The 56581-nt window shown below is 61.7% G+C and carries 53 protein-coding genes (2 of these 53 cut by a window edge); 26 read left to right on the top strand and 27 right to left on the bottom strand.

Going from position 1 to position 56581, the window contains the following annotated elements; genetic code table 11:
- Both RWK44_RS18665 and RWK44_RS18660 read left to right on the top strand, forming a co-directional pair.
- A protein-coding gene (locus RWK44_RS18665) for a hypothetical protein (protein WP_316029233.1) crosses the window boundary here: on the top strand, positions 1 to 1394 show its 3' portion. 166 nt of this gene lie to the left of the window's left edge; the window shows 1394 of its 1560 coding nt (coding positions 167–1560); its start codon lies beyond the left edge, outside the window; its stop codon occupies positions 1392 to 1394.
- Between the two features lie 207 nt (positions 1395 to 1601).
- Positions 1602 to 1835 (top strand): hypothetical protein, encoded by a 234-nt coding sequence (locus tag RWK44_RS18660; protein ID WP_245503791.1) that lies wholly within the window; start codon positions 1602 to 1604, stop codon positions 1833 to 1835.
- A 191-nt stretch (positions 1836 to 2026) separates the two neighbouring features.
- Here RWK44_RS18660 and RWK44_RS18655 read toward each other — a convergent pair whose 3' ends face one another.
- A complete protein-coding gene (locus tag RWK44_RS18655; protein WP_168286847.1) occupies positions 2027 to 2305 on the bottom strand; it encodes a hypothetical protein in 279 nt (92 codons plus the stop codon).
- A gap of 322 nt (positions 2306 to 2627) precedes the next feature.
- On the opposite strand from RWK44_RS18655, the gene RWK44_RS18650 reads away from it, so the two are divergent.
- The 3 genes from RWK44_RS18650 (at position 2628) to RWK44_RS18640 (ending at position 6527) form a co-directional block, all read left to right on the top strand.
- Positions 2628 to 3659 (top strand): ABC transporter ATP-binding protein, encoded by a 1032-nt coding sequence (locus RWK44_RS18650; RefSeq protein ID WP_131662322.1) that lies wholly within the window; start codon positions 2628 to 2630, stop codon positions 3657 to 3659.
- 160 nt (positions 3660 to 3819) lie between these two features.
- Entirely contained in the window at positions 3820 to 4815 is a 996-nt protein-coding gene (locus RWK44_RS18645) for a Fe(3+) ABC transporter substrate-binding protein (protein WP_131662534.1), read from the top strand.
- 53 nt (positions 4816 to 4868) lie between these two features.
- The gene (locus RWK44_RS18640) at positions 4869 to 6527 is read left to right on the top strand and encodes an ABC transporter permease (RefSeq protein ID WP_077980172.1); all 1659 of its coding nucleotides are present in this window, start codon (positions 4869 to 4871) and stop codon (positions 6525 to 6527) included.
- Between the two features lie 171 nt (positions 6528 to 6698).
- On the opposite strand, the gene RWK44_RS18635 is transcribed toward RWK44_RS18640, so the two are convergent.
- On the bottom strand, positions 6699 to 7052 hold the full coding sequence (locus RWK44_RS18635) for an RT0821/Lpp0805 family surface protein (protein ID WP_316029232.1): 354 nt from the start codon (positions 7050 to 7052) through the stop codon (positions 6699 to 6701).
- 273 nt (positions 7053 to 7325) lie between these two features.
- Here RWK44_RS18635 and RWK44_RS18630 point away from each other — a divergent pair, with 273 nt between their 5' ends.
- The 3 genes from RWK44_RS18630 (at position 7326) to RWK44_RS18620 (ending at position 9126) form a co-directional block, all read left to right on the top strand.
- Complete coding sequence (locus RWK44_RS18630) at positions 7326 to 7775, top strand: hypothetical protein (RefSeq protein ID WP_168282149.1); 450 nt, start codon at positions 7326 to 7328, stop codon at positions 7773 to 7775.
- Positions 7776 to 7913: 138 nt separating this feature from the next.
- On the top strand, positions 7914 to 8228 hold the full coding sequence (locus tag RWK44_RS18625; RefSeq protein WP_131662320.1) for an EamA family transporter: 315 nt from the start codon (positions 7914 to 7916) through the stop codon (positions 8226 to 8228).
- A 148-nt stretch (positions 8229 to 8376) separates the two neighbouring features.
- The gene (locus RWK44_RS18620) at positions 8377 to 9126 is read left to right on the top strand and encodes a sulfite exporter TauE/SafE family protein (protein WP_131662319.1); all 750 of its coding nucleotides are present in this window, start codon (positions 8377 to 8379) and stop codon (positions 9124 to 9126) included.
- A gap of 165 nt (positions 9127 to 9291) precedes the next feature.
- On the opposite strand, the gene RWK44_RS18615 is transcribed toward RWK44_RS18620, so the two are convergent.
- The gene (locus RWK44_RS18615; protein ID WP_316029231.1) at positions 9292 to 9534 is read right to left on the bottom strand and encodes a hypothetical protein; all 243 of its coding nucleotides are present in this window, start codon (positions 9532 to 9534) and stop codon (positions 9292 to 9294) included.
- 263 nt (positions 9535 to 9797) lie between these two features.
- Here RWK44_RS18615 and RWK44_RS18610 point away from each other — a divergent pair, with 263 nt between their 5' ends.
- From RWK44_RS18610 to pepT, 8 genes are all read left to right on the top strand, one after another.
- A complete protein-coding gene (locus tag RWK44_RS18610) occupies positions 9798 to 10520 on the top strand; it encodes a FadR/GntR family transcriptional regulator (RefSeq protein WP_131662046.1) in 723 nt (240 codons plus the stop codon).
- Positions 10517 to 11689, top strand: a complete 1173-nt coding sequence (locus RWK44_RS18605) for a PLP-dependent transferase (RefSeq protein WP_316029230.1) — start codon at positions 10517 to 10519, stop codon at positions 11687 to 11689. The genes RWK44_RS18610 and RWK44_RS18605 overlap by 4 nt, the downstream gene beginning before the upstream one ends.
- 35 nt (positions 11690 to 11724) lie before the next feature.
- Entirely contained in the window at positions 11725 to 12984 is a 1260-nt protein-coding gene (locus tag RWK44_RS18600; protein ID WP_025397444.1) for an ABC transporter substrate-binding protein, read from the top strand.
- 96 nt (positions 12985 to 13080) lie between these two features.
- Positions 13081 to 14016, top strand: a complete 936-nt coding sequence (locus tag RWK44_RS18595; RefSeq protein WP_077980165.1) for a carbohydrate ABC transporter permease — start codon at positions 13081 to 13083, stop codon at positions 14014 to 14016.
- A gap of 4 nt (positions 14017 to 14020) precedes the next feature.
- Positions 14021 to 14851, top strand: a complete 831-nt coding sequence (locus RWK44_RS18590) for a carbohydrate ABC transporter permease (RefSeq protein WP_131640493.1) — start codon at positions 14021 to 14023, stop codon at positions 14849 to 14851.
- 4 nt (positions 14852 to 14855) lie between these two features.
- Positions 14856 to 15914, top strand: coding sequence for an ABC transporter ATP-binding protein (locus RWK44_RS18585; RefSeq protein ID WP_168345770.1), 1059 nt, complete (start codon positions 14856 to 14858; stop codon positions 15912 to 15914).
- 70 nt (positions 15915 to 15984) lie between these two features.
- A complete protein-coding gene (locus tag RWK44_RS18580) occupies positions 15985 to 16737 on the top strand; it encodes a metallophosphoesterase (RefSeq protein ID WP_221970146.1) in 753 nt (250 codons plus the stop codon).
- A gap of 105 nt (positions 16738 to 16842) precedes the next feature.
- Positions 16843 to 18075: a peptidase T gene (gene pepT, locus RWK44_RS18575; protein ID WP_316029229.1), complete on the top strand. Its 1233-nt coding sequence runs from the start codon at positions 16843 to 16845 to the stop codon at positions 18073 to 18075.
- 99 nt (positions 18076 to 18174) lie between these two features.
- Here pepT and RWK44_RS18570 read toward each other — a convergent pair whose 3' ends face one another.
- From RWK44_RS18570 to RWK44_RS18550, 5 genes are all read right to left on the bottom strand, one after another.
- Complete coding sequence (locus RWK44_RS18570; protein WP_131640495.1) at positions 18175 to 19011, bottom strand: cell wall hydrolase; 837 nt, start codon at positions 19009 to 19011, stop codon at positions 18175 to 18177.
- 252 nt (positions 19012 to 19263) lie between these two features.
- Positions 19264 to 20304, bottom strand: a complete 1041-nt coding sequence (locus tag RWK44_RS18565; RefSeq protein WP_077980160.1) for a sulfate/molybdate ABC transporter ATP-binding protein — start codon at positions 20302 to 20304, stop codon at positions 19264 to 19266.
- A gap of 10 nt (positions 20305 to 20314) precedes the next feature.
- A complete protein-coding gene (cysW, locus tag RWK44_RS18560; protein ID WP_020052642.1) occupies positions 20315 to 21187 on the bottom strand; it encodes a sulfate ABC transporter permease subunit CysW in 873 nt (290 codons plus the stop codon).
- Positions 21177 to 22034, bottom strand: a complete 858-nt coding sequence (gene cysT / locus RWK44_RS18555) for a sulfate ABC transporter permease subunit CysT (RefSeq protein WP_017957989.1) — start codon at positions 22032 to 22034, stop codon at positions 21177 to 21179. Before cysT ends, cysW begins: the two co-directional genes overlap by 11 nt.
- Before the next feature lie 8 nt (positions 22035 to 22042).
- On the bottom strand, positions 22043 to 23068 hold the full coding sequence (locus tag RWK44_RS18550; RefSeq protein WP_316029228.1) for a sulfate ABC transporter substrate-binding protein: 1026 nt from the start codon (positions 23066 to 23068) through the stop codon (positions 22043 to 22045).
- A gap of 362 nt (positions 23069 to 23430) precedes the next feature.
- On the opposite strand from RWK44_RS18550, the gene RWK44_RS18545 reads away from it, so the two are divergent.
- Positions 23431 to 24447 (top strand): porin, encoded by a 1017-nt coding sequence (locus RWK44_RS18545; protein ID WP_131640499.1) that lies wholly within the window; start codon positions 23431 to 23433, stop codon positions 24445 to 24447.
- Between the two features lie 84 nt (positions 24448 to 24531).
- On the opposite strand, the gene RWK44_RS18540 is transcribed toward RWK44_RS18545, so the two are convergent.
- The 7 genes from RWK44_RS18540 to RWK44_RS18510 form a co-directional block, all read right to left on the bottom strand.
- A complete protein-coding gene (locus RWK44_RS18540; protein ID WP_131640500.1) occupies positions 24532 to 24987 on the bottom strand; it encodes a PTS sugar transporter subunit IIA in 456 nt (151 codons plus the stop codon).
- Positions 24988 to 25043: 56 nt separating this feature from the next.
- Positions 25044 to 25736 (bottom strand): response regulator transcription factor, encoded by a 693-nt coding sequence (locus RWK44_RS18535; protein WP_168282167.1) that lies wholly within the window; start codon positions 25734 to 25736, stop codon positions 25044 to 25046.
- A complete protein-coding gene (locus RWK44_RS18530; protein ID WP_316029227.1) occupies positions 25733 to 28441 on the bottom strand; it encodes a sensor histidine kinase KdpD in 2709 nt (902 codons plus the stop codon). The genes RWK44_RS18535 and RWK44_RS18530 overlap by 4 nt, the downstream gene beginning before the upstream one ends.
- A gap of 81 nt (positions 28442 to 28522) precedes the next feature.
- Positions 28523 to 29092: a potassium-transporting ATPase subunit KdpC gene (gene kdpC, locus RWK44_RS18525; RefSeq protein ID WP_316029226.1), complete on the bottom strand. Its 570-nt coding sequence runs from the start codon at positions 29090 to 29092 to the stop codon at positions 28523 to 28525.
- Between the two features lie 178 nt (positions 29093 to 29270).
- Positions 29271 to 31331, bottom strand: coding sequence for a potassium-transporting ATPase subunit KdpB (gene kdpB / locus RWK44_RS18520; RefSeq protein WP_316029225.1), 2061 nt, complete (start codon positions 31329 to 31331; stop codon positions 29271 to 29273).
- Between the two features lie 209 nt (positions 31332 to 31540).
- Complete coding sequence (gene kdpA / locus RWK44_RS18515) at positions 31541 to 33244, bottom strand: potassium-transporting ATPase subunit KdpA (RefSeq protein ID WP_316029224.1); 1704 nt, start codon at positions 33242 to 33244, stop codon at positions 31541 to 31543.
- 69 nt (positions 33245 to 33313) lie between these two features.
- A complete protein-coding gene (locus RWK44_RS18510) occupies positions 33314 to 33403 on the bottom strand; it encodes a K(+)-transporting ATPase subunit F (protein WP_003547774.1) in 90 nt (29 codons plus the stop codon).
- Between the two features lie 492 nt (positions 33404 to 33895).
- Here RWK44_RS18510 and RWK44_RS18505 point away from each other — a divergent pair, with 492 nt between their 5' ends.
- A complete protein-coding gene (locus RWK44_RS18505; RefSeq protein WP_131662306.1) occupies positions 33896 to 34939 on the top strand; it encodes an NAD(P)-dependent alcohol dehydrogenase in 1044 nt (347 codons plus the stop codon).
- Between the two features lie 15 nt (positions 34940 to 34954).
- Here RWK44_RS18505 and RWK44_RS18500 read toward each other — a convergent pair whose 3' ends face one another.
- The 4 genes from RWK44_RS18500 to RWK44_RS18485 all read right to left on the bottom strand — a co-directional run bounded on the left by RWK44_RS18500 (position 34955) and on the right by RWK44_RS18485 (position 38869).
- Positions 34955 to 35524, bottom strand: a complete 570-nt coding sequence (locus RWK44_RS18500; protein ID WP_316029223.1) for a DedA family protein — start codon at positions 35522 to 35524, stop codon at positions 34955 to 34957.
- Positions 35525 to 35567: 43 nt separating this feature from the next.
- Positions 35568 to 36929, bottom strand: coding sequence for an FAD-containing oxidoreductase (locus RWK44_RS18495; protein ID WP_131662304.1), 1362 nt, complete (start codon positions 36927 to 36929; stop codon positions 35568 to 35570).
- Entirely contained in the window at positions 36926 to 37384 is a 459-nt protein-coding gene (locus RWK44_RS18490) for a DUF4126 family protein (protein ID WP_131662303.1), read from the bottom strand. The genes RWK44_RS18495 and RWK44_RS18490 overlap by 4 nt, the downstream gene beginning before the upstream one ends.
- Positions 37385 to 37681: 297 nt before the next feature.
- The gene (locus RWK44_RS18485) at positions 37682 to 38869 is read right to left on the bottom strand and encodes an acyl-CoA dehydrogenase (RefSeq protein ID WP_221970131.1); all 1188 of its coding nucleotides are present in this window, start codon (positions 38867 to 38869) and stop codon (positions 37682 to 37684) included.
- A gap of 163 nt (positions 38870 to 39032) precedes the next feature.
- On the opposite strand from RWK44_RS18485, the gene RWK44_RS18480 reads away from it, so the two are divergent.
- Positions 39033 to 39371, top strand: coding sequence for a cupin domain-containing protein (locus RWK44_RS18480; RefSeq protein WP_024319997.1), 339 nt, complete (start codon positions 39033 to 39035; stop codon positions 39369 to 39371).
- On the opposite strand, the gene RWK44_RS18475 is transcribed toward RWK44_RS18480, so the two are convergent.
- Complete coding sequence (locus RWK44_RS18475) at positions 39372 to 40325, bottom strand: LysR family transcriptional regulator (RefSeq protein WP_077980145.1); 954 nt, start codon at positions 40323 to 40325, stop codon at positions 39372 to 39374.
- Positions 40326 to 40499: 174 nt separating this feature from the next.
- Between RWK44_RS18475 and RWK44_RS18470 the strand changes: the two genes are divergently transcribed.
- From RWK44_RS18470 to mmsB, 7 genes are all read left to right on the top strand, one after another.
- Positions 40500 to 41705: an ABC transporter substrate-binding protein gene (locus RWK44_RS18470; protein WP_316029222.1), complete on the top strand. Its 1206-nt coding sequence runs from the start codon at positions 40500 to 40502 to the stop codon at positions 41703 to 41705.
- A 5-nt stretch (positions 41706 to 41710) separates the two neighbouring features.
- Positions 41711 to 42493: an ABC transporter ATP-binding protein gene (locus RWK44_RS18465; RefSeq protein ID WP_027665631.1), complete on the top strand. Its 783-nt coding sequence runs from the start codon at positions 41711 to 41713 to the stop codon at positions 42491 to 42493.
- Positions 42493 to 43194, top strand: a complete 702-nt coding sequence (locus tag RWK44_RS18460; protein ID WP_168282182.1) for an ABC transporter ATP-binding protein — start codon at positions 42493 to 42495, stop codon at positions 43192 to 43194. Before RWK44_RS18465 ends, RWK44_RS18460 begins: the two co-directional genes overlap by 1 nt.
- Positions 43195 to 43198: 4 nt before the next feature.
- Positions 43199 to 44086, top strand: a complete 888-nt coding sequence (locus RWK44_RS18455) for a branched-chain amino acid ABC transporter permease (protein WP_168282184.1) — start codon at positions 43199 to 43201, stop codon at positions 44084 to 44086.
- A 1-nt stretch (position 44087) separates the two neighbouring features.
- Entirely contained in the window at positions 44088 to 45077 is a 990-nt protein-coding gene (locus tag RWK44_RS18450) for a branched-chain amino acid ABC transporter permease (protein WP_316029221.1), read from the top strand.
- Between the two features lie 138 nt (positions 45078 to 45215).
- Positions 45216 to 46811: a GMC family oxidoreductase gene (locus RWK44_RS18445; RefSeq protein WP_316029220.1), complete on the top strand. Its 1596-nt coding sequence runs from the start codon at positions 45216 to 45218 to the stop codon at positions 46809 to 46811.
- 9 nt (positions 46812 to 46820) lie between these two features.
- The gene (gene mmsB, locus RWK44_RS18440; protein ID WP_077980139.1) at positions 46821 to 47702 is read left to right on the top strand and encodes a 3-hydroxyisobutyrate dehydrogenase; all 882 of its coding nucleotides are present in this window, start codon (positions 46821 to 46823) and stop codon (positions 47700 to 47702) included.
- A gap of 34 nt (positions 47703 to 47736) precedes the next feature.
- Here mmsB and fhuB read toward each other — a convergent pair whose 3' ends face one another.
- From fhuB to RWK44_RS18405, 7 genes are all read right to left on the bottom strand, one after another.
- A complete protein-coding gene (gene fhuB / locus RWK44_RS18435; RefSeq protein ID WP_316029268.1) occupies positions 47737 to 49725 on the bottom strand; it encodes a Fe(3+)-hydroxamate ABC transporter permease FhuB in 1989 nt (662 codons plus the stop codon).
- Positions 49718 to 50593 carry an ABC transporter substrate-binding protein gene (locus RWK44_RS18430; RefSeq protein WP_316029219.1) on the bottom strand — a complete coding sequence of 292 codons (876 nt, stop codon included), beginning with the start codon at positions 50591 to 50593 and terminating at the stop codon, positions 49718 to 49720. The genes fhuB and RWK44_RS18430 overlap by 8 nt, the downstream gene beginning before the upstream one ends.
- Positions 50594 to 50596: 3 nt before the next feature.
- Complete coding sequence (locus tag RWK44_RS18425; RefSeq protein ID WP_221999282.1) at positions 50597 to 51376, bottom strand: ABC transporter ATP-binding protein; 780 nt, start codon at positions 51374 to 51376, stop codon at positions 50597 to 50599.
- A 92-nt stretch (positions 51377 to 51468) separates the two neighbouring features.
- On the bottom strand, positions 51469 to 53628 hold the full coding sequence (locus RWK44_RS18420; RefSeq protein ID WP_316029218.1) for a TonB-dependent siderophore receptor: 2160 nt from the start codon (positions 53626 to 53628) through the stop codon (positions 51469 to 51471).
- A 167-nt stretch (positions 53629 to 53795) separates the two neighbouring features.
- The gene (locus tag RWK44_RS18415) at positions 53796 to 54680 is read right to left on the bottom strand and encodes a helix-turn-helix domain-containing protein (RefSeq protein ID WP_316029217.1); all 885 of its coding nucleotides are present in this window, start codon (positions 54678 to 54680) and stop codon (positions 53796 to 53798) included.
- A gap of 127 nt (positions 54681 to 54807) precedes the next feature.
- Positions 54808 to 55566: a fumarylacetoacetate hydrolase family protein gene (locus RWK44_RS18410; protein ID WP_316029216.1), complete on the bottom strand. Its 759-nt coding sequence runs from the start codon at positions 55564 to 55566 to the stop codon at positions 54808 to 54810.
- Between the two features lie 79 nt (positions 55567 to 55645).
- Positions 55646 to 56581, bottom strand: the 3' portion of a protein-coding gene (locus tag RWK44_RS18405; protein WP_131640514.1) for an FGGY-family carbohydrate kinase. The gene runs 444 nt beyond the window's last position; the window shows 936 of its 1380 coding nt (coding positions 445–1380); the start codon falls outside the window, past its right edge — the gene reads right to left on this strand; the stop codon is at positions 55646 to 55648.

Here is a 56581-nt window from a genome sequence, read left to right as displayed (position 1 = left end):
GTGATTTTCATACGGCGCTCGGACCGTTGGTCTTCTATATCCCTGCCTTGGGATACCTCTTGTCCGGAAATTTCGGCGCCGCGATACCGATGGGAATGGCGCTCCTGACCGTCGCGTTCATGCCTGCGATGATCCGTATCCTTCTTTCGCGCCTCAGCTCACCCTCAGCCATCGCCTTGGGCATATTCCTGATTCTTATTCTCGCTGTCCCGATCAATCTCGGAAGTCCGGTCCGGCTTCTTTCTTTTGCGATGTTCTACAATCGCATCGGCTGGGTCGCTCTCGGGCTCATCCTGGTGATGTACCTGACGCCGAGATCCGAAGCCGCGCGCAACGACGTTGCAGACAGTCTCGCGACGGCCTTTCTTCTACTTGTCCAATTCTACACGAAGGCGACCTACGGACTCTGCGGCGTGGCCTTTCTGATCTTCCTGTTGTTGGACCGGCAGCAACGTTCCTGGATCCTGGTCAGTCTGCTCCTGACCGCACTGGCAATGATCGTCATCGAGTTCTTCTGGCGCGGCACGCTTCAGCATATAGAGGACCTGCGGGCCGCCGCACGGGTTAGCGGTGATCATGACGTCCGCAGCATACTGAAAAATGTCCGTGAGAATTTGTCGGATCTGGTGGTTTTCACGGTGTTTGCGTTGGTTGCCTTCTGGCACATCCGCAGCCTTCGAGACCTCCTCTACAGTGGCTTCTGCGTGGGTGCAGGATTGGCAATCATCAACCAGAACGCCCACAGCTGGGGTATCATCACTCTCTATTGCGGAGCGGCCGTCCTGGCGGAAAAGGCACGGCGTTTTCAATCTGGCGACCAAAGCGCGCACATGGAGAGGCCTGCTCGTCTTGCAGCTGCACTGCCGCTGCTTCTAGTCTTCTTTCTGTTGCCGCCCATCGTCCACCACGGAGAGGCGATCGTTCTCCACACGGCACTTGCGGCCGAGAATGTTGGCAAGCCCCTTGGCCCTCCGCTTTTTGCGGACGTCCGGGAAATCGACCCGCCCGGTGGCGAGCCTGATTTCATTCAGCGCTACCTCGATAGTATCGAAAGTGGGGGGGCTCTACTTCAGGCCCTGCCGATTCCGCTCGAGCGGGTATTCGTGCTCGATTTCGTCAACCCCTTTTCAGCGGGGCTCGGGATACGTCCTCCCTCAGGTGACACTGCGTGGTTCCACTGGAACCGCAACATCAATGAGAAGGCTTATATCCCACCAGAGGCGCTGTTCGCCGACGTGAAGATCGTGATGGTGCCGAAGACCGGCATCAATAGCCTGCCGTTACAGGAGCTGTATGGCCCATTCATTTCGAAGAATTTCGACACGGTGCAGAAAACGCCGGAATGGACGATCTACCAGCGACCACAGGTCGCGTTGGAAAGCGAGGCGCGGTGACGCAGGCAGTGAGGTCGATGCCGGAGCAGGAAGGCGCATCGCCACGGGGGGCCGCCAATACCTCTGGTGGACCCCCATCGCCTCATTTGCTCTGGTGCTTTCAGCTCTTCTCGCTCTGCCCAACCAGACGATCACCAGCAAATACGTCAACGATCTATTCGTTTTCCTCGACGGTGCGCATCGCATCTGGCGGGACAAGTTCCGAACGTGGATTTCCATACGTCGCTTGGCGCACTCACCTTCTATACTCCCGCTGCCGGCTATGGCCTTTCGGGAAGTATGGGCGGCGCGATGCCAGTGGGAATGGCCATAGTCATCCTCCTGTTCGCAGCCGTTGCCGCGGAGATCCTCGGCAGCCGCATGCACAAGGCGCTCGGCTTGCCCTTGGCAGCTTTTCTGCTTTTGCTCGTCGCGGCTCCTGCCATCCCCGGCCGTCGGTGACTAACTAGGTCGCGCGGCAACTCCCGCGCGCTTTGGTCGTGGCGGACGTCGACCTTCTTGGGCACGCCTGACGGGACACCATCGGCGCCTAAGTGGTGGCGATTGGGCAACACTATCCGCACAGGTGGTTACACAGCGAGATACATGGAAATCTCGCCGCTTGCCCGGACTGCGCCAGCGTCCGCCACCTGTCAGAAGGATGACGAAGGGACCACGCCGATCGTTGGGCCGGGTGGTTTCTGCTCCGGCATCTTGTTCCCTTGCTCGTCGCCGGCGCTCAGCGCCTCGCGCACTTCATCCTCTTCCCAACCCGCCTCGATGGCGGAAGCCACGAGCGTTTCGATTTTCTCGGTCTCCGAGCTGTGCGAAGTCTCATCGAGGTGGCGCCTGGCGGTCTCGAGACACTGACGGAGGTTTGAAGCGCGGCTGGCGTCGTTGCGGTCGTAGCTTGGCGATGCGACGTAGGTCATTTGGAAGCTCCCTGCTGATCGGAAGGAACCCCTGAAGAGAGAGCAGGTTCCACCGCGTGTCTCGGGAAAGCGAGACAAGGTGCAATCCCCAGAGTGACGGCACTTAACGTGATCGCGGCCGTTGCGATTGGCGCGATTCCGGGACGGTCATCTGTGGCGATAGGTGGAAAGATGCCGGCGAGAAGTTTTTGCTGCAACTTTGAAACGGCAAATAGCTTGCCGTGCTTGCGGAACAGATTGCGCTTGTCCCGACCGGCCTCGGTATGTTCTAGGGGTGTTTCAGGACTTGCACTGGAAGCCACCGGCGAGCATGAAAGCTGAAATGAACGCAATCGCAGTACGGCTGGAAAATGTTACCCGTCGCTTTGGCATCACTGCAGCCGTGCAGGATCTTTCTCTTCATATTCGGCGCGGAGATGCGGTTTCGCTCGTGGGCCATTCCGGCTGCGGCAAGTCTACGCTCCTGCGCATGATTGCCGGTGTCGAGATACCGGAATCCGGCCGCATCCTCCTCGAAGGCCGCGAGGTTGCCAGTTCGACCACTTTCGTCGAACCGGAGGCGCGTGGCGTCGGATTCGTCTTCCAGGACTATGCTCTCTTCCCGCACCTGACTGTACGAGACAATATCCTCTTTGGTCTCAAGCGACATTCGAAGGGCGAAGCAACCGCGCGAGCAGAGGAGATGATCAACAAGGTCGGAATCGAACATCTAACGCATCGCTATCCGAACACTCTTTCCGGCGGTGAACAGCAGCGTGTCGCACTAGCTCGCGCCTTGGCGCCCCGGCCGAGTGTCGTCCTGATGGACGAACCTTTTTCCAATCTGGATCAGGGCCTGCGTGGAAAGGTGCGCAGCGACACCTTGAGCCTCTTGAGGGCACTCGGCACGACCGTGATCATCGTGACGCATGATCCCCAGGAAGCACTTTCCGTCGGTGATCAGGTGGTTCTGATGCGGGCAGGCGAAATCGTCCAGTCCGGTTCCGCCTATGATCTGCACGACCGTCCAACGAATCCTTATGCGGCAGAGTTCTTTTGCCCGTCCAGCAAAGTTCCCGGCGTTTACCGTGGCGGATGGATCGAAACCGCGATCGGCAACTTCGCCTATGGGCTTGATCGTCCGCCCGCAAGCTCCGTGACCGTCTATATCCGCCCGCACGCGATTGCGCTGTCCCCCGGCTCGGGAATTGCAGCCCGCATCGAGGACCGTGTTTTGCATGGCGAATTCGAGCAGATAACGTTGAGGATTGAAGGCCTCGATGTGCCGCTTAAGGCCAGAGCTTTGGAGCGGCTTCCGTCCGACGCCGAGAATATTCGGATATCAATCCTCCCCGAGCGGCTGCTGGCTTTTTGACAGCTGACCTGCCGAGCGGAGTCTGCTGACCACTCATCAAGTTTCCGTGATATTCGGCAACAAACTTCGGGGAAAACTTGACTTTCAGCGTCATGAACTGCTCAAGGGATGCGCATTCATTCGGAGGGACATAATGAATTCGCGCTCTATCCTCGTATCCATGCTGCTTGCTGCTTCGGCGCTGATGTCGCCTTGCATCGCAGCGGCCGCAGAAATCAACCTCTACACGACGAGAGAACCGGCTCTGATCGCACCTCTTCTGGAGGCTTTCACCAAATCGACCGGGACGAAGGTCAATACGGTTTTCCTGAAGGATGGCCTGGCAGAGCGTGTCGCCTCCGAGGGCGCCAGCTCGCCGGCTGACATCCTGATGGCCGTCGATGCCGGCAACCTTGTCGATCTGGTCGACAAAGGCGTAACGCAACCGGTCGAATCGTCTGTTCTGAACTCGGCAATCCCGGAACAGCTGCGTGATGCCAAGGGCAACTGGTTCGCACTGTCGATGCGCGCGCGCGTGCTCTACGCGGCCAAGGACATTGAGATGAGCACATTCAACTACGAGGAGCTTGCCGATCCCAAGTGGAAGGGCAAGATTTGCATACGCTCAGGTCAGCACCCCTATAATACGGCACTGTTTGCGGACTACGTCGCTCATTACGGCGCGGAAGAAACCGAGAAATGGCTGACAGCTGTCAAGGCCAATCTCGCCCGTAAGGCAGCCGGCGGCGATCGCGATTCGGCCAAGGATATCCTCGGCGGCATTTGTGATATCGGTATCGCCAACTCCTATTATGTCGGCCTAATGCGGTCCGGCAAGGGTGGTGAAGAGCAGGTCAAATGGGGCGACGCCATCAAGGTCATCCTGCCGACCTTCGAGAACGGCGGGACGCAGGTGAATATCAGCGGCGCGGCAATCGCCAAGCACTCACCGAACAAGGCTGAAGCCGTCAAACTTCTCGAATATCTCGTCTCTGACGAAGCGCAGAAGATCTATGCTGAGGCCAATTACGAATATCCCGTGAAGGCAGGCGTCGCGGCCGATCCGATCATCGCCTCCTTTGGCGAACTAAAGATCGACAGCAAGCCCTTGTCCGAGATCGTCAGCCATCGCAAGCAGGCGAGTGAACTCGTGGACAAGGTCGGCTTCGACAACTAAGGACAGTGAAGGCGCCGCTGACTGGCGCCTTCCCCCCGAGAACGGACCAAGTGATGTTTCCGAGCCCGGCGCCCGCCCGCTCTGCAAAGCGCCCCGGCAGCGCATGGCTGACGATTGCCGCCACTATCGCTCTCATTGCCATGCTGCCGATCGGGGGATTGCTCATCGAAGCCTCGAAGGGTTCGGCGGGTCTTTGGGGACATCTTTTCTCGACCATCCTTCCCGTCGCGCTTCTCGACACCGTCATTCTCCTTGTGGGGGTCGGCGTCATCACTGCAGTTGTTGGCACGACGACGGCATGGCTGGTGACCGCCTATGATTTTCCCGGCAGGCATGCTCTGGAGTGGATGCTGCTTCTGCCGCTTGCCGTTCCGACCTACATCGTCGCCTATGCCTATCTGGATATAATGCATCCGATCGGTCCGGTGCAGGATGCCGTGCGCTGGTTGCTAGGCTACGAGACCCCGCGCCAGTTTCGCCTTCCGGACGTCCGTTCCATGACTGGCTGCATCCTGCTTCTCGGGATCGTGCTCTACCCCTATGTCTACATCCCCACGCGCGCGATGTTCCTCACGCAATCCGGCAATCTCGTCGATGCTGCACGTACGCTCGGTACATCTCGCCGCGCGGTCTTCTGGCGGGTCGCTCTGCCGCTCGCGCGCCCCGCTGTTGCCGTGGGTATCAGCCTTGCACTCATGGAAACGTTGAACGATATAGGCGCCGCCGAATTCCTCGGTGTCCGGACGATCACCGTTTCCATCTACACCACCTGGGTCACCCGCTCCGATTTATCGGGAGCGTCGCAGATCGCCCTTGCCCTTCTTCTCATCGTCGTCGCAATTGTTGCGGTTGAGCGATGGGCGCGACGCAAGCAGGGCTACTCGATCGATGTGCGCCGGATGCGAAGTTTCCAACCGCGGCGGGTATCCTTGGGAAAAGGCGTACTGCTGTTTCTCGGCGGTCTTCTGCCTGTCATCCTGGGCTTTGGCGCGCCCGCGCTCTATCTGTTGATCGAAGCGGCAAAACGCTATCGGTTCGCCGGCATATCCCCACGGATCATCGATGAGGCCGTGAATACGATCGCTATCGCCACCCTGGCGACAATCACGACCGTCATCCTTGGCCTTCTCGCCGTCTACGCGACCCGCCTGCGGCCGGGCCAACCGTCCTCCTGGCTCCTGCGCTGTTCCACGATTGGCTATGCGGCTCCCGGCACCGTGGTCGCCATTGGCGTGCTGATCATCCTTGGCGGGTTCGATCAGTTTATCGACCGCACCGCGCTTTCCTTGTTTGATGTGTCCACTGGTCTGCTCCTGATGGGATCGGGTGCTGCCGTCATATATGCGCTCATCGTGCGCTTTCTGGCGATCTCCGCCGGCGGCATAGAAGCCGGTCTATCGCGCATTTCCCTGTCGCTTGATCATGCGTCACGTTCGCTGGGGCAGTCCACCGCAGGCACCCTGCGCTACGTGCATTTGCCGCTTTCGAAGGCGGCAATCTCAGCTGCCGCGCTACTGGTCTTCGTCGATTGTGTAAAGGAGCTGCCGGCGACGCTCCTCCTGCGGCCACTCAATGTCGAGACATTCGCAACTCATCTTTATGGAGAGGCTGCCAGAGGCACTTACGAGGAAGCCTCGATTGCAGCGCTCGCCATCGTGCTGATCGGCATCCTGCCCGCTATTTTGCTATCGCGGATCGGACGTATCCGCTAGCCGGCATGCCGATGGGTATGCCGGCTCTGCGACCTCCACTAAACAACGCAAAGCCACAAACCGGTCGCCGTGGGCAATATCGTGGCCAAATGGCTGCTTGACCTCTGAATGCAGCCACGAGCATCGGTGTGGGTGATGCCTTTGTGTCGTTTGAGGACGTCGAGCGCTAGCCTATTGTCCGCCCAGTTTCCAGCTGTCCCCAGACGGGCAGGCTACGCCGTTGAAGCGCGTCACGCCGTCGAGAGATTGCCGACTGGTAACAAAACCACGACATCCGTCCGGCCCATCGTTACTGGCATCGATCTGCTCGATAACACCCGCGCTACCCGTCGATGGGTTGGCCCAAGCAAGCGCCGTTGCACCGACAGCACCGCGACCTACAGTATCTGCGATCACCGCTTGATCGGTCAAAGGCGTCTGGTGCTGGATTGCTGACTGGGCGAGGGGCGTCTCAAGCGGGTCGATATGTGAGCATGCCGCCAAAGCCGCGACGCTCATTGCCGAGGTAAAGTGCTTCAGATTCATCGGTCGGATAAAGCGTTTTGCTAGTTATGTTTCAAGTTACTCATGGTTCACAATGTTGCGAGGTTTGAAGAAAACGCGGTCGCTTGGAGACGCCGCGAACGTGTTCTTGAAAGGGTGGTCAAGCGACTACAATGAGCACGGCCGGACAATGATCTCTATGCGTTTCAACCGTTAGGACGATGACCAATGACCCAGGTCTCCGTTGCTCGCCCAGGCGGCACCCAGTAGTCTCGCCGTCTCACCGACAGGTTCTTAGTGAAACGCAGCGATTCGATGGCCATTCTGTTCAAAACAACAATCAGCGAAAACTCGGCTTTCGAGATGATCGAACGGTCACTGTCAGGCGCTTACCAATATGACGGTTACCTCAATGTCGTTAGCGATGCGGGCGAGACGGCATTGTCTTGGAGTCCGGCAATGCATGCCGAAGAGTTCAAGGCAGAGGTCAGCCAAATCCTGCGGCAGACTTGGGATGCTGCCCGCTTCTGGGTCATCTATGAGCGCCGCGAAGACCGGGGGGATGCAGAAGGGACTGAGATCCGTAACGCGGCTTTCCGCCTGACGCGCGGGTACAGCGGCGTTATCGTTGTCACACTCAGCCTCCTTGGGAAGCGCGACAGCGCCAATGACCTGGAGCTCGTCTTCGTCTGCTTCGAGCAGGATTTTCACAGGAGGAATTTTCGCGTGCGCTATGAGGGTAAGCCGATACCAAACCGGGATTGATGTCGCTCAAAGACGTGTTGCTCACGCACGCGACCCGTTCTACCTGCTGGGACTACTAGGATAGGATAGGGACGGGAGTCTCTGATGGATTGACGGGCCGCCCGGCGTTAGACAAAACGCGTCAGCAGGAGTTTATCGATGCGTGTTGCCGCCATCCTCTTTATAGCAGTGTGCCTATTTCTGGCCGGGGCGACCGCTTCGCGCGCATATGTGAGCAACTCGAACCTTTGGCTGCTCGCCACTGCCCTTATCCTCTACACATTAGGCAATCTTTCGATGATCGCTCACATGCGGACGAGCGGGCTTTCCCTTGCTATTTCGTTGTCGTCGGTCGCGCAGCTCATCGCCATCAACGCGATCGCCGTTTTGGTTTTCGATGAGCGGCTCGGCTGGCATCAGGCGGTTGGCGTAGTCCTCGGGATAGCATCGGTTACGCTCATGGTGATCGGGTGAACCGCTCTCAATTGCGTTTCCTTGACTACGGCGGATGGCAGTCGTGGGGTGGACTCTTCTGGACGAGCAACGGCGTGCGGCGATGTGGCAGCGGTATTGGACAAGAGGCTCGGCCGAAATCAGGCTTGGGTGCCAAGGCGACATGAATATGTACGATTCAATACTTCTTTTCCTTGCTGGCTTGTTGGCAGGCAGCATGAATGCGTTGGCGGGCGGCGGGTCGTTCGTATCCCTGCCTGCGCTGATATCTGTCGGAGTGCCGTCGGTAGCCGCAAACGCGACAAGCACCTTAGCCTTGTTTCCCGGCGGCATGGCCAGCTCGTGGGTCTACCGTGACGGGGTTAGGAGTGTGTGCGGCGTCAATGTCGTGCCCATTGCCATCGTGACGGTAATGGGTGGTGTGGCTGGAAGCATTCTATTGCTGCTGACCCCATCCAGGATCTTCGATGGTCTCCTGCCATGGCTTTTGCTGGTCGCGACATTGATGCTGGCGGCAGGTCCGAGGGTCAGCGCGGTATTCCGGACGCAGGCACGTCCGAGTGTTCTGACCTTCGCAACGGTTCAATTCTTTCTCGGTCTTTATGGCGGCTATTTTGGCGGCGCGGTGGGTCTTATGATGCTTGCGGCATGGAGCGCGCTCGGGGGCGGGGCCATTAAGAGCCTGAATCCGACAAGAATGGTGATGGTTACTGCCGCAAACGCGGTCGCCGTCATCGTCTTCGTACTTGCCGGGGCAATCGTCTGGCAGGAATGCATTGCCATGACGATTGGAGCCGTTATCGGCGGGTGGATCGGAGCGCATGTCGGACGAAGGCTGCCATCATCGGTTGTTCGGGTGCTAACCCTCGCGGTCGCCTTATTAACGACCGCGGTGTTCTTTTCGCGAGCTTACCTTTGAGCGGAGGTCCGGCCCCACAGAGGCACGCTTTAACCCCGGAAAATCCAGCTCTGGCTGGCCCAAGAACCCGGAGCACTTCAGTCGCCCGACAGTCGGCGTGGCCTATCGAAAAGATCGCCGCCATGCACCGCGTGCGCCGCGGCAGCGACACGATCTCATACGACATTATCCGAAGTCCCCAACCCTGCCTACGCTGAAAACAACCTCGGGCTCGCCTTCCTCGCCGACAACAGGGTCATTCTGCCGCCGCCATACCACGACCCCAGCGTGTTTAGTTATCAGTATCTCGGCCCCCTCGATCTCGGCCTCCTCGTTCGCCGCCACCCTTGGCTCGAACGCTCGGATGGCCTGATCTCGGTCATCAAGGTCAAATGCGACGATGTAGACAGTGGTGAACGTGCCGGGCATGCAGGTCTCCCTTCCGTTGCGAAACGGAACGTCGACCGCTGATGTTCCAAGCTGTTCGAGCAGTCGAGACGAGTTGGGCTAGGAGCGCCAATGCTGGCGATCAACGGCGCGTTCAGCGGGAAGGTCTTACGCCGAATATCCCGAAAATCACTCCGAATTCTCCGGAATGGACGTGGCCGTCTTGACGTTTTCCTATGTATGCGAAATGCTAAGATGTCAGACCAATTCTTTAAGTCGGCTGCCTGATAAGAAAATGGGGAACCATGAAGGCAAATCGCAGCGACAGGCCGGTGATCCGGCCGCTTCCGGTCATGGACCGCGCGCGTCAGGTGACCGATGCGCTGGCGGATTATGTCGAGGAAGCCAGATTGAAGGCGGGCGACCGTTTGCCGGCTGAGCGCGAGCTGATGACCGCTCTTGCCGTCGGCCGCTCGACCATTCGCGAGGCGATCCGGCATTTCCAGGCGCTCGGTGTCATTGAGACGCGCAAGGGAAGCGGCACTTATCTGCTGAAGCCCGTGTCAAGGGCGACGATCCACATGCCGCTATCGTTCGATACCGCACACCTTCGCGACGTGCTGCTGCAAACGCTGGAGGTACGCCGTGGAATTGAATGCGAGGCGGGCATGGTGGCGGCGCGACGGCGCACGAGCACGGACCTCGTCATCATCGAGGAAAAGCTGAACGCCATGGAGCGGGTGCACCTGGAGAAGGGCACTTCCGGGCCGGAGGATCTGGCCTTCCATCTCGCCGTTTACGACGCCGCCCACAATCCGCTGTTTCGACAGCTTCTCGAGCAGATGCGCGAGACATTCGAGCGCTTCTGGGCGCATCCCTTCGACCGGCAGGATTTCGCGCGCCGGTCTTTTCCCTTTCACCGCACCCTTTTCAACGCGATCGCTGCCGGGGATCCCGAGGCGGCGCGCACAGAAACATTGAAAATTCTCGCCATCGTCGAGGAAGACATCAAGGAAATGTCCAAATGAGCAACGGCGCAGAACCGTTCGATCTTGCTTCCCTCATCACCGCGCATGACGAAGGCAACTTCGCCGACGCCGTCGTGCCGCCGATTTTTCAGACCTCGCTTTTCACCTTTTCCGATTACGACGACATGATCGCCTCCTATCGCGGCGAGAAGGTGCGGCCGATCTACACGCGCGGGCTGAACCCGACGGTGCGCGCCTTCGAGGAAATGCTCGCCAAGCTCGAAGGTGCCGAGGATGCGCTGGGTTTTGCCAGCGGCATGGCGGCGATCTCGTCGGCAGTCTTAAGCTTCGTTGAGCCGGGCGACCGCATCGTCGCGGTCAAGCACGTCTATCCCGACGCCTTCCGCCTGTTCGGCACCATCCTGAAGCGGATGAAGATCGAGGTGACCTATGTCGACGGGCGCGACAACGAGGCGGTCGCCAAGGCGCTGCCCGGCGCCAAGCTCTTCTACATGGAAAGCCCGACGAGCTGGGTGATGGAGGCACATGATGTCGCCGCACTCGCCGCACTCGCCAGACAACATGGCGCCGTCTCGATGATCGACAACAGCTGGGCGAGCCCTTTCTTCCAGCGGCCTCTGACACTCGGCGTCGATCTCGTCATCCATTCGGCCTCGAAATATCTCGGCGGCCACAGCGATGTGGTGGCGGGCATCATCGCCGGCTCGAAGGCGATGATCGCTCGCGTCAAGGCCGAGGCCTATCCCTATCTTGGCGGCAAGCTTTCGCCGTTCGACGCCTGGCTGCTGATCCGCGGGTTGCGCACGCTGCCGCTCCGCATGCGAGCCCACGAGGCATCGGCGCTTGAAATCGCCAGGCGCCTGCAGAAGCTCGACGTGGTGGAGACGGTCTGCCATCCGGGGCTCGCCAACCGTCTGCCCACTGGCCTCAACGGCACCTCGGGCCTGTTTTCCTTCATATTCCGCGAAGGCGTCGATATCCGCACCTTCGCCGATCACCTCAAGCTCTTCAAACTGGGTGTAAGCTGGGGTGGACATGAAAGCCTGATCGTACCGGGCGAGGTGGTGCTTCAGCAGAAGGCACAGCCAAATTCCGCACATGCCTTCGGCATCCATGCGCGATCCGTACGTCTCCATGTCGGCCTCGAAGGAACCGAGGCTTTGTGGAGAGATATCGAGGAGGCGCTCGCCGCCGCCTCACAATCCTGAAACCCGAGAGAGACCTAACAAGGGGGAACTGAGCCATGAAAAAACTAATAATCTCGACGCTCTTTGCTTCGATGATGGCGGGTACGGCCTTTGCCGATACGACGCTCAAACTTGTCGAAGTCATCACCAGCCCGGAGCGCACCGAAACGCTGAAATCGATCGTCGGCAAATTCGAAGCCGCCAATCCCGGCACCAAGGTCGACATCATCTCGCTGCCCTGGAATGAAGCGTTCCAGAAGTTTGCGACCATGGTGTCTGCCGGCGACGTGCCCGATGTGATGGAGATGCCCGATACCTGGCTGTCGCTCTATGCCAATAACGGCATGCTCGAGAGCCTGGAGCCCTACCTCGAAAAGTGGGAGCACACCAAGGAACTGACGCCGCGCGCGCTCGAACTCGGCCGCGACGTCAAGAACACCGCCTATATGCTGCCCTACGGCTTCTACCTCAGGGCGATGTTCTACAACAAGAAGCTGCTTGCCGAAGCCGGCGTCGCCGCGCCGCCGAAGACGATGGAAGAATTTACTGCCGCTTCGGAAAAGGTTTCCAAACTGCCCGGCAAATACGGCTACTGCATGCGCGGCGGACCGGGCGGCCTCAACGGCTGGATGATCTTCGCCGCCTCGATGGCCGGCTCGAACAAGTATTTCAACGACGACGGGACCTCGACGATGAACAGCCCGGGCTGGGCCAAGGGCATCGAATGGATGGTCGATCTCTACAAGAAAGGCTATGCGCCGAAGGACAGCGTCAACTGGGGCTTCAACGAAGTCGTCGCCGGCTTCTATTCCGGCACCTGCGCCTTCCTCGACCAGGATCCGGACGCGCTGATCGCCATCGCCGAGCGTATGAAGAAGGAGGATTTCGGTGTCGCACCGCTGCCGAAGGGTCCGGACGGCAAGTCCTTCCCGACGATCGGTTACGGCGGCTGGTCGATGTTCACGACCAGCGGCAACAAGGATCTTTCCTGGAAGCTGATAGCCACCCTCGAAGGGCCGGAAGGTAATCTTGAGTGGAACAAGCGCATCGGCGCTCTGCCGGCCTATACGGCGGCCGAGAAGGATCCCTTCTACGCCGGTGACCAGTTCAAGGGCTGGTTCGAGGAATTGGCGGATCCGAACACGGTACCAACAGTCATGCCGACCTACCTCGAGGAATTCGCCTTCTTCAAGGATTCGCTGGCGATCAAGACCTCGCAGCAAGCATTGCTCGGCGATATCTCGGCGAAGGATTTGGCCGACCAATGGGCCGAATATCTCACCAAGGCGCAGCAGAAGTTCCTCGCCAAGAAATAAGCGACGGATCGACGGCGGCGGCCTCAACACAGGCCGCCGCCGCTTTTTTGATGACACAGACGGCGCATAAACGCCGCGAACGGGAACTCTTGGCTGATGACCATTTCCGCCGATACGCTCGACATGCGTCGCGACCGCAGGCCGTGGCTGCGTCGCGTTGCCGATGCTTCGGAGCCCTATCTCTACAGCGCGCCGTCGCTGATCTTGATTATTGCGGTGATGCTGGTGCCGTTGACCGTCGGCATCTCCTACGCTTTCCGCGATATCCAGCTGCTCAATCCGTTTTCCGGCGGCTTCATCGGGCTCGATCATTTCCGCGAGCTTGCAGGCGATGCCGCCTTCTACGGCGCGCTTCGGAACACGCTGTGGTGGACCGGCGCCTCCGTCGTCCTGCAGTTCGTCTTCGGGCTGATCCTGGCGCTGCTGCTCGACAAGCCGTTCAAAGGCAGGGCAATCGCGCAGGCGCTGGTCTTCCTGCCGTGGGCCGTGCCGTCTTTTCTCGCCGGCCTCAACTGGGCCTGGCTGTTCAATCCCGTCATCGGACCGATCCCGCACTGGCTCTTCGCCCTCGGGCTGATGGATGAGCCGGGCAATATCCTCTCCGATCCCAACTATGCGATGTGGGGGCCGATCGTCGCCAATGTCTGGTGGGGCATTCCCTTCTTCGCCATCACGCTGCTTGCGGCGCTGCAGGCGATCCCGCGTGATCTCTATGAGGCGGCATCGATCGACGGCGCCGGCTGGTTCCAGCGCTTCCGCTCGATCACCCTGCCGTTTCTGGCGCCAACGATTGCCATTACCGTGCTGCTACGCACCGTGTGGATTTCCAACTTCGCCGATCTGATTGTCGTCATGACCAGTGGCGGGCCGGCGGACCGGACGCAGATTGTCGCCAGCTACATCTTCACGACGGCCTTCCGGCGGCTCGATTTCGGTTATGCCTCGGCGATCGCGCTGGTGCTGCTCGTGCTGCTGCTTGCCTATTCGATGCTGATCATCCTGCTCCGGCAGACGCTGCTGAACAAGGATTGAGATCATGAGACGATCCGTCATTCCGACCATCGCACACCGCCTGGCGATCCTCTGCTACATCGCCTTTTCGCTCTTTCCACTGTTCTGGCTGCTCAAGGTCTCGGTAACGCCGAACGACCTGCTCTATAGCGAGGGCGTTCGCATGTGGCCGTCGCGCACGACATGGGATCACTATGCCTTCGTGCTGCGCCACAGCGCCTTTCCGACCTTTTTCAAGAACAGCCTGATCGTCTCGGCCTCGACGGCCGTCACCGTGACCATCTGCGCTTCGCTGTCCGGCTACGCATTGTCGCGCTTCAATTTCCGGGCAAAATACTGGATCGTCGCCCTGATGCTGCTGACCCAAATGTTTCCGCTGGTGATGCTGGTGGCGCCGATCTTCAAGATTCTGTCGCCGCTGCATCTGACCAACAGTCTGACCGGGCTCGTCATCGTCTACACCGCCTTCAACGTGCCTTTCGCCACCTTCCTGATGCAGTCCTTCTTCGACGGCATTCCGAGGGATCTCGAAGAGGCGGCGAAGATCGACGGGGCGACGCAGTTCACGGCGTTTCGCCAGATCATCCTGCCGCTGACGCTGCCGGGGATCGCCGCCACACTCGGTTTCGTCTTCACTGCCGCCTGGAGCGAGCTGCTCTTCGCGCTGATGCTGATCAACGGCAATGACGCGGCGACCTTCCCGGTCGGACTTCTCACCTTCGTTTCGAAATTCTCGGTGGATTTCGGGCAGATGATGGCAGCGGGCGTCATGGCGCTCATTCCGGCCGGCCTCTTCTTCCTCCTCATCCAGCGCTATCTCGTCCAGGGCCTGACGGCCGGCGCGGTCAAGGGTTAAACAAATGGCATCGATCGATATCCGGAATATCCACAAAGCCTATGGCCATGTGCAGGTGCTGCATGGCGTCAACCTGGAAATCCAGGACGGCGAATTCGTCGTGCTTGTCGGTCCGTCCGGCTGCGGCAAGTCCACGCTGCTGCGGATGATCGCCGGGCTGGAGGAGGTCACCGGGGGTGAGATCCGCATCGCCGGCAATAGGGTCAACGAGCTGCATCCGAGGGATCGCGACATCGCCATGGTGTTCCAGTCCTACGCGCTCTATCCGCATATGAATGTCGCCGGCAATATGAGCTACAGCCTCAGGCTGCGGAAGGTGGCGAAGGAGAAGATTGCAGGCGCGGTGGCCGCGGCTGCCGCCAAGCTTGGCCTCGATCCGCTGCTCGAACGCAGGCCGAAGGCGCTTTCCGGCGGCCAGCGCCAGCGCGTCGCCATGGGCCGCGCCATCGTGCGCCAGCCAAAAGCCTTCCTGTTCGACGAACCGCTGTCGAACCTCGATGCGCGCCTGCGCGAACAGATGCGCGCCGAAATCAAGAAACTGCATGGCGACCTGAAGGCGACCTCGATCTACGTGACCCACGACCAGATCGAGGCAATGACGCTGGCGGACCGGATCGTCGCCATGCATGGTGGGGTGGTCCAGCAGGTTGGCAGTCCCCTGGAACTCTACGACCGCCCCGCCAATCTTTTTGTTGCTGGCTTCATCGGCTCGCCGGGGATGAATTTCCTCGAGGCCACCTATGATGCCGGCGGCGTGAAGCTGAAGGAAGGCACGATCGTGCCGCTTGCAAAGCCTCTGCCGCTTTCAGATGGCGCAAAGGTGACGCTCGGCATCCGGCCGGAGCATGTGCTGATGAGCGACGGTGGGGCGGGGCTTGCCGCGGATGTGGAACTCGTCGAGCCCACGGGTTTCGGCATCATCTTGCATCTTGCCCTGCATGGTCTGCCGTTCAAGATCTTCACGCTGAACCGCGACGCGCTGAAGGCGGGGCCGAAGGTCAATGTGGCCTTCCCCGCCCAATATCTGCACGTGTTCGATGTCGAGGGAAAACGCGTCGATTGAGCCGCTGGGCTGGTGGCTCGCTGCTATCGGTTTTGGCATAGTGTCTCCGGCAGGGGCGGGGAGGCAGAACATGCTTGTTGCGCAGATATCCGATATCCATGCGAGGCCGGACCTTTCGTCGCTGCGGACGCTGGAGCGAGCGATAGCGTGGCTGAAGACGTTCCGCCCGGATGTGCTTGTTGTCACCGGAGATCTGGTAGATGACGGATGGCGGCACGGCTATCGCCTTGTCGCCGAAAACTTGCGGTCGCTGGACTGCCCTGTCCACCTGTTGCCGGGCAACGGTGACGATCTGCAATTGATGCGTTCCGAACTGGCCGCCGTCGGCACGTGGATCAATGCGACGGGACCGATGCATTTCCGGACAGCCGTCGGTGGGCTGATCCTCTTCGGTGTCGATGTGACCGTCGCCGGTCAGAGCTACGGCGACGTCCTGCCGCATCTGCCGTGGCTGATGAGCGCGCTTCCGGACGTGACGACGCCCTCGCTTCTCTTCATGCATCAGCCGCCATTGAGGATCGGCATCGAGGTGCTGGACCGGGTCGGATGCAGAAACGGCAGTGCGCTTCTCAGCACCCTGGAGGCGGTGAACAGGCCGCCGCTGGCGATTCTTTGCGGCCATGTTCACCGACCCGCATTTGGCCGGCTGGGATTGATCTCTGTCCAGACCTGCGGCTCCCTTTGCCCGCCCAATCCGCTTCTGCTGGAAGGCCGTGGCGATCTTCCGGTGATCGACGCTCCGTCCTTCCTCGTGCATGAGGTCAGCGACGGAGGGCTTGTTTCTCATGTGGTATCGGTTCTGGCATCCGATGGCAGCGCATGAAATGGATTGACTGGGGAAACCCTCACGTGCGGCGGGTGGAAAAATCTTTTGCCCCATCGCCCAGGAGGGCTATATCGTCCGTGTGATCTTGCTGGACTGGATGCCATGACCGACACTGTTCTCGACCGCTTTCTCCGTTATGTCGTTATCGACACGCAATCCGACCCTGCCTCGTCGACGCAGCCGACCACGGCCAAGCAGAAGGATCTCGGCCGGGTTCTGGTCGATGAACTGCTGAAGATCGGTCTTGCGGACGCACATCTCGATGAGCACGGCTATGTCTATGCGACCATTCCGGCCAATAGCGACAAGACGGTACCGGTCATCTGTTTCTGCTCGCACATGGATACGGCACCCGATTTCAGCGGCACCGATGTCAAGCCGCAAATCATCGGGAATTATGCCGGCGGGGATATTAGGCTTGCCGGCGATCCGAGCCGGGTGATCCGCGTCAGCGAGCACCCTGAGCTGAAAAACCAGATCGGCAACGACATTATCACGACCGATGGAACGACATTGCTCGGCGCCGACGACAAGGCGGGACTGGCGGAGATCATGACCGCCGCCCAGTTCCTCGTCGACAATCCCGAGATCAGGCATGGGACGATCAAGATCCTATTCACGCCGGACGAGGAGGTCGGGCGCGGCGTCAACAAGGTGGATCTAGCGAAACTCGGAGCCGACTTCGCCTATACGATGGACGGCGAGACGGCCGGCCATATCGAGGATGAGACCTTCTCGGCCGACGGCGTCGAGATCAGCATATCAGGTGTGGCGATCCATCCCGGTTTTGCCAAGGACCGCATGGAAAACGCCATCAAGATCGCCGGCGCCATCATCGACCGGCTGCCGAGGGATCTTGCGCCGGAGACCACTGAAGGCAGGCAGGGTTTCATCCATCCCACCGGCGTGACCGGCTCGATGGAGAAGGCGTCGCTGAGCCTCATCATCCGTGACTTCACCGACAAGGGGCTGACGGAAAAGGAAACGACGCTCGAAGCTATCGTCAAGGACGTGATGGCTGGCTATCCCGGCTCGACCTATCGCTTCGAGGTGAAGGAGCAGTATCGCAACATGAAGGTGGTGCTCGATCGTCACCCCGAGATCGTCGAGAACGCCATCGAGGCGGTGCGCCGGGCCGGCATGACGCCGGTGCGCGGCAGCATCCGCGGCGGCACGGATGGCTCGCGTCTTTCCTTCAAGGGATTGCCGTGCCCGAATATTTTCGCCGGCGGCCATGCATTCCACTCGCCGCTCGAATGGGTCAGCCGCCAGGATATGGAAAAGGCCGTCAAAACGATCGTGGAATTGGTGAGGGTCTGGGAAGAGCGCGCCTAAAGCAATTCCAGCAAAAGTGCGCAGCGGTTTTACGTCCGGAATTGCGCAGAAACAAAAACGCGCTTGCATCTAACTCATATACCGGAAGCGGCGGTTGGTTTAACCGCCGTTCGCCGGAAGGCTTTCACGCAGCATCACGCTGTCATAGGCGGGGCGGGGAATAGGGATCGCAATGGGCATTCCCGGCTCGGGCTCGACCGATGTTACCGGCGATGTTTCCGGCGCGGTCACCGGCGCTGTGATCCGCATCTGCGCCGTGCTCGCGGTGGCCATGGGGTCCGGAGCCGGCAGAGGAACGGGAACCGCCGAGGGTATCAGCGCTTCGAATTGCGGCGGCAGCATGCTCTCGCCGGGCACATAGTTCATCGCCACCTCGTAGGAGGGCAGCGGTGGCGGTGTTTGAAGCATGCCGTTGGAGTCGCGCTTCTCGTAGAAGGCGTTGCCGCCGGCGACCGTCACGTAGTGCATGTTGTCGTAGGGGAATTTCAGCCCATTGGTGTGGAAGAACATCGCATCCTTCACAGCGGGATGGCGGGCGCCCTTGACGAGGATCGCATCGGCCGCGCTCGCAAGCTCGGTTTTCGCCTGCGGCTTGACTTCGCGCGTCATCACGCCGGGCGCGAACTGCCTTTTCTGAGCCACGACGCCGCAGATGGAAGGGGGATAGGCGCCGGAAGTGAGCCTGTTCATGACAACGGTCCCGACAGCCATGTAGCCATCCTCGTCCGAATGCTGCGATTCGAAATACATCGCGCGCTGCAGGCAGTCGCGATCCTTGGCCGTATAATTGAACGTGACTTTTGCCGGTTGACCCTGCTTCGTCTTGGTGTTCGCCGCCGTTGCCGCCGGTTTCGATGTCGTCGTGCAGCTTGCAGCTGCCAGTCCTACGAACAAAATCCCGATCAGGGATTTTCCAAAGGAAATCTCCGCCCTCAACGCCAGGTGCCTCCTATGGGATTAGTTCAGCCCTTTTTGATTAAGTGAAAACGTTTTACTCGTCATATGACTGAAATACAAACAACCTTAGATAACAAAAAGCCTAAGGGACTCTCGCCGAAAACGATTCCGGCGACGAGGCACTGCACTGGAATCGAGCAAACGAAAAAATCATGCAGCATTTCAAAGCGTTAGAGCCCCTTTGCGGCTCTCGATAAGACGCGCGGCGCAGTCGACCGCCGCCCATGTCCATCAACTGCGGAACAGTTTCCAGCGGGTCGGCTTGAAAGCCACCCGGTTGCGGTCGAGCCTGTCGGCCTCGCTCGGCGGCAATTCGATCTCGATATGCGGTCGATCGTTGCCGATATTGAGTTCGATATGGCGGGTGCCGGCCACGCGGCGGCTGGAAACCGGCTGGCCGGCGATACAGTTTTCAGCTGATTCGCAGAGCCTGACGTCATGCGGGCGGAAGTAGAGCTGCGCCGTGCCATCCGGCTCGCCTTCGGCATTGAGGCCGAGCGAGCGGCCTTCGAAGCGAATGTCGCTGTCTGATATCTCGACCTCAAGGCAGTTCGACTGGCCGATGAAGCCGAAGACGAAGGGAGAATTCGGATTGTCGTAGACCTGGTCCGGCGTGCCTACCTGTTCGATCGCGCCCTGACTCATGACGACGACGCGGTCGGCAAGCTCCAGCGCCTCATCCTGGTCGTGGGTAACGAAGACGGTGGTGTGTCCGGTGCGGTCGTGAATATCGCGCAGCCACTTGCGCAGGTCCTTGCGCACCTGGGCGTCGAGCGCGCCGAAGGGTTCGTCGAGCAGCAGCACGTTCGGCTCGACGGCCATGGCGCGGGCGAGCGCGACACGCTGGCGCTGGCCGCCGGAAAGCTGGGCCGGGTAGCGTTTTTCCAGACCGGAAAGCTGGACGAGGTCGAGCAGTTCCAGCGCCCGCCTGCGGATATCGGCCTTCGGCGGCCGCCGCGCACTGTTTCTGACCTTCAGGCCGAATGAGACGTTTTCGAGCACCGTCATGTAGCGGAACAGAGCATAGTGCTGGAAGACAAAGCCGATATTGCGCTGCTGCACTGATTTCTTCGAGGCATCCTCATCACCGAAGAAGATCAGCCCCTCCGTCGGGCTTTCGAGGCCGGCGATCAGCCGCAGCAATGTCGTCTTGCCGGAGCCCGAAGGACCGAGCAGTGCGATCAGCTCGCCGGAGCGAATGTCGAGCGAGACATCGTGCAGCGCCGGAAAACGATCGAATTCCTTGCGAATGTTTTGAACGCGTACTTCCATTCCAAATCCTTCAGTGCCGCCGGCTGGCGGCGATTTCGGCGCTATAGCGCATTTCCAGCAGCGTCTTCAAAACAAGAGTTACGAGCGCGAGCAAGGCCAAAAGCGTGGCGACCGCAAAAGCGCCGGTGAAATTATACTCGTTATAGAGAATTTCCACCTGCAGCGGCATGGTGTTCGTCTGGCCGCGAATGTGGCCTGATACCACAGAAACTGCGCCGAATTCGCCCATGGCGCGAGCGTTGCAGAGCAGTACCCCGTAAAGCAGGCCCCATTTGATATTCGGCAACGTCACGTGCCAGAAGGTCTGCCAGCCACTGGCGCCGAGCGAAAGGGCTGCCTCCTCGTCGGCCGTTCCCTGTTCCTGCATCAGCGGGATCAACTCGCGGGCGACGAAGGGGAAGGTGACGAACATGGTGGCGAGGATCAGCCCAGGCACGGCGAACAGGATCTTGATGTCGTGAGCGCTGAACCACTGGCCGAGCCAGGTATTGGCGCCGAACAGCAGAACGAAGACCAGGCCCGATATGACGGGTGAGACCGAGAAGGGCAGGTCGATCAGCGTCGTCAGGAAGGCCTTGCCCTTGAACTCGAACTTGGCGATCGCCCAGGCGGCGGCAACCCCGAAGACGAGGTTGAGCGGTACGCTGACGCCCGCAACAATCAGCGTCAGGCGGATAGCCGAGAAGGTTTCCGCGTCTGCGAGCGCCTCGAAGAACGGCCCGGCTCCCTTGCGAAAGGCTTCCACGAAGACGGCTGCGAGCGGCAGAAGCAGGATCAGCAGCAGGAAGACGAGCGAAAGGATGATGAGGCTGTAGCGCGCGATCCTGTTTTCGGTCGTTACCGACCGCAGCTTTGCCGGTTGAGCGGTCGCATCAAGCGCCATAGCCGTACCTCCGCCTGCTCCAGCTCTGGATGAGATTGATGACGAGCAGCATGGCGAACGAGATGATCAGCATGATCGCCGCAATGCCGGTCGCTGCGGCGTAATTATACTCTTCGAGCTTGATGATGATCAGCAGCGGTGCGATCTCCGATTTGAACGGCAGGTTGCCGGCGATGAAAATGACCGAGCCGTATTCGCCGACGCCGCGGGCGAAGGCGAGCGCAAAGCCGGTGAGCACGGCGGGCGCCAGCCCCGGCAGCAGCACGCGGAAAATCGTCTGAAAGCGATTGGCGCCGAGCGTTGCTGCAGCTTCCTCCACTTCCTTGTCGATCTCCTCCATGACCGGCTGCACGGTGCGCACGACGAAGGGCAGGCCGACGAAGATCAGCGCCACGACGATGCCGGCAGGCGTGAAGGCGATCTTGATGCCGAGCGGCGTCAGGAACTGGCCGATCCAGCCGTTCGGCGCGTAGAGCGTCGTCAGTGCGATGCCGGCAACGGCGGTCGGCAGCGCGAAGGGCAGGTCGACCATGGCATCGATGATCCGCTTGCCGGGAAAGCGGTAACGCACCAGCACCCAGGCGAGGATGATACCGAAGACGGCATTGACGATCGCGGCGATGAAGGCGCTGCCGAAGCTGATGCGCAGCGCGTTCAGCGTGCGTGGATCGAGTGCGATCGACCAGAATTTCTCCCAGCCAAGCGCGCTCGACCGGACGGCAAGGCCCGAGAGCGGGATGAGGATCAGAAGGGTGAGCCAGGTCAAGGTAAAGCCGAGCGCCATTCCGAAACCCGGAATGACGCTCGGCCGTTTGAACCGCCACCGCGTGGGGCTATGTGCTTTCATGAAGTCTATTATTGGGCCGGCTTGTAGATTTGGTCAAATACCCCGCCGTCGCCGAAGAATTTCGGCTGCGCCTCTTTCCAGTCGCCGAAGTCGTCGATGGTAGCGAGCGTCAGCTTCGGGAAACGGGCGATGTCAGCCGGATCGGCGGCTTCCGGCTTGGTCGGCCGATAGTAGTGCTTGGCGGCAATCTTCTGGCCTTCGTCCGAATAGAGATAGTTGAGATAGGCTTCGGCGACCTTGCGCGTACCCTTCTTGTCGACATTGCCGTCAACGATGGCGACCGGCGGGTCAGCGCGGATGGAGAAGGTCGGCGTCACGATCTCGAACTGGTCGGGACCGAGTTCCTCGAGCGAAAGATAGGCTTCGTTTTCCCAGGCAAGCAGCACGTCGCCGAGGCCGCGCTGGACAAAGGTGGTCGTGGCGCCGCGAGCACCGGTGTCGAGAACCGGAACATGCTGCAGCAGTTTCGCAACGTATTCCTGCGCCTTGGCTTCGTCGCCGCCATTCGCCTGCTTGGCCCATGCCCAGGCGGCCAGGAAGTTCCAGCGAGCGCCGCCCGATGTCTTCGGGTTCGGGGTGATGACCTGCACGTCATCCTTGACCAGGTCGCCCCAATCCTTGATGCCCTTCGGGTTGCCCTTGCGGACGAGGAAGACGATCGTCGACGTATAGGGCGTCGAATTGTTGGGGAATTTGGTCTTCCAGTCGGCCGGGATCTTGCCGGTCGCCTTGGCGATGGCGTCGATATCGCCTTCGAGGGCAAGCGTCACGACGTCAGCGTCGAGACCGTCGATGACGGAGCGGGCCTGGGCGCCGGAACCGCCATGCGATGCCTGGATCGTCACGGTTTCACCACTGTCCTTTTGCCACTTGGCGGCAAAGGCGGCATTGAAATCCTTGTACAATTCGCGGGTCGGATCGTAGGAAACGTTGAGAAGCGTCTGATCCGCGAATGCCGGAGCGATGCTCCCGATCGCGAAGCTGCCTGCCAGGACCGCCGCTGCGATGAGCCGGGTGAGCCGTTGTGTCTGCATGGGAACCCTCCTGTTTTCTTTCCTAACTCTATCAAGTCAGTCGTATAATGAAACGAAGGTTCTTCCGGTTCCGGCCAGTGTTGTTAGAATGCCATTCCATTTAAGAAGCAATTTGGAAATGGACGTGCCGAAGTTGGCCGCGGCCAATCGATCGTCCGCCGCGACCCTGCCGCAAGGTCGTGTTTTTTTGGCCACAGTTCCTCCACGAAAGCGACATGGTGATGCAGATTTTTGCCAAGATTTTGCCGCGATGACACTTGCGGATTCCTATATGGCTCCCGTGCGGCCTTATTCGCCGGCCGCTACGCGGGGGCACCCCTTGAAGTGCGCCTCGCATTCCAAACCTGTTAGGGCCATTCAAAATGAATATCAGAACTATCCTTTTTGCCTCCGTTGCCGCCCTTGCCGCGGCCTCCGGAGCCCGCGCAGCCGACGCCATCGTGGCGGCGGAACCCGAGCCCGTGGAATATGTTCGCGTTTGCGACGCCTACGGAACCGGCTATTTTTATATTCCGGGAACGGAAACATGCCTTTCGATCGGCGGTTACATCCGTACCGAAGTGCGCTTCGGTGAGCAGATATCCGGCGATTCCGACGTAAACTTCTGGACTCGTGGTCAGGTCACCTTCCAGACCAAGAACGACACCGAGTACGGTACGCTCACCGGCGTCATTACGCTGCGTTACAATGTCGACAATGCCTCCGATCAGGAAGCTTTGCTCGATGAAGGCTATCTCGACATTGCCGGTTTCCGCGCCGGTAAACTGTATAGCTGGTGGGATGACGACATGAGCGGCGAGACCGATACGCTCGCCAGCAACGAGACGACCCACAACTCGATCCGTTATCAGTACGAGAATGGCGCTTTCGCGGCTGGCATTTCGGTCGACGAACTCGAAGAAGACTACGCCACCAAGCCGGGCGAAGGCCCGAACAACTTCGGTGTCGCAGGCCAGGTCTCCTACAAGGCCGGCGCCATCAGCGCTTACCTGCTTGCCGGTTATGACACCGACACCAGCGAAGTCGCTGTCCGCGGTATCGTCTATGCCGACATCGGCCCGGGCACGCTCGGCATTGCCGGCATATGGGCAAGCGGCGCCAACTACTACTACGAAGAGTCCGAATGGACGATCGCAGCAGAATATGCCTTGAAGGTCAACGACAAGTGGTCGGTCACCCCGGGCTTCCAGTACTTCGAGAACATCGCTCTCGAGGCTGACGGCAACGGCTTTACCGGCGGCAGCGCCTACACGACCGGTGTCACCATCGACTACCAGATCGTCGAAGACCTGCGTTCGAAGCTCAGCGTGCAATATCACGATGAGGACGAAGGCGACGACGAAGTGTTCGGCTTCCTGCGCTTCCAGCGCGATTTCTAAGATAGTCTGATTGCAGACAAGCGGGCGCGGCCTTCGGGCCGCGCCTTTTTTATGATGCCGAGAAGTGTGAGCCGTTTTGGGGCGTCATACCCGTGAATCGGCGATGAAATCGGAATAGAATTCGTCGACCGTTCTTGCCTTGCGCATGGCGGCAAGCACGCCGTCCGATTGCAGCCGCCTGGCGATGGCGGACAGCACGTTCAGATATTCGCCGCGATTGGTTTCCCCGAAGAGCAGCACGACGGCGATGTCGGTCGGGATATCGTCGATCGCCTCGAAATCCAGCGGCCGGGCGAAGCGGAGGAGCAGGCCGCGCGGGCTGGTCATGCCGTCGATCGCCGCATGCGGGATGGCGACGCCGTTGCCGATCCCCGTCGAGCCGAGCTTCTCACGCGCTTCGAGCGCCTTCAGGATGGTCTGGCCGTCGACGGAGAAAGCCTTGGCGGCCTTGTCGGCTATGGTCTGCAGCGCGCGCCATTTGGTCGGCGCCGACACGCCGATGAAGGTGTGTTCCGGCCGGATGATGTTGGGAAGGTTCATGTCATTCTCGATACTGTTCGGCTCGATACTGTTCGGGCAGCGGGAGGGAGGGGCGGTCAGTCCGGTTCCCTGAGCCGGTAGCCGACGCCGGTCTCCGTGGTGATATAGTGCGGCTGGTCCGGAATCTGCTCGATCTTTTGCCGCAGTTGCCGGACATAGACGCGCAGATACTGCACGTCAGCCGCCGGCCCCCATATCTGCTTTAGAAGAAACTGGTGTGTCAGCACCTTGCCGGCATGCTGGGCGAGCACGCGCAGGATGTCGTATTCCTTCGGCGACAATTTTATTTCGTTACCGTCGACCTTGACGATGCGCTTGACAAGATCGATCGACAGCCCGCCGGTCTGGAAGATCGCCTTTTCGCCCTGCTGCTGCAGGCGGTGGCGCAGCGCCACGCGGATGCGGGCGCCGAGTTCGTTGATGCCGAAGGGCTTGGTGACGTAATCGTCGGCGCCGCTTTCCAGCGCCTTGACGATGCCGGCCTCGTCGGTGCGGCTGGAGAGAATGACGACGGGCATGGAGAGCCCTTCGTCGCGCCACTCCTGCAGCAGGTCGTAGCCTGATTTGTCGGGCAGACCGAGGTCGAGCACGATGAGGTCGGGCATGTCGTCGGCGACCGACTGACGGGCGGCGCTGGCGCTCGGCGCCTCCTGCACCTCGTAGCCCTGCGCGGTCAGGCCGACGCGAAGCAGCTTGCGGATCGGAGGCTCGTCGTCGACGACGAGGATTTTGACGGCTGAACCGGTCATCGGAGTTCATCCAGTTTCGGAATGTCGGTGGGTTTCGGCAGGCGGATGGTGAAGACGGCGCCCGGACGGCCCGTCCGGTTGCCGACAGTGATCGTGCCGCCCATCGCCTCGATGAAGCCGCGGCAGATGGAAAGGCCAAGCCCGGTGCCGGCGCGCACCTGATCGCCCTTGCGTACGCGGTAGAAGGTGTCGAAGACGCGGGTGAGATCGGCCGGCGGGATGCCCGGACCTTCGTCCGAAATCTGCATGACGACGTTGTCGGCATCGGCCCAGCCGCCGATATGGATCACCGATCCCTCGGGCGCGTATTTCGCGGCATTGTCGAGCAGGTTGAAGATCACCTGCTCGAACAGGACAGGATCGACGCGCACCATCGGCAGGTCGGCAGGAATGCTCATCTCGGTCTTGTGGTGATCGAGGATCTTTGCGGCACGGCGCAGCGCGCTGCCGACGATGTCTCCGGCATAATGCAGCGCGTGGTTCGGCTCCATCGCGCCGGATTCGATCTTGGTCATGTCGAGCAGGTTGGCGATGAAGCGGTTGAGGCGTTCGGATTCGTCGACGACGGTCGACAGCAGGTCGCTGCGGTCCTCCTCCGGCATCGAGGCGAAATAGTCGCGTAGCGTGCCGGCGGCGCCGAGGATGGCGGCCAGCGGCGTCTTCAGGTCATGCGAAATCGATGTCAGCAGGGCCGAGCGCAACCGGTCCGCTTCGGCCGCAAGTCTTGCCCGGTCGACATCGGCGACGAGCTGGATGCGTTCGATGGCAAGGGCGGCCTGGTCGGCCAGCGCATCCAGCAGCCGCTGTTGCTCTGGCGTCAGCAGTGGTCCGTCGCGGCGGTCGCTGTCGAGGCCGATGACGCCGACGGCGGTGCGCCCGGTTCGGAGCGGCACATAGAGGCGTTTGGCGCCGGGCAGGGTATCGGCGCCGCGGCCGGCGGCATGATTGTGCTCCCAGGCCCAGCGGGCGGCGGCGATATCGGCATCGTCGAGCGTGTCATCAGGCGGATAACCGGCCTTGACGGCAATGCTACCCTCTTCCGGCAGCAGCAGCACGACGCGGACCTTCAGCATCGAGGCGAGTTGGAAGGCCGTCGCCCAGAGCACGTCGTCGAGCGTGCCGGTGCCGGCGAGCTTTTTCGAGAAGAGATAGAGGTCTTCGGTCGTGCGCGCCCGCTGGCGGGCGGCGGCGGCCTGGCGCTGCACGGTCGCGGTCAGGTTACTGGCGATGATGGCGACACCCAGGAAGAAGAAGAGCGCAAGCACGCTTTCCGGATCGCTGATCGTCAGCGTGTAGCGCGGCGGCAGGAAGAAGAAGTTGAAGGACAGCGCGCTGAGGATGCAGCTGTAAAGGGCTGGCCGCAGGCCATGGAGGACGGCGGAGGTCAGCACCGCCATCAGGAAGACGAGGGCGAGGTTGCGCACGTCGAGCACCTGATCGAGCACGACGCTGACGCCGAGCGCGATGGCGACATAGCCGGTCGCCAACAGGTAGGCTCTGAAATCCAGTGGCGGCGCGGTGGCGGCCGCGCGAACGCCGCGCGCGGTGGTGCCGTCCTTCTCATTGCCTGAAATGACATGGACGCTGATCTCGCCGGTCTTGCGGATCAGCTCGTCAGTGATCGAGCGGCTCCACCAGTCGCGCCATGTCGGCTTCTTCGGAGCGCCGATGACGATATGGGTGACGTTGTTGGCGGTGGCGTGGCGGACGAGCTCTTCGGCGACTTCGCGGCCGGGAAGGGTGATCGCCTCGCCGCCGAGCTGCTCGGCAAGGCGCAGCGTGGCGGCGACGATATCGCGCTCAGCTTCCGACAGATTGATCGAGCGGTTGGTCTCGATATAGACCGCTGCCCAGGGCGCGCGCAGCCGCGAGGCCATGCGGGCGGCATAACGCACCAGCGAGGCGGAGCGCGGATGGTGGTCGACCGAGACGAGAACGCGTTCGCCTGCCGCCCAGGGGCCTGATATGGCATGGGCCTGCATGTGCGTGAGCAACTGGTCGTCGACGCGCTGGGCGGTCTTGCGCAGCGCAAGCTCTCTGAGCGCCGTCAGGTTGCCGGGCGTGAAATAATTGGTCAGCGCCCGCTCGGCGGTGCGCGCCATGTAGACCTTGCCATCATGCAGGCGCTTGATCAGATCATCCGGCGTCAGGTCGATGATCTCGACGTCGTCGGCAAGGTCGATGATCGAGTCCGGCACCGTCTCGCGCACGCGGATGCGGGTGATCTGCGAGACGACATCGTTGAGGCTTTCGACATGCTGGATGTTCAGCGTCGTATAGACATCGATGCCGCGATCGAGCAATTCCCTCACGTCGAGATAGCGCTTCGGATGGCGGCTGCCCTCTGCATTGGTGTGGGCGAGTTCGTCGACCAGCACGAGATCCGGCCGGCGGGCGAGGATGCCGTCGAGGTCCATTTCTTCAAGCGCCCGGCCCTTGTAGCTGATTTCGACGCGGGGGATGATCTCGAAGCCGGCGACGAGTGCTTCGGTCTCCTTGCGGCCATGGGTCTCGACGACGCCGATGACAACATCGAGACCGTCGGCGACCTTGGCGCGGCCGGAGACGAGCATCTCGTAGGTCTTGCCGACGCCGGGGGCCGCTCCGAGAAAGATCTTCAGACGGCCGCGCGTCTCAGCCCGGGCTTTTTCGAGAAGCGCATCGGGCGAGGGCCTGCCGGCCTGGTCGCGATTGTCGTCTGGCATGTGGTTCGGTCTTTCTGCAGATGGCTGCAGGGGCGGGCGCACCGCGGATAGAAAGGAACGGATGCGCCCAGCCCGGCAGGGTCACTGAGTCATAGAAGCATCAAGGGTCTGGTTCAACGCCAGAACATTGACTGTAGGTTCGCCCAGAAGGCCGAGTTCGCGGGCTTGAACGGCGCCGTCGACCAGTGCCTTGACCTTGGCTTCATCCATGCTGCGTGCCTTGGCGACGCGCGGTACCTGGAAATAGGCCGCTTCCGGCGAGATATGGGGATCGAGGCCGCTGCCTGAAGCCGTGACGAGGTCGGCGGGGACATCTGCCGTCGGGTTCGCCGCCTTGGCTGCCTCGTAGTCACCCTTGACGCGATCGATCAGCTTCTGGCTGGACGGGCCGAGATTCGAACCGCTGGAGGCAGCCGCATTGTAGCCGTCGCCGGCGGCCGAGGGGCGGCCGTGGAAATACTTGTCGCTGGTGAAGGCCTGGCCGATCAGCGTCGAGCCGATCACCTGGCCGTTGTTCTCGATCAGGCTGCCGTTCGCCTGGGTCGGGAAGAGGGCCTGGGCAGCACCCGTCATGGCGAGCGGATAGAGAAGGCCGGTGATGGCGGTGGTGGCGACGATCATGACGATTGCCGGACGAAGTTCTTTCAACATTGTCTTACTCCTTGGAGTGTTCTTTTGCGAAGAGCTCCGGTTCCGATCCTCTCGGAACCGGGATGGCTCCAGGCCTTATAGCGCCGTGCGTCCTTTCGGACGCACAAAGGACGCTCTAACTCTTTGAATCTACGCATCGTGCTTTCCGAAAATCGATTCCGATTTTCGGGCCGATGCGCTAGGCGAGGCCGAGGGCTGCGACAGCCATGTCGATCGCCTTGATGCCGATGAAGGGGACGATGATGCCGCCGGCACCATAGATCAGCAGGTTGCGCGACAGTAGCGCGCCGGCGCCGATCGGGCGGTAGCGCACACCCTTCAGCGACAGCGGGATCAGCGCGATGATGATCAGCGCGTTGAATATAATCGCCGAGAGGATGGCGCTTTGCGGCGTCGACAATCCCATGATGTTGAGGACGCCGAGCTGCGGGTAGAAGGTCAGGAACATCGCCGGGATGATGGCGAAGTACTTGGCGATGTCGTTGGCGATCGAAAAGGTCGTCAGCGCGCCGCGCGTCATCAGGAGCTGTTTGCCGATCTCGACGATCTCGATGAGCTTGGTCGGATCGCTATCGAGATCGACCATGTTTCCGGCCTCGCGGGCGGCGACGGTGCCGGTGTTCATGGCGACACCGACATCGGCCTGGGCAAGTGCGGGCGCATCATTGGTGCCGTCGCCGCACATGGCGACGAGCTTGCCCTTCGACTGTTCCTCGCGCATCAGCGCCAGCTTCATTTCCGGCGTTGCCTGGGCGAGGAAGTCGTCGACGCCGGCTTCGGCTGCGATGGCGGCTGCCGTCAGCGGGTTATCGCCTGTGATCATCACGGTACGGATGCCCATGCGGCGCAGCTCGGTGAAGCGCTCGCGGATACCGCCCTTGACGATGTCCTTCAGCTGGATGACGCCGAGCAGCCTGCCGTCGCGGGCAACGGCCAGCGGTGTGCCGCCTGATTTGGCGACTTCGTCGGCGATCGACTGCAGTTCGCGCACGACCTCGCTGCCGTTTTTCGAGGATGAATCGCCGTTGACATAGGTCAGCACGGCATCGACCGCACCCTTGCGGATCGAGGCTCCTTCGAGATCGACGCCACTCATGCGGGTCTGGGCGGTGAAGGGCACGAAGGTTGCTTTCAGGCTTGCCATGTCGCGGCCGCGGATCGCGTATTTTTCCTTGGCGAGCACGACGATGGAACGACCTTCCGGCGTTTCGTCGGCAAGCGAGGCGAGCTGGGCGGCATCGGCGAGATCCTGTTCGGAAACGCCTCGGACCGGACCGAAGGTCGTCGCCTGGCGATTGCCGAGCGTGATCGTGCCCGTCTTGTCGAGCAGCAGCGTGTCGACGTCGCCGGCGGCTTCGACCGCGCGGCCGGACATGGCGAGCACGTTGAAGCGGACGAGGCGGTCCATGCCGGCGATGCCGATTGCCGAGAGCAGCGCGCCGATCGTCGTCGGGATCAGCGTGACGAAGAGGGCGACGAGCACGATGATCGGGATCGAGCCGCCGGCATAGATGGCAAAGCTCGGGATCGTCGCCGTCGCAAGTACGAAGATCAGCGTCATACCGGCGAGCAGGATGTTGAGCGCGATCTCGTTCGGCGTCTTCTGGCGCTCCGCACCTTCGACGAGCGCGATCATCCGGTCGATGAAGGTCGAGCCGGCAGCCGCGGTGATGCGGACGCGGATCCAGTCGGACAGCACCTGCGTGCCGCCGGTGACGGCCGAGCGGTCGCCGCCGGATTCGCGGATGACAGGGGCGGATTCGCCTGTTATCGCCGCTTCGTTGACGGAGGCCACACCTTCAATGACTTCGCCGTCCGACGGGATGATGTCGCCTGCCTCTACAAGCACGAGATCGCCAACCTTGAGGCTGGTGCCCGGCACCATGCGATAGCCGCTGCCATTATTGGCGGTGAGCAGTTTGGCCTGGGTTTCGGTGCGCGCCTTGCGCAGCGAATCCGCCTGCGCCTTGCCGCGGCCTTCGGCGACAGCTTCGGCGAAGTTGGCGAAGAGGACGGTGAACCAGAGCCAGAGATTGATCTGGAACGAGAAGCCGAGATTACCGTTGCCTGCTACGAGATCGCGCAGGAAGAGGACGGTGGTCAGCACCGAGACCGTGGCCACGACGAACATGACCGGGTTTCTGGCAAGCGCGCGCGGGTTCAGCTTCTTGAAAGCAGCGCCCACGGCCGGAATGAGGATGCGAGAATCTATGACGCTCGCGGATTTTGCCTGGCTCATAAGAGACTCCAGCTTTGAAACGAGGATGGCGAACCGGAAGCCGGTCAGCCCTGTAAGATTTTGAAGATGGCGGTGATGACAAGGAGGCCTGCCATCATCACCAGGATGATGTCGGAGGCTTGGGGTCTCGGGCCATTCCCTCGTCCCGGCGCACCGGGACGAGGGTGGAAGGCGTTGCGAAGCCTGTGACGGAGGATCATGGCATCACCTCAGAAGGTCTGGCCGGCGATCATGACCAGGTGCTCGACGACAGGGCCGAGCGCCAGGGCCGGGAAGAAGGTCAGGCCGCCGACGATCAGGATCGTGCCGACAAGCAGGCCGACGAAGAGCGGACCGTCGGTCGGGAAGGTGCCTGCCGAGGCCGGAACCGTCTTCTTGGCGATCAGCGAGCCGGCGATGGCAAGCGCCGGGATGATGACCAGGAAGCGCCCGGCGAGCATGGCGATGCCGAGTGTCACGTTGTACCAGGGCGTATTGCCGGTCAGGCCGCCGAAAGCCGAACCGTTGTTGGCCGCGGCCGACGTATAGGCATAGAGGATTTCGGAGAAGCCGTGCGGGCCGGCCGTGCCGATCGAGGCGACGGCGGAGGGCAGCACCGTGGCGATCGCGGTGAAGACCAGCATGGCAAGCGGCAGGCAGAGGATGGCGAGAACGGCCATCTTCATTTCCTTCGCCTCGATCTTCTTGCCGAGATATTCCGGCGTGCGGCCGACCATCAGGCCGGCGACGAAGACGGCGACGATGATGAACAGCAGGATGCCGTAGAAGCCCGCGCCGACACCGCCGACGATGATCTCGCCGAGCTGCATGTTGATCAGCGGGATCAGGCCGCCAAGCGCGGTGAAGCTGCCATGCATGGCATTGACCGCGCCGCAGGAGGCGGCCGTGGTAATGACGGCGAAGAGCGAAGACATAGCAACGCCGAAGCGGACTTCCTTGCCTTCCATATTGCCGCCGCCGAGACCGAAAGCGTGCATCAGCGGGTTGCCCGCAGCTTCCGCCCAATAGGTGACGATGACGCCTGCGAGGAACAGCACGCCCATCGTGGCAAGGATTGCCCAGCCTTGGCGCTGGTTGCCGACCATGCGGCCGAAGACGTTGGTCAAAGCCGCGCCGATCGCGAAGATCGAGACCATCTGGATGAGATTGGAGATCGCGTCGGGATTTTCGAACGGATGGGCCGAATTGGCGTTGAAGAAGCCGCCGCCATTGGTGCCGAGCATCTTGATCGCAAGCTGCGAGGCGACGGGGCCGACGGCAATCGTCTGCTGCGCACCTTCAAGCGTGGTCGCATTGACATAGGGCCCAAGCGTCTGCGGCACGCCGAGATAGACGTAGACGATGGTCAGCACGATGCAGATCGGCAGCAGGATGTAGAACGTGCCGCGGATCATATCGACCCAGAAATTGCCGATCGCCTTGCCCGAAGCCCGTGCGAAGGCACGGATGAACGCGACAGCGATCGCCATGCCGGTCGCGGCCGACAGGAAGTTCTGCACCGTGAAGCCGGCCATCTGGGTCAGATACGACATGGTGCTTTCGCCGCCGTAATTCTGCCAGTTGGTGTTGGTGGGAAAGCTGACGGCGGTGTTGAACGAAAGCTCCGGCGGGACGGCGGCCATGCCGGCCGGATTATAGGGCAGGATATCCTGGAAGCGCAGGAGCGCGTAGAGGACGAGGACGCCGAGCAGGTTGAACATCAGCATCGCGAAGGCATATGAGGTCCAATGCTGCTCCTCGCGCTCGCTGGTGCCGGCAATACGGTAAAGCCCCCGTTCGATCGGAACGAGGACCGGAGAGAGGAATGTGCGCTCGCCATTGTAGACACGCGTCATGTAACCGCCGAGCGGTTTGACGAGCACGAGGACGATCCCGCAGTAAAGCAGGATCTGAAGCCATCCGTTGAGGGTCATGGAGGTAAACTTTCAATACCCGGCTGCTTCTCGGTCGCGCATGGGCGACCTCGGAAGCGCCAGTTCTCTTCAAAAGCGTTCTGGGCGAAGGAGAGCGTAGGTGAGGTAAACGGTGAGAAACACGGTCACGGCACCGCTCAAGACATAATCGAGGGTCATCGTCGTTTCTCCTGTCAAAGCCTGTCGCAGGCTCGGGCGTAGGCAAAGCACAGCGCGAAGAATATGATCGCCGTGGCGAGTAGAATGATATCCATCAAGATCGTGACTCCTGTTGTTCTTCTTGGAGTCAGACAAGACAAAGGGCGTTGGGAGGCCGCCTTTCATGCTTTCTGGCGTGGAGATGATCTTTCGATCTCTCGGACATCAATATGGAGCCGAAGGGCATAAAGGTTCGAGACGGACGACGGGCCATCTATATAAAAATCTTATAAATGCCCTTACGGGGCCGCTCGTCGTCGGACCAGGCTGGCGCAGTTTTCGGGCGGGTCGCTGCCGGTGCTGTACCTTCCGGCAAATCTGCGTGAGCATTTTATCATTTGTTGAGCAAAAGCCTTTTCAATCTGGTTGAATTGGCAAGGCTTCGGGCTTTATAGTCGGCTTCAACGCTGCCCGATGGAGTCATGGGCAAGCCACTAGGGAAGGAAACCGACGATGACCAAAGTCCGCGCGCTTGTCCTCGAGCGCCAGCATGAGCTTGCGCTCCGCGATATCGATCTGCCGCTCGAAACCGGCCCCGGCGAGGTGAAGATCAGGATCCACACAGTCGGCGTCTGCGGTTCGGATGTGCATTATTACACCCACGGCAAGATCGGCCCCTTCGTCGTCAACGCGCCGATGGTGCTCGGCCATGAGGCGGCGGGCACGGTGGTCGAGGTCGGCGCCGGCGTCACGCATCTAACAGTCGGCGACCGCGTCTGCATGGAGCCCGGCATTCCCGATCCGAATTCCAAGGCAAGCCGGCTCGGCATGTACAATATCGACCCGGCCGTCACCTTCTGGGCGACCCCGCCGATCCACGGCGTGCTGACGCCAGAAGTCGTGCATCCCGCCAATTATACCTTCAAGCTGCCCGACAATGTCAGTTTCGCCGAAGGCGCCATGGTCGAGCCCTTCGCCGTCGGCATGCAGGCGGCCGCCAAGGCGAAGATTACGCCTGGCGACACTGCCGTCGTCCTCGGTGCCGGGCCGATCGGCACGATGGTGGCAATCGCGGCCCTTGCCGGCGGCTGCGCCCGCGCGATCGTCGCCGATCTCGCCCAGCCGAAGCTCGATATCGCCGCACAGTATCAGGGCGTCATCCCGGTGAATATCCGCGAGAAGAACCTGGTCGAAGAGGTCTCCCGGCTGACCGACGGCTGGGGCGCCGATGTCGTCTTCGAATGCTCCGGTTCGCCGAAGGCCTGGGAAACGATCATGGCGCTGCCGCGCCCAGGTGGGGTCATCGTCGTCGTCGGCCTACCGGTCAACCCGATCGGCTTCGACGTCTCGACGGCATCCACCAAGGAAATCCGCATCGAGACGGTGTTCCGCTACGCGCACCAGTATGAGCGCTCGATCGCGCTGCTCGGCTCGGGACGCGTGGATCTGAAGCCGCTGATATCAGAGACCTTTAAGTTCGAAGATTCGATCAAGGCGTTTGATCGCGCCGTCGAGGCCCGGCCAAGCGACGTGAAGCTGCAGATCGTGATGGAATAGGGCGCTACAGTGCTTCTATGAGTGCCTGGCGCTCAGTTTCATCTTGCGAAAGGCAAGAGCCGCGCCTGCGACGACAGCTGCGGCTCCGACTGCGATCAGCAGGTGGCGGTGAAGGGGAAGGTGGCCCAATGTCTGTTCGATGCCGTGCCCGAACACGTAACCGAGCCCTGTGAATAGCTGCCCCCATACCAACGCGGCCGCGGCATTCAGGATGATGAATTTACCGGTCGCAATTCGCGTTGTCCCGATGACGATCGGGCTGATCGTCCGCAACCCAACCAGGAAACGAAACGCGAGGATGAAGCCTGTCGGGTATCGTTCCAGAAGCCGGGTTGCGCGCGCCAGCGTCGGTGTTTCCATCAGCCGGCGGACGAGACCCCATCGAGCGGCATAACGGCCGGCGAAGAACCAGAACTGATCGCCGGCGAAGGATCCTGCCGTTGCCGTAAGCGACGCCGACCAATAGGTCAGCAGCCCGCGGTGGGAAATGACGCCGCCGAGGAAGGCGGCCGTTTCGCCTTCGAAAGCTGCACCCAGAAAAATCGCCAAAAGGCCGTAGTGCTCGATCAGCAGTTCGATAGACACTCAGCCCGCCTCCAGCTGTCGATTTCGAAGCATCAATTCATAGCTAAACCGGCTTCAAATCCCCAAGCAACGTCGGGATCAGCTCCGACACCGTCGGATGGATCGGCACCGACCATTGCAATGCCGGATAGGTCGTTCCTGCATTCATCGCGTCTATGATGCCGTGGATCACCTCGTCGCCCTCGATGCCGAGGATCGCCGCACCGAGGATTTTTTTGGTCTCGGCGTCGGCGATCACCTTCATGAAGCCCTTGGTCTCGCCGCGCTCGTTGGCGCGGCCGACGCGGCTCATCGGCCGGGTCGAGATCATGATCTTGCGTCCCGAGGCGCGCGCCTGCTTCTCCGTCATACCGACGCGGCCAAGCGGCGGGTCGATATAAAGCGCATAGGCCAGGATGCGGCTCGAGACCTTGCGATCGTCGCCGTCGAGCAGATTGGCGGCGGCGATCTCGAAATCATTGTAGGAGGTGTGGGTGAAGGCGCCGTGGCCGTTGCAATCGCCGAGCGCCCAAATGCCCTCGACATTGGTAGCAAGCCTGTCGTCGACGGTGATATAGCCGTGCTTGTCGGTAATGACGCCGGCGGCATCGAGGCCGAGATCGTCGGTGTTCGGCTTGCGGCCGGTGGCAATCAGCACATGGCTCGCATCGATTCTCGCTGAATCGGTGGCCACCGTTATTCCGTCGCTGCTCTTGGCGAAGGCGATGTCACTGGCGCCGGTATGAATGTCGATGCCCTCCGAGCGCAGGACATCGGCGATTGCGTCCGATATATCCTCGTCCTCGCGCGATGCGAGCTTCGGGCCGTGCTCGATGACGCTGACTTCGGCGCCGAAGCGGCGATACATCTGCGCGAATTCCAGCCCGATATAACTGCCGCCGATGACGGCCAGATGCCGGGGCAGCGTGTCGAGATGGATGATCGAGGTGCTGGTGAGATAGTCGATATCGTTGATGCCTGGCAGGTCGGGGATGACGGGGCGCGCGCCGACATTGAGGAAGATGCGCGGTGCGGTCAGCGTCTCGCCGTTGACGCTGACGGTCTTCGGGTCCTCGAAACGGGCGTGGCCGGAGATCACGGTCATGCCGTCCATGCCGGCGAACCAGCCGATCAGGCCGTTGCGGGCGTTCATAGTCACGGTTTCGGCACGGGCTTTGACCACGTTCATGTCGATGGCGATCTCGCCCTGGAGATTCACGCCGTAAATGGCGCCGTTTCTTGCGACATGGGCGGCGCGGGCGCTGGCGACCAGCGTCTTCGTCGGCATGCAGCCGGCATTGACGCAGGTGCCGCCGAGGAACTTGCGCTCGATGAGCGCCACCGTCATGCCCTTTTCGACCATGCGGGCGGCGAGGAAGGGGCCGGCTTGACCGGCGCCGATAACGATGGCGTCGAAGCTTTTCATGACACGGCCACGATCAATAGCGCGCCGATGACAGCGACGGCATCCTCAATGAGAGCAGCTGGCAGATCCTTGCCGAAGGAGGCAGCAAGCCTGCCGCGGACGGCGGCGCCACCATATGTTCCGATGACGGCGCCGATCACGCCGGCGATCAGCCCGCCGAAGAGCAGGCTGCTGGCGGCTCCGATCGTCGCCCCTGCGAGCGCGCCCGTGACGATGCGGGCGCCGAATTGCACCGGCACCTTACGCGACGGCGTCGATGGCAGCTGGTCGGTGATCAGTTCGACGACGGCGAGAAGCGTGAGGATCCACGGCGTCCATTGGTAGCCCATGAAGGCAAGCGGAGTCTGCGAGACATCGAACCAGCCAAGCGCCGCGCCCCAGGCGACGGCGGCGGGCGCCGTCATGGCGCGAAGCCCGGCAATGACACCAATCAGCAATGCAAGAAGCAGAAACATGCATGATCCCCTTTTTGCCGGCTCGTGCCGCCGTCAGGGAAGGTTGCACATTGTCAGGCGCGTGGCAATTCGCCCTTTCGCGCCAATGTGCTAAAGCGCGTCGCGTCGAATCGGAATCATGTGACGCGCTTTAAGTCTTTGTTTTATGCATGCCGTTGTCCCAAAACCGCTGCACACTTTTGGGCGGCATGCATTAGAGCGCCGTGCGTCCTTTCGGACGCACAAAGGACGCTCTAACATCCTTGAATCTACGCATCGTGCTTTCCGAAAATCGATTTCGATTTTCGGGCCGATGCGCTAATTCGCAAAAGCGGCAATGCCGGTGATCGCCCGGCCGATGATCAGCGCGTGGATGTCGTGCGTCCCCTCATAGGTGTTGACCACTTCGAGGTTGACGAGATGACGGGCGATGCCGAATTCGTCGGAGATGCCGTTGCCGCCGAGCATGTCGCGGGCCGCGCGCGCGATCTCCAGCGCCTTGCCGCAGCTGTTGCGCTTGAGGATCGAGGTCAGCTCCACCGGCGGATGGCCTTCCTCCTTCATGCGGCCAAGCCGCAGGCAGCCCTGAAGGCCGAGCGAGATCTCCGCCGCCATGTCGGTGAGCTTCTTCTGGATCAGCTGGTTGGCGGCAAGCGGCCGGCCGAACTGCTTGCGCTCGAGCGTGTATTGCCGGGCTCTCGCATAACAATCCTCGGCAGCACCGAGTGCGCCCCAGGCGATGCCGAAACGGGCCGAGTTGAGGCAGGTGAACGGTCCCTTGAGGCCGGTCACATCAGGCAGAAGGTTTTCCTCAGGTACGAAGACCCCATCCATCACCACCTCGCCGGTGATCGAGGCACGCAGGCCGACCTTGCCGTGGATAGCAGGCGCCGAAAGTCCTTTCCAGCCCTTTTCGAGGATGAAGCCGCGGATAAGGCCGTCCTCGGTCTTTGCCCAGACGACGAAGACATCGGCGATCGGCGCGTTGGAGATCCAGGTCTTCGAGCCGGTGAGGCTGTAGCCGCCGTCGACCTTTTTAGCGCGTGTCGCCATCGAGCCGGGGTCGGAGCCGTGATCCGGTTCGGTCAGGCCGAAGCAGCCGATCCATTCGCCGGTGGCGAGTTTCGGCAGGTATTTCAGCTTCTGCGCCTCAGACCCGAAGGTTTCGATCGGCACCATCACCAGTGAGGACTGGACGCTCATCATCGAGCGGTAACCGCTGTCGACCTTTTCGACCTCGCGGGCGATCAGGCCGTAGGCGACGTAACCGAGGCCGGCGCCGCCGTATTCCGGCGAGATCGTCGGGCCGAGCAGGCCGAGTTCGCCCATTTCGCGGAAGATCTCGGGATCGGTCTTTTCATTGCGGAAGGCGTCGAGAACGCGGGGCGCAAGCTTTTCCTGCGCATAGGCGTGGGCGGTGTCCTGCACCATGCGCTCTTCGCTGGTCAGCTGCTCCACCAGGCGGAACGGATCGGCCCAGTCGAAAACCTCGCGCGTATGCTGCATGGTGGCGTCTCCTCAGCTTGCCTGGCTCAAATTGGCCATAAACCCGCCAGCCGACCGCGTCAACAGATTGCGGCCGCGTCGAAAAGACGGGCCGCACCATCTTTTCAAAAGCGTCGGCATGATCCACTTTGCCAGCGATCGATTCTGGAACGAGGAGGCGGAAATGTCGTCAAGCGATCTGTTCGTATCGGCCGAAGGCGCCGAATGGGTCAATCCCGAGCCCGGCGTCGTCAGGCGCATCATGACCTATCTGCCCGAGATGATGATGGTGGAAGTGGCCTTCGAAAGCGGCGCGGTGGGTGCGGCCCATTCGCATCCACATATCCAGGCCAGCTACGTCGCCGAAGGCAGTTTCGAAGTGACGATCGATGGCCGGACCGAAGTGCTGAAGCAGGGCGGCAGCTTCATCGTGCCCCCCAATCTGATCCACGGCGTCAAGGCGCTGGAAAAGGGCCGGCTGATCGATGCTTTCACTCCGCACCGGGCCGAATTCCTGAAGTAGTCAGGTTTCCACCTTTGCCCGGCGCGTCGGGCCGGCGGCGGTGACGTAGGGTGGCACGAAGCGGGCATCCTCGCCGCGAACCGCCTCGCGCAGAAAATCGATGACGGCGCGCACGCGCGGCGCCTGTTTCAGGTCGCGGTGGCAGGTGATCCAGTAGTGGCGCTTGAGGTCGATCTCGTCTGGCAGCACGCGCACGAGTTCGGGATAACGGCTGGCGAAGAAATAGGGCAGGATGCAAAGGCCGAGACCGTTTCTCGTGGCGGTCAGCTGCGCGAAGATGCTGGAGCTCTGGAACTGCGGCTTGATGCGCGGGTGCACGTCGCCGAGGTAATCGAGGCCCGGCGCGAAAATCATCTCCTCGATATAGCTGACGAAGGGATGCTCAAGCAGGTCTTCCCGGCAGGTGATCGGCGCGGCCTTCGCGAGATAGTCGCGCGAGCCGTAGACCTGCAGGTGGTAGTCGGTCAGCTTTTCGGCAAAATAGGCCCCGCCTTTCGGCTCGTCGAGCACGACGGAAAGATCGGCTTCCTTGCGCGACAGCGACATGATCTGCTGGATCGTCACCAGCTCGAGCGCCAGATGCGGATGCTGGGCGGCAAATTGCGGCAGCACGGTCGCGAAAAAGAAATTGGCAAACCCTTCCGGCGCGCTGAGGCGCACGAGGCCGCGCTGCGCCATCGAGCCGGCGGCAAGATCGGCGCGCAGCCGCTCGGTTTCCTGCTCCATCCTCTCCGCCGTTTCGACAAAGCGCGTGCCCATGGCGGTCAGCACATAGCCGCGCGGATTGCGCTCGAACAGCTTGACCTTGAGGGTGAACTCCAGCCGATCGATGCGGCGCGAGACGGTGGCATGGCTGGAGCGCAGCTGGCGGGCGGCCGTCGACAGCTGTCCAGTGCGGGCGACGGCTAGAAAAAACTGCAGATCGTCCCAAGTAAACTGCGGTGGATTGTTCATCACGATCCTCTCTGTTCAAAAACGAACAGATACTGTTTGGAATTAGTTGTAAATCACCCGTTGCCTCAGGGCGGAATTTCCGTGATCGTAAGGTGAGGGTCCGTCGTTCTGAGGAGGACGACTGGCCAAATTTGAACAGATCGGCAATCTGACCAATCTCTGGGAGGAGAGAATATGCGTAAGAATCTCATTGCATCAGTTGCATTTCTGCTTGCGAGCAGCACTGCGGTGCTCGCGCAGAGCGCGACCGACGGCAAGGTCAAGATCGGTATCCTGAACGATCAGTCGGGCGTCTATGCCGATTTCGGCGGCAAGTCCTCCGTCGAAGCCGCCCAGATGGCGGTTGAGGATTTCGGCGGCAAGGTGCTTGATGTGCCGGTCGAGATCGTCAATGCCGACCATCAGAACAAGGCGGATATCGCCTCCAACATCGCCCGCCAGTGGTACGATACCGAGCAGGTGGATGCGATCATGGAGTTGACGACCTCGTCGGTGGCGCTCGCCGTGCAGGCGATCGGCAAGGAGAAGAAGAAGATCGACATTGTCACCGGCGCGGCGACGACGGATCTCACCGGCAAGGCCTGCTCGCCTTATGGCTTCCATTGGGCCTACGATACGCATGCACTGGCCGTCGGCACCGGCGGCGCGCTCGTCAAGCAGGGCGGCGACAGCTGGTTCTTCCTGACCGCCGACTATGCCTTCGGCTACTCGCTGGAGCAGCAGACCAGCGATTACGTCAAGTCGAGTGGCGGTACGGTCGTCGGCGCCGTCCGCCATCCGCTGTCGAGCCAGGACTTCTCGTCCTTCCTGCTGCAGGCGCAATCATCAGGCGCCAAGGTGATCGGTCTTGCCAATGCCGGCCTCGACACCTCGAACGCCATCAAGCAGGCGGCCGAATTCGGCATCACCCAGGGCGGCCAGCATTTGGCGGCGCTGCTCTTCACGCTCGCCGAAGTGCATGGTCTCGGCCTCGAGGCGGCGCAGGGGCTGACGCTGACGGAAGGCTATTACTGGAACCGCGACGACGAGAGCCGCGCCTTCGCCAAGAAGTTCTTCACCCGTACCGGCAAGATGCCGAACATGGTCCATACCGGCACCTATTCGGCGGTGACGCAATATCTGAAAGCGGTGCAGAAGGCCGGCACCGACGAAACGGAAGCCGTCGCCAAGCAGCTGCATGAAATGACTGTCGATGACGTCTTCGGCCGCGGCGGCACGGTTGGCGCCAATGGCCGCATGATCCACGACATGTATCTGCTGCAGGTCAAGAAGCCTTCCGAGAGCAAGGAGCCGTGGGATTACTTCAACGTGCTCGCCACCATTCCCGGCAAGGAAGCCTATATCGATCCCGCCAAGAGCGGCTGCAATCTGGTGAAGTAAGCACGATGGCGGTTTCCGCAATTGAAACTCAGGAAAAGCCGCGGGTGGTGCTATCCGCCCGCGGCCTGCGCCGCGATTTCGGCGGCTTCACGGCCGTCAAGAACGTCGATCTGGATGTGCATGACGCAAGCGTGCATGCACTGATCGGCCCGAACGGCGCCGGCAAGACCACGGTCTTCAACCTGCTGACCAAATTCCTGCAGCCGACCTCAGGCACGATCACCCTGATGGGCGTAGACATCACGAAAACGCCGCCCGACAAGGTGGCGCGCATGGGGCTGGTCCGCTCCTTCCAGATCTCGGCGGTCTTCCCGCATCTGACCGTTCTCGACAATGTGCGTGTGGCGCTGCAGCGGCCGAACAATCTTTCCACACAGTTCTGGCGGCCTCTCTCGGCACTCGATCGGCTGAACGAGCGCGCCGAGCAACTGCTCGCCAGCGTCGGGCTTTCCAAGGAGCGCGATCACATCGCCGCCGATCTTTCCTATGGCCGCAAGCGCGTGCTGGAGATCGCCACCACGCTGGCATTGGATCCGAAAGTGCTGCTGCTCGACGAGCCGATGGCCGGCATGGGGCAGGAGGATGTCGGCGTCGTCTCCTCGATCATCCGCGAGGTCGCCCGCGACCGCGCTGTATTGATGGTCGAGCACAATCTCTCCGTCGTCGCCAATATCTGCCAGCATGTCACCGTGCTGCAGCGCGGCGAGATCCTCGCCGAGGGCGACTATGCGACCGTCAGCCAGGACGAGCGTGTGCGTGTAGCCTATATGGGCACGGAGGAGCATTGATGCCCACTCTCCTCGAAGTCCAGGGGCTCAATGCCTGGTACGGCGAAAGCCACGTCCTGCACGGCGTCGACATGCGCGTGGCCGAAGGCGAGACGATCACCATTCTCGGCCGCAACGGCGTCGGCAAGACGACGACGCTGCGCACCATCACCGGCATCGTGCGGGCCCGCAAGGGCAAGATCAGCTTTGACGGCAGCGATATGATGCAAGTGCCGCTGCACAAGACGGCGCATCGGGGCATCGGCTTCGTGCCGGAGGAGCGCGGCATCTTCTCGACACTGACCGTTTCTGAAAACCTGCTGCTGCCGCCTGTCGTGGCAGAGGGCGGCATGACGCTCGACGAGATCTACGAACTTTTCCCCAATCTCTACGAGCGCCGCGGCAGCCCGGGCACCAAACTGTCAGGCGGCGAGCAGCAGATGCTGGCGATCGCCCGAATCCTCCGCACCGGCGTCAGGCTGCTCATTCTCGACGAACCGACGGAAGGGCTTGCCCCCGTTATCGTCCAGCGTATCGGCGAGGTGCTGAAGACGTTGAAGGAGCGCGGCATGACGATCCTGCTCGTCGAGCAGAATTTCCGTTTCGCCAGCCGTATTGCCGATCGCTTCTATCTGATGGATCATGGGCAGATGGTGTCGGAATTCCCGATTGGTGAACTGCCGCAGCGCATGGATACGCTGCACAAGGTTCTGGGAGTGTGACCAGATGACGATGATCTTCGACATTCCCCTAAACTCGCTGCTCAGCCAGCTGCTGGTCGGCCTGATCAACGGCTCGTTCTATGCGCTGCTCAGCCTCGGCCTCGCCATCATCTTCGGCCTGCTCAGGGTGATCAACTTCGCCCATGGCGCGCAATATATGCTCGGCGCCTTCGTCGCCTATCTGCTGCTGACCTATGCCGGCATCGGCTACTGGCCATCGCTGATCCTGGCGCCGGTTATCGTCGGCCTTGCCGGCGCTATCATCGAGCGGCTGTTCCTGCGCCGGCTCTACGATCTCGATCCGCTTTACGGCCTGCTCTTCACCTTTGGGCTGGCGCTGGCGGTCGAGGGCACCTTCCGTTATCTCTATGGCTCCTCCGGCCAGCCTTATAAGGCGCCCACCGCCCTTGCCGGCGCGGCCAACCTCGGCTTCATGTTCCTGCCGATCTATCGCGGCTGGGTGGTGGTCGCCTCGCTCGTCGTCTGCCTCGGCACCTGGCTGCTGATCGAGAAGACCAAGCTCGGCGCCTATCTTCGTGCCGCCACCGAAAATGCCGTACTGGTGCAGGTCTTCGGCGTCAACGTGCCGGTGCTCTTGACGCTCACTTACGCGCTCGGCGCCGGTCTCGCCGCCTTTGCCGGCGTGCTGGCGGCGCCGATCTACCAGGTCTCGCCGCTGATGGGCTCGAACATGATCATCGTCGTCTTCGCCGTCGTCGTCGTCGGCGGCATGGGATCGATCATGGGCGCGATCATCACCGGTTATATGCTCGGCATCGCCGAAGGCCTGACCAAGGTCTTTTATGCCGAGGCTTCCAACATCGTGATATTCGTCATTATGGCGATCGTGCTTCTCATCAGGCCCGCGGGCCTCTTCGGACGGGATGCCTGACATGGCTGACATGACCGAAACCATCCAAACGGAAAAAAGCCGGACCGCCCTTTCGGTGCAGGCGGGTTTCCTGCTTGCGGGAATGCTGCTCCTGCTGCTGGCGCCGTTCTTTTTCTATCCGATCTTCCTGATGAAGCTGCTCTGCTTCGCGCTCTTTGCCTGCGCCTTCAATCTGCTGCTCGGTTATACCGGCCTGCTGTCCTTCGGCCACGCCACCTTCTTCGGCGGTGCTGCCTATTTCACCGCCTATACGGTGAAGGCATGGGGCCTGCCGCCGGAGCTCGGCATCCTGATTGGCGTGGCGGGGGCAGCCTTTCTCGGCCTCGTCATGGGCTTCTTCGCCATCCGTCGCCAGGGCATCTATTTCGCGATGATCACACTGGCGCTGTCGCAGATGTTCTTCTTCTTCTGCCTGCAGGCGGAATTCACCGAAGGCGAGGACGGCATTCAGTCGGTGCCGCGCGGCCACCTCTTCGGCTTCATCGATCTGAACAGCTCGACCAACATGTATTATTTCGTGCTGGCCGTCTTTCTCGTCGGCATCCTGATCATCTGGCGCTTTATCAATTCGCCCTTCGGCATGATCCTGAAATCGATCCGCGAGAACGAACAACGGGCGATCTCGCTCGGTTATTCCGTAGCGCGCTACAAGCTCGGCGCCTTCGTCATGTCGGCGGCGCTTGCCGGGCTCGCGGGCGCGGTGAAATCGATCGTTTTCCAGTTCGCGACGCTGACCGACGTTGCCTGGCAGATGTCGGGCGAGGTGATCCTGATGACGCTGCTCGGCGGCATCGGCACGCTGATCGGCCCGCTCTTCGGCGCCGGGCTGGTGGTGGTGCTGGAAAATTACCTCGCCACCTCGGAATTCCCGGTGACGATCATCACCGGCATCGTCTTCATGGTCTGCGTGCTGATCTTCCGGCGCGGCATCATCGGCGAATTCTACGCCTCGCGGATAGGGCGGAAACTGGGCTTCGTCTATCGCCGCTGAACGGGCGGACCTCTCTCTCTCTCCCCGGAAAGAAGCCCTCTTTTCCGGGAAAAGAGACGGGCGGCGGCGCTGCGACTCTTCCTCTCCCCGTGCTGCGGGGAGGGGGAAGCGGCAAGCATCTGGAGTCTCGTGCGGGGCATGGATCGTTACGACTACATCATCATCGGGGCAGGCAGCGCCGGCTGCGTGCTCGCCAACCGGCTGTCTGCCGATGGCCGGAGCCGGGTGCTGCTGCTCGAAGCCGGCGGCAGCGACAACTATCACTGGATCCATATTCCGGTTGGTTATCTCTATTGCATCAACAATCCGCGTACCGACTGGTGCTTCACCACGGCGCCGGAAGCGGGATTGAACGGCCGGGCGCTGAGCTATCCGCGCGGCAAGGTGCTCGGCGGCTGTTCGTCGATCAACGGCATGATCTACATGCGCGGCCAGGCGCGCGATTACGACCTCTGGCGGCAGATGGGCTGCAGCGGCTGGGGCTGGGACGATGTTCTGCCCTTCTTCCGCAAGTCCGAAGACTTTTATCGCGGCGAAGACGAGATGCATGGTGCCGGCGGCGAATGGCGCATCGAGAAGGCGCGCGTTCGCTGGGCGGTGCTCGATGCCTTCCAGCAGGCGGCCAGGGAAGCCGGCATTCCGGAAACCGCGGATTTCAACCGCGGCAGCAACGAGGGCTCCGGCTATTTCGACGTTAACCAGCGTTCCGGCATTCGCTGGAACACCTCGAAAGCCTTTCTGCGCCCGGCGATGAGGCGCTCCAATCTGACCGTGCTCACCAAGGCGCAGGTCCGGCGGCTGCTGGTGGAGGAAGGCGCCGTTGCCGGCGTCGAGTTCCAGCATCGTGGCGTGGCAAAACGCGCCTATGCCGCCAAAGAAACCATCCTTTCAGCCGGTTCTATCGGCTCGCCGCATATCCTCGAACTGTCCGGGATCGGCAAGGGGGAGGTTCTCAGACAGGCGGGCGTCGAGGTCGTCACCGAGGTCAAGGGTGTCGGGGAGAACCTGCAAGACCATCTGCAACTGCGTCTGGCCTATAAGGTGACGGGGGTTCCGACGTTGAACGAGAAGGCGACGAAGCTGATCGGCAAGGCGGCGATCGGGCTCGAATATCTCGTCCGCCGCTCCGGACCGATGGCGATGGCGCCGAGCCAGCTCGGCATCTTCACCCGATCGGGTCCGGACCGGGAAACGCCCGACCTGCAATATCATGTGCAGCCGGTCTCGCTGGAGAAGTTCGGCGATCCCGTCCATCCTTTTCCGGCAATCACCGCGAGCGTCTGCAATCTGAGGCCGGAAAGCCGCGGTTCGGTCCACCTGTCCAGCCCGGATTTTGCCGCCCAGCCGACGATCAGCCCGAAATACCTCTCGACGCAACGCGATCGTGACATAGCTGTCCGTTCAATACGGTTGACGCGCAGGATCGTCGCACAGCCCTCGTTTGCCCGATACAGGCCGGAGGAATTCAAGCCGGGGCCTGCCTATCAGACGGAGGCCGATCTGGAGCGGGCGGCGGGCGAGATCGGCACGACGATCTTCCATCCCGTCGGCACCTGCCGCATGGGCGCCGACAGGGACAGCGTCGTCGATCCCAGGCTGAGGCTCCGGGCGCTCGGCAAGCTGAGGATCGCCGACGCCTCGGTGATGCCGTCGATCACCTCGGGCAACACCAATTCGCCGACCATCATGATCGCCGAAAAGGCGGCAGCGATGATCCTCGAAGACAATCGATAGGAGAAGACCATGGCAAGGATCGCATTCATCGGCCTCGGCAACATGGGTGGGCCGATGGCGGCCAATCTGGTCAAATCAGGTCACGAGGTCCTCGGCTTCGATCTGGCGGCTTCGGTACTGAAGGCCGCCGAGGAGAGGGGCGTCAAGCCGGCAAGCCATGCCAGCCAGGCGGTCAAGGATGCGGAGATCATCATCACCATGCTGCCGCAAGGCAGACACGTGCTGACGGCCTGGACCGATATCCTGCAGTCCGCCGCGCAAGGCACGCTGGTCATCGATTGTTCGACCATCGATGTCGAAAGCAGCCGCAAAGCGCATGAGATGGCCAAGGCCGCAAGCTGCCTGTCGCTCGACGCTCCCGTCTCCGGCGGCACGGGCGGGGCGACCGCGGGCACGCTGACCTTCATGGCCGGCGGCTCGGAAGACGCCTTCGCCAAGGCAAAACCAATCCTCGAGGCCATGGGAAAGAAGATTGTCCATTGCGGCGAGGCCGGCGCCGGCCAGGCGGCGAAGATCTGCAACAACATGATACTAGGCATCTCGATGGTGGGCGTCTGCGAAGCCTTCGTGCTTGCCGAAAAGCTCGGCCTCTCGCATCAGGCGCTGTTCGACGTCGCCTCGACCTCGTCGGGCCAGTGCTGGTCGATCAATACCTATTGCCCGGTGCCCGGACCGGTGCCGACCTCGCCGGCGAACAACGACTACAAGCCGGGTTTTGCCGCGGCACTGATGCTGAAGGATTTGAGGCTTTCACAGGAAGCGGCGCTGGCGAGCGGCGCCTCCACGCCACTTGGCGCGGAAGCAGCGCAGCTTTATGCGCTCTTCGACAAACTAGGACATGGCGGAAGGGACTTTTCCGCCATCATCGAGATGTTCCGCGAGAAGGCGTAAGCAGCACCGCAGCGCGCCGTGAACCGCTTAGCCATCATTGCTGAACCTCCTTTCGCGAAAGCAGCCAGATGAGATAGGGGCCGCCGATCAGCGCCGCGAAGAGGCCGACCGGCACCTGGTAGGGGTAGATGACGACGCGCGACAGCCAGTCCGCCGCCATCAGCACGCCGGCGCCGAAGAGAAGGCTCGCCGCCAGCTGGTGGCCCGGGGCGCGAAAGCCGGCAAGCCGGGCAAGATGCGGCGCAATGAGACCGGTGAGGCTGAGTGGTCCGACAAGGAAGGAGGCGATCGCCGTCATCAGCGCGGCGAGGACGGCAAGCGCCAGTCGGCTTGCCCCGACATGAAGGCCGATGGCACGGCTGGGCCCGGCGCCAAGCGGCAGGATCGTCAGCCAGCGGCTGAGGAAGGGCAAGGGTGCTGTCAGCACGACGAGCGAGACGATGGCCGTCCAGGCTTCGAAGGCGCCGGCGCGGTTGGTCGAGCCGGAAAGCCATGTCAGCAGGATATAGCCGCGCATATCGCCCTGGGCGAGCACCATCGTCACAATCGCCATGGCGAAGGCGCCGATGCCGACGCCGGCTAGCAGCATGCGTTCCGGCGAGAATTGGGCGCGGGCTGATATGGCGATCATCGCAAGGAAGGCGGTCAGCGCGCCGAGCGCCATGGCAAGCAGCATGATGATGGCGGAGGGGAAGCCGAAGAGGAAGAGCGCCACGGTCAGGCCCGCACCGGCGCCGCTGCTGACGCCCAGCACTTCGGGGCCAGCGATCGGATTGCCGGTGACGCGTTGCATGATGAAGCCGGCTGCCGCCAGCATGGCTCCGGCCCCGGCTGCCACAATCGTTCGCGGCAGTCGGAAGGGCAGGAGATCGGTCAAGAGCGAGCCGGTCGCGATATGCCAGCCGTCCTCGGCAGGGCCGAGGGTGAGGACGACGGCAAAGATCAGGGCGAAGGAAGTAAAGAGCGCGCCAAGGGCCAGAAGCGGCTTGGTGAGCCTGTTCAGCGCTGCGGTCGACTGGGCGGCAACGGCGGAAACGGAGTGCACGCTGGGCAGCAGGCAGAGCAATAAGGGACCGCCGAGCAGGGCGGTCGCGGCTCCCGTCGGGGCAAGATCGGTAAAGCCGGGGCCGAGGATCTGGGTGAGGCAATCGGTCAGGAACAGCAGACCGGCGCCTATCAGCGGCGCTGTCAGCATCAGTTTGCCGGTGCTGCGCGCGCCGGCAAGCCTTGCGATCGCGGGTGCTGCGAGCCCGATGAAGCCGATCACGCCGACCTCTGATATCACCGAGGCGGCAAGCCAGACGGCGAGCGCGACGATCGCCAGGCGGGTCGAATGCAGGGCAAGGCCGAGGCTCCTGGCGCCGTTGTCGTCGAGGGCAAGGATGCGGAGTGGCCGCACCAGGAGAAGAGCGGCGGCAAAGCCGAGGATAAGCCTGGGCCCGAGCGAGAGCGCACCGTTCCAATCCTGCTGACTGAGCGAACCGGCGCCCCAGATATAGATCGACATGGCATATTCGCCGCGCGAAAGGATCAGCGTGACGCTGAGGGCCGAGGCGATGAGGCTGACGATCAGGCCGGAGAGTGCCACGGTCAGCGGATCGAGCCCGCGCCGCCAGCTCAAAACCAGCACGATGGCGACAGCCGCGAGACCGCCGCCGAAGGCGGCCATCTCACGCGAAAATCCGATGAGCAGGGGCGAGAAGCCCATTGCCGCCGTCATTGCCAGTTCCGCCCCGGAGGCAATCCCGAGCGTGGAAGCATCGGCGATCGGATTGCGCAGGACACGTTGCAGCAATGTGCCGGAAAGGCCGAGTGCCGCGCCCGCGATCAATGCCAGCATGGCGCGGGGCATGATGCTGTTCCAGAGCAGCACACCGTTCAGCATGGCTGCGTCGGCATCGCCCTGCGGAACCTCAGGACGCGTTACGATGAGGAGTGCGAAGGCCGCAATGCAAAGTACGGGCAGTAATATCGCGAAGACGGGCGTGCCCGCGTTTCCTGCGAGCTTGGCGCGGCTAACCATTCCATGCATGCGTAAGCCCCTCCGCCAGAAGATCGGCAAAGCGCCCCGCGGCCGGCAGTGCGCCATAGGGATTGATCGAGCCGAGCATCAGCACGCGTTTTTCGCGCACGGCCGGCAACGCATTCCAGAAGCTGCTGGTCGCGAGCGTGGCGAGCGCATCGGCCGGGTGTGGCGGGATCATGACGATCCAGGCGTCAGGCATCGATGCCAATATCTCGATGCCGACGGGAGCGGCGGCCGAGTAGCTGGTCTGAGCCTGCCAGGCATTGGTGAGGCCGACGCGTTTCAGCACCTCGCCGAACATGCTGTCGGAGCCGAAGACGCGGAAATGCCTGGCATCGCCGAGATTGATCGGGATCACCGGCCGCCCGTCGCCGGCGGCAAGGAGAGCCCGATGGCGGTCGAGCCTGGCTGAAAGCTCTTCAGCCAACTGTCTGGCGGCGGCAAGCTGCAGACGCTCGCCGATTGCAAGTGTGGCCTGTTCGGCCAGCGCGAAGGAGCTTTCACCGGGTTTGTAGATCGCATGGCTCTCCACCGGCGCGACCCCGCGCATACGTTCGTCTGCCCAGGCATAGAAGTTCGAGTTGAAGATCAGGTCCGGCCGTGCAAACCGCAGCACCTCGAAATTCGGCGTGCCGCGCAGACCGAGATCGGCGGTCGTGGCGGGCACGTCAGGCGTGACCGCCACCTCGCGGAATTGCCGCAGTTCGGTTGCCGCAACGACATTCGCGCCGATTGCCAGCAGCGTTTCAAGCAGCGCCCAATCGAGCGTCGCGAGGCGCAAGCTCTCCGCCGCCCGCGATAGCGCGGGGGCGGAGAGCGAGCCCGCCGCACCGGCCAGAAACTGCCTGCGGGAGAAAAAAGCCATGGCCTACAACAGATAGCTGACCGGCTCGTTTCGAACCGGATGCGGGAAGACGCCCATGCCGACGCCGAAGATCGACTGCAGCGTGTCGGCCTGCATGATCTCGGAGGGCGTGCCCTCGGCAGTGATCCGGCCGCGGTTGAGCGCGATGATCGCGTCGCAGTAGCGCGCGGCGAGGTTGATATCGTGCAGCACGATGATGACGGTCAGCCCGCGTTCATGGCTGAGTTCCTCGACCAGCGAGAGAACGCTGGCCTGATGGGCGAGGTCGAGCGCCGACGTCGGCTCGTCGAGCAGCAGGCAGCGGGCGTCCTGGGCGAGCATCATGGCGATCCAGGCGCGCTGGCGTTCGCCGCCGGACATGCTGGCGACGAGACGATCGGCAAAATCCTCGAGCTCGGTGCGGACGATCGCCTCCTCGACCATGTTGCGATCCGTCGCGGTGAAGCGGCCAAGCGTGCCGTGCCAGGGAAAACGGCCGAGCGCCACAAGTTCCCGCACGGTCATCCCGTCGGTCGCCGGCGTGAATTGCGGCATGTAGGCGACGTGCCGGGCAAAGGCCCGGCTGCCCCAGTCACCCGCCGGCCTGCCGTCGAAGGAGATGGCGCCGGATTTCGGCCCGACCTGGCGGGCGATGATCTTCAAAAGAGTGCTCTTGCCGGACCCGTTCGGCCCCACCAGTCCGTAAATGCGGCCGCGCTCAAGCGTCAGGTCGATGTCGGACAGGATGGATTTCGGCCCGATGGCATAATCTATCGCCGACAGGGCAAGGAAAGGCGAAGGCATAGTCTGCTCCAGTTCGGCGCCGCAACGGGTTCGGGAGGGCAGGCCCTCCCTTTCCCCACAGGTTCCTGCAAAACTAAACTCAGATTGTCAACTTACCACTTTCTGCTGAGCTTGAAGGTGACGGTGCGGGCATCGCCGTAACCGCAGACGGTCAGCCCGCCGCAACCCTTGACATATTCCTTGTCGAAGAGGTTCGCGACATTGAGCGAGGCCCCCCAATTTTCCTTCTCGTAGCGGATCGCAGCGTCGAAGATGGTTGCGGCCGGCACCTTCTCGGTATTGGCCTCATCGGCCCAGGACCAGCCCTGATGGCGGACGCCGGCGCCAAAGCTCATGCCCTCGAAAGCCCCTGTCGTCAGCGTGTAGTCGATCCAGAGAGAGGCGGTCACCTTCGGGACGATATAGGGTGAATTGCCGACCAGCGCCGGATTGGCGTCGTTCTCCATCACCTCCATGTCGGTATAGGCGAGCGATGCGAGAACCTTCCAGTTCTCGTTGATATTGACCTTGCCTTCGAGTTCGGCGCCGCGCGAAACCACCTCGCCGAGCTGGCTCTGGGCGAAGGTCAGCGGATTGGTCACCGTGTTGTTGCGCTTGGTGATGTGGAAGACCGAGGCCGTCAGCGAGCCGTCGATGAAGGCCGGCTCATACTTGATGCCGCCTTCGAACTGCTCGCCCTCTTCCGGCTTCAACGCGCCGGAAATACCGGTGCCGACGAGCGGGTTGAAGAAAGTCGCGGCGCTGACATAGGGCGTCAGGCCGTTGTCGAATTCGTAGGCAAGGCCGATGCGGCCGCTGAGCGCGCTGTCGTTGGTGCTGTAGGTCGTGCCGATTACGGCGTCCTGGTTGATATCGACATAGTCGTAGCGGCCGTTGAGCGTCAGCAGCCAGCCATCGCCGAAATGGATGCGATCCTGGGCGTAGACACCGATCTGGTTCTTGGTCACGACGCCGTCCGCATAGACGAAATTGGCGCCCTGTGTCGTGCCATAGATGGGATCGGTTGCGCTGATCGAATTGGAGCCGCAGCAGGCCTGCCAATTTTCGAGGCGGTAATAGGTGTAGTCGAGCCCGACGAGAAGATTATGCGTGGCGCCGCCGATTTCGGTCTCGCCTTCGAGCCGGTTGTCGATCGAGAAGCTATCGACCCCCGAGCGGCCTTCGAAGCCGATGCGCGCCAGCTGGTAGTCCGGACCCGTCGGCACGCCGCCGACCCAGCCGTTCAGGTAGGGGCCGATCTCATGCTTGTCGAGATGGCCGTAGCGCGCATTCTGCGAGAACTTGATGCCATTGTCGAATTCATGCTCGAATTCGTAACCGATCATCTTCTGCACATAGCTGCCGTTGTCGATGTCGGGCTCGCCATAGAAGGCGTCGCGGTCGATCTTGCCGAAAGGCGCATCCTCGACAGTGCCGACATAGGGGAAGAAGCCATTGCCGGTATGCACCTGGTCGAGGCCGGCGAGGTAACCCCAGACCGTGAGGCTCGTGCTGTCATCCGGCGAAATGGTGAGCTGCGGCATGATGAAGCCGCGCAGATCCTCGGAAAAATCCGAATAATTGTCGCCGCCGGCAACCTTGCCGGTGATGCGATAGCTCATCGTTCCGCTGGAGCCGACCTTGTCGGAGACATCGAAGCCGGTGAAGGCGTTGCCGTTGCTGTTGATGCCGATCTCGGTATAGAACAGCGGCTCGTCGAGCGGGCGCTTGCGGACGAGATTTACGATGCCGCCGGGGTTTGCTCCGCCGTAAAGCACGGAGGCCGGGCCCTTCAGCACCTCGACGCGCTCCAGCATGAAGGGGTCGAGCTGGAAGCCGCCGAATCCGTAGCTGAAAAGCGTTAGATTGTCGAAGAAGACGCCGGTCTGGCCGGCATCGAAGCCGCGAACGTAGAACCAATCCGTATCGCCGTCGCCGCCAAAGGGCTGCGACGTGACGCCAGGCGTATAAAGCAGCACCTCGTCGATCTTGTTGGTGATGCCGCGATCGTCCATTTCTTCCGTGCCGATGACGGAGACGGATTGCGGAATTTCGTTGAGCGGGGTGTCGCTCTTCGAGCCGGCGGAGGAGTTCTTGGCGACATAGCCTTTGACCGGGCTGGTGGCGGTATCGCCGCCGCCCTGGATGACGATCGGCGCGAGCTCAGTCGAATTCGCTTCCTGTGCCGCGGCGGAGCCCGCCATCAGGCCGGCGACCGCGGCGCCTGCCAAAAGAATTACCTCGAAATTGAGACCCCTGGTCTGCCCGCGCATATTTCCTATACCCCACTCGTGCCGCGCGATGCTTAGCGTGCGGCGAAGCCCTGAATAAGATGAGTGATTAACTCAGTTTTACCGGGGTGGATTGTCGCGATCGGGGAAAATTGAACGTTTTTGGGCAATTCTCCGCGTTGCAAACAAATGCCCGCCAAGCGTTGCAATCAGGCAACTTGTGCCTTCTTCCAGCTCGCCGGCGTGATGCCGACATGCTTGCGGAAGACGCGGGTAAAATGCGCCTGATCGGCAAAGCCGGTTTCGGCGGCGATTGCGGTCAACGCATTTTCGCTTTCGACAAGCAGCCGCTTGGCCCTGTCGAGCCGGGCATTGGTCTGCCATTGATGCGGAGCGATGCCGGTCGAGGCCTTGAAGGCATGGCTGAAATGCGATTGAGACAGGCCGGTGAGGCCGGCGAGTTCCTCGAGGCGGATATTGCGCAGGCAATTTTCCTCGATGAATTCGGTGGCGCGGCGAAGCTGCCAGCCGGCCAGCTTGCTGCGTTTGCGCGGCATCGCCTTGGCGATCTTCAGGACATCGATGATCAGCGCCAAAGCCAGGCCGTCGCCATAGAGATCGTGTAACGGCTCCGGATTGAGGCATTCGGCGGCGACCAGCTGTGCCAGCGACAGCACCCGCTCATCGGAAAACAGAAGTTGCGGACTTTCCAGACGGCGCGGATCGATATCCTCCATCAGCCGGCGGCTCACGGTTTCAGTGTCGAAATGGATGTCGAGGTGGCGCATCGAATGAACGTCGGTCAGATCGGCCCAGACTTCCATGCCGGCCGGCACATAGGAGATCGGCCGTATCTCCGTGTCCTGGACGGTGCCCTGCGCCTTTGGTGTGAGCTTGATACGCGAACTGCCCGGTCCCCGCTTGTCGAGCATGATGAACAACCGCGGATCGCGCGAGACGTAATAGCCGCCGGCATAGGAGGCGCACTCCACGTCCCAGACATCGGCGACGATGCCGTTCCACAGGCGGCGATGCACGCCGCCGATGACGGAGAAGCCCTGGATCTTGTTCTGCATCCGCGGTTGAAACGTCATTTCCACTTCCGCCTCCGGCCATGCGCCGGAAGCAAACCTTCAATTTGTACTCAAGTTTATTACCGCAGGCGCAACCGGATGGCAATTACCAAATCCGGCACCAAACCGGGGAAAAACCAGGGTCAAATCAAGCCTTCGACACCGAGAAGCTGAGCCTGATGTCGCCGAGCAGGATGTCGATCTCGCCGGGTTCGGTCAGTTCGATCGCACCGCTCAACGTTCCTGTCGTGATCAGCGCACCAGCCTTCAGCGATGTCTCGGGGCGCAAGCCGTCATTGGCATAATCGACGAGCCAGGTGAGAACATCGCCCTTCGGATGCTGGGCCGGACCGTCATAGATCGTGCGGCCGGCATGGGTGACTTTGAGCGGCGTGCCAGCGGCGGTATCGACAATGCTTTTTTCGACCTCCGGGCCGAGCACATAGCCGCTATTGCCGAGGCGGTCGGCGACGAACAGCAGAAACGAAACGCTGCCGCTTTCCTTCACGGCGCTGACCAGCAGCTCGGCGCCGAGATAGACAGCGGAAATCGCCTCGACCATCTCGGCGCGGCTGTAGGGAATCCCCGCGCGGACCGGCAGGTCGCCGCCGAGACGGACGGCGATCTCGGTCTCGAATTTCAGGCCCGGATACCAGGGAATGTCAGCGCCCGAGACGGCTTTGGCATAGGGATACAACGGAGCGGTGACCGCCTGGCCCTGCGGAGAGACCGTGACTTTCCAGGCATTGCTCGAAATATGGTCTGCAGCAGTGAGTAAATTCTGCGCCTCCATCGCCTGATGGAGATCGGCGGGCAGCGCGAAAGTGTCCGTTGCCTCCTGCCGGCCGGCCTGTCGCAGGCTGTGAAGCCTGGCTGCAAGGGTGCGCGGATCGAATCTCTCTGTCATGCTATCTCCTCGACCTGATTTTCGAGGTGCCACACTAACGAGAAGGCAGGGACGAACAAGGCCGCTTTTGGAAAGACTCCTATTCCATCGCCGCGTGCCAGCGGGTGCGATAGGCGGTCAGTCCGGGGATGGCGGTCGGCGGAACATGCGTTTCGGCACCCGATACCGGCCGGATGCCGGTGAGAAGGGCGGCACCCTGGCTGGTGCCGGTCGAGCCGGGAAGGGCCATGACCTCGCGGCCGGTCAAGGCGGCGAGCAGCTTGAGATAGGTCCCATTCAGCGCAAAAGGCCCTTCGACGATCACGGGGCCCTTGGCGCCGATCAGTCCGAGGCAGGCATCGGTCATCAAGGCGAGATAGAGACAGGCAGCGGCAGAGCGCTTGTCGCGGCTTGCCTCTTCGGCGCCGATCCAGCGGCTTGTCTTCCCCGGGAAAGGCCCGGAACCGGGGGCGATATTCGGCAGCAGCATCATGCCTTTGTCGATGACGGGACCGATTGCCGCCAGGGCGGCTTTTTCGTCGACAGGGCCGATCTCGGCCGACAGGATCTCGAATTCCCGCCCACCCATGAAACGCGAGGAGGGGACGGCACGGCCATAGGCATCGACATTGGCGAGCGCATCGCGTTTCGGATCGAGATGATCGAGATCGCCGCCGACACCGAAATTAATGACCCATGTGCCGGTGGAGACGACGGCGAAGGGTGCCTCCCGATGAACCAGATGCGGTAGCAGCGAGGCATTGGAATCATGAATGCCGCAATAAACAGGCACAGGTGCGGCAAGGCCGAGTTCAGCGGCGATATCCGGCAGGACCGGGCCGAGTGCATCGAAAGCGGAACGGATCGGCGCCATGAGGTCGCGAATGCCAAGCCTGTCGACGAGCGAGGAATAGCGGCCGGCCCTCGGGTTCCAGAGGTCGGTGTGACAGCCGAGCGAGGTCAGCTCATTGGCGGCGACACCCGTCAGCCGGGCCGTCCAATATTGCGCATAGGTGAGGATGGTCGCCACCTTGGC

This window comes from Rhizobium sp. 25PS6, from assembly GCF_032464655.1.
Lineage (GTDB): Bacteria > Pseudomonadota > Alphaproteobacteria > Rhizobiales > Rhizobiaceae > Rhizobium > Rhizobium laguerreae.
This window is presented reverse-complemented; position numbering and strand designations above follow the sequence as displayed.

Coding starts and splice junctions, on each gene's coding strand:
- RWK44_RS18655 (WP_168286847.1), bottom strand. CDS start 2,305: ATGACCTACGTCGCATCGCCAAGCTACGACCGCAACGACGCCAGCCGC.
- RWK44_RS18650 (WP_131662322.1), top strand. CDS start 2,628: ATGAACGCAATCGCAGTACGGCTGGAAAATGTTACCCGTCGCTTTGGC.
- RWK44_RS18645 (WP_131662534.1), top strand. CDS start 3,820: ATGCTGCTTGCTGCTTCGGCGCTGATGTCGCCTTGCATCGCAGCGGCC.
- RWK44_RS18640 (WP_077980172.1), top strand. CDS start 4,869: ATGTTTCCGAGCCCGGCGCCCGCCCGCTCTGCAAAGCGCCCCGGCAGC.
- RWK44_RS18635 (WP_316029232.1), bottom strand. CDS start 7,052: ATGAATCTGAAGCACTTTACCTCGGCAATGAGCGTCGCGGCTTTGGCG.
- RWK44_RS18630 (WP_168282149.1), top strand. CDS start 7,326: ATGGCCATTCTGTTCAAAACAACAATCAGCGAAAACTCGGCTTTCGAG.
- RWK44_RS18625 (WP_131662320.1), top strand. CDS start 7,914: ATGCGTGTTGCCGCCATCCTCTTTATAGCAGTGTGCCTATTTCTGGCC.
- RWK44_RS18620 (WP_131662319.1), top strand. CDS start 8,377: ATGTACGATTCAATACTTCTTTTCCTTGCTGGCTTGTTGGCAGGCAGC.
- RWK44_RS18615 (WP_316029231.1), bottom strand. CDS start 9,534: ATGCCCGGCACGTTCACCACTGTCTACATCGTCGCATTTGACCTTGAT.
- RWK44_RS18610 (WP_131662046.1), top strand. CDS start 9,798: ATGAAGGCAAATCGCAGCGACAGGCCGGTGATCCGGCCGCTTCCGGTC.
- RWK44_RS18605 (WP_316029230.1), top strand. CDS start 10,517: ATGAGCAACGGCGCAGAACCGTTCGATCTTGCTTCCCTCATCACCGCG.
- RWK44_RS18600 (WP_025397444.1), top strand. CDS start 11,725: ATGAAAAAACTAATAATCTCGACGCTCTTTGCTTCGATGATGGCGGGT.
- RWK44_RS18595 (WP_077980165.1), top strand. CDS start 13,081: ATGACCATTTCCGCCGATACGCTCGACATGCGTCGCGACCGCAGGCCG.
- RWK44_RS18590 (WP_131640493.1), top strand. CDS start 14,021: ATGAGACGATCCGTCATTCCGACCATCGCACACCGCCTGGCGATCCTC.
- RWK44_RS18585 (WP_168345770.1), top strand. CDS start 14,856: ATGGCATCGATCGATATCCGGAATATCCACAAAGCCTATGGCCATGTG.
- RWK44_RS18580 (WP_221970146.1), top strand. CDS start 15,985: ATGCTTGTTGCGCAGATATCCGATATCCATGCGAGGCCGGACCTTTCG.
- pepT (WP_316029229.1), top strand. CDS start 16,843: ATGACCGACACTGTTCTCGACCGCTTTCTCCGTTATGTCGTTATCGAC.
- RWK44_RS18565 (WP_077980160.1), bottom strand. CDS start 20,304: ATGGAAGTACGCGTTCAAAACATTCGCAAGGAATTCGATCGTTTTCCG.
- cysW (WP_020052642.1), bottom strand. CDS start 21,187: ATGGCGCTTGATGCGACCGCTCAACCGGCAAAGCTGCGGTCGGTAACG.
- cysT (WP_017957989.1), bottom strand. CDS start 22,034: ATGAAAGCACATAGCCCCACGCGGTGGCGGTTCAAACGGCCGAGCGTC.
- RWK44_RS18550 (WP_316029228.1), bottom strand. CDS start 23,068: ATGCAGACACAACGGCTCACCCGGCTCATCGCAGCGGCGGTCCTGGCA.
- RWK44_RS18545 (WP_131640499.1), top strand. CDS start 23,431: ATGAATATCAGAACTATCCTTTTTGCCTCCGTTGCCGCCCTTGCCGCG.
- RWK44_RS18540 (WP_131640500.1), bottom strand. CDS start 24,987: ATGAACCTTCCCAACATCATCCGGCCGGAACACACCTTCATCGGCGTG.
- RWK44_RS18535 (WP_168282167.1), bottom strand. CDS start 25,736: ATGACCGGTTCAGCCGTCAAAATCCTCGTCGTCGACGACGAGCCTCCG.
- RWK44_RS18530 (WP_316029227.1), bottom strand. CDS start 28,441: ATGCCAGACGACAATCGCGACCAGGCCGGCAGGCCCTCGCCCGATGCG.
- kdpC (WP_316029226.1), bottom strand. CDS start 29,092: ATGTTGAAAGAACTTCGTCCGGCAATCGTCATGATCGTCGCCACCACC.
- kdpB (WP_316029225.1), bottom strand. CDS start 31,331: ATGAGCCAGGCAAAATCCGCGAGCGTCATAGATTCTCGCATCCTCATT.
- kdpA (WP_316029224.1), bottom strand. CDS start 33,244: ATGACCCTCAACGGATGGCTTCAGATCCTGCTTTACTGCGGGATCGTC.
- RWK44_RS18510 (WP_003547774.1), bottom strand. CDS start 33,403: ATGACCCTCGATTATGTCTTGAGCGGTGCCGTGACCGTGTTTCTCACC.
- RWK44_RS18505 (WP_131662306.1), top strand. CDS start 33,896: ATGACCAAAGTCCGCGCGCTTGTCCTCGAGCGCCAGCATGAGCTTGCG.
- RWK44_RS18495 (WP_131662304.1), bottom strand. CDS start 36,929: ATGAAAAGCTTCGACGCCATCGTTATCGGCGCCGGTCAAGCCGGCCCC.
- RWK44_RS18490 (WP_131662303.1), bottom strand. CDS start 37,384: ATGTTTCTGCTTCTTGCATTGCTGATTGGTGTCATTGCCGGGCTTCGC.
- RWK44_RS18485 (WP_221970131.1), bottom strand. CDS start 38,869: ATGCAGCATACGCGCGAGGTTTTCGACTGGGCCGATCCGTTCCGCCTG.
- RWK44_RS18480 (WP_024319997.1), top strand. CDS start 39,033: ATGTCGTCAAGCGATCTGTTCGTATCGGCCGAAGGCGCCGAATGGGTC.
- RWK44_RS18475 (WP_077980145.1), bottom strand. CDS start 40,325: ATGAACAATCCACCGCAGTTTACTTGGGACGATCTGCAGTTTTTTCTA.
- RWK44_RS18470 (WP_316029222.1), top strand. CDS start 40,500: ATGCGTAAGAATCTCATTGCATCAGTTGCATTTCTGCTTGCGAGCAGC.
- RWK44_RS18465 (WP_027665631.1), top strand. CDS start 41,711: ATGGCGGTTTCCGCAATTGAAACTCAGGAAAAGCCGCGGGTGGTGCTA.
- RWK44_RS18460 (WP_168282182.1), top strand. CDS start 42,493: ATGCCCACTCTCCTCGAAGTCCAGGGGCTCAATGCCTGGTACGGCGAA.
- RWK44_RS18455 (WP_168282184.1), top strand. CDS start 43,199: ATGACGATGATCTTCGACATTCCCCTAAACTCGCTGCTCAGCCAGCTG.
- RWK44_RS18450 (WP_316029221.1), top strand. CDS start 44,088: ATGGCTGACATGACCGAAACCATCCAAACGGAAAAAAGCCGGACCGCC.
- RWK44_RS18445 (WP_316029220.1), top strand. CDS start 45,216: ATGGATCGTTACGACTACATCATCATCGGGGCAGGCAGCGCCGGCTGC.
- mmsB (WP_077980139.1), top strand. CDS start 46,821: ATGGCAAGGATCGCATTCATCGGCCTCGGCAACATGGGTGGGCCGATG.
- fhuB (WP_316029268.1), bottom strand. CDS start 49,725: ATGGTTAGCCGCGCCAAGCTCGCAGGAAACGCGGGCACGCCCGTCTTC.
- RWK44_RS18430 (WP_316029219.1), bottom strand. CDS start 50,593: ATGGCTTTTTTCTCCCGCAGGCAGTTTCTGGCCGGTGCGGCGGGCTCG.
- RWK44_RS18425 (WP_221999282.1), bottom strand. CDS start 51,376: ATGCCTTCGCCTTTCCTTGCCCTGTCGGCGATAGATTATGCCATCGGG.
- RWK44_RS18420 (WP_316029218.1), bottom strand. CDS start 53,628: ATGCGCGGGCAGACCAGGGGTCTCAATTTCGAGGTAATTCTTTTGGCA.
- RWK44_RS18415 (WP_316029217.1), bottom strand. CDS start 54,680: ATGACGTTTCAACCGCGGATGCAGAACAAGATCCAGGGCTTCTCCGTC.
- RWK44_RS18410 (WP_316029216.1), bottom strand. CDS start 55,566: ATGACAGAGAGATTCGATCCGCGCACCCTTGCAGCCAGGCTTCACAGC.